Origin of the sequence: Marinomonas posidonica (genome assembly GCF_043643765.1) — a bacterium.
GTDB classification, from domain to species: domain Bacteria; phylum Pseudomonadota; class Gammaproteobacteria; order Pseudomonadales; family Marinomonadaceae; genus Marinomonas; species Marinomonas posidonica_A.
Genome location: NZ_JBHZSP010000005.1, coordinates 1 through 57,671, shown reverse-complemented (window position 1 = coordinate 57,671; position 57,671 = coordinate 1). Strand labels below are relative to the sequence as shown.

The following is a 57,671-nucleotide window of genomic DNA, read 5'->3' as shown; positions in this document are numbered from 1 at the left end:
ATTATCTCTCGAGTCTTTATACTGCAAAGCATTCGACAAGTTAAACTGGTACACCTCAATGTCTTTGTCTTGATTGTATTCGCGAACCAATAACGCGTAGGTTAAATCAGCACTGGGCTTTAAGTCGTCCTCAATGGAACCAATTACATCGCTAATGCGCATGCCAGCTTGATAAGCCATCGCCCCCTGACGCACCACATCACCACGCACCGCAATCGCGCCTCTCAATGAAGAGGATGCTTTAAAAAGCTGAATTTGGTCCCCTGCGCGAACACCAAAACGGCGACCTTCGGCTTTCGTCAGATCGACTGTAAACTGCTTCACGCCCTCGGCCGTCATTCGACGCACACTGACTTTGGATAAATAGGCTTGCGGTGTTGCCCCGCCGGAAATCGTAAGCAATTGATCTAAACTGGTGGTGTTTTTTAATTCATAAATGGCCGGGCGCTGTACTTCACCAGCTAACTCAATCGTGCTGCGTAACGCAGGGACAAACAGAGTATCCCCAGCGGATAAGCGCACATCGTTGGCCGTATCGCCGTTTAATATCAAGTCGTACAAATCAAACTCTCGAACGACTTTGCCTTTTCGCTTCAATTGAATATGACGCAAACTGCCGGTTTCTTTTACGCCACCCGTGGCAACGAGAGCTTGGGTAATGGTGGTGAGGGCATTAACATTGTATGACCCAGGCTGCTGCACTTCGCCCACAATGTAAACCTGCATGGTACGCATAGAGCCCATGGCAATCGATACGTCCACGCCAATGACTTTTTGCTTAAAGACACGGGAGATTTGGTCTCTTAGCTGCGCAAATGTTTGACCTGCCGCCGATATGGGTCCGAGATCTGGGATGTTTAAGCGACCGTCTCTGTCGATGGTCAGCTCATAATTGGCACTGGTTTTACCGAAGGTTTGCACACTGACACTGTCGCCTGGCCCCATTTGATAATCCAAAGGCACTGGCAAGTTGTCGACCACGGTAAAGCCTTGAGCATCGCCTTTCAATACGTCGTAACCAAATTTTGTTAAGCCTTTGGTATCCGTCGTCTCTTGGTCTTTTTCATCGGCCACCAGATTCTCATCAGTGGCACTCATTGTCGACTCAACCATCGGAGCTTGCTGTGGAAGCGCCCCCGTCGCATTAGATGGCAAATTCATTGAACTAAGGTCTATGCCATATTGCTTTGCCAACGCTTCTTGCTGTGCTTTCGGCAGATTTTGAAATTGATTTATCTGTGCGGCGGTTGGGGTAAACGCCAGCACACTGGTTGTCAACAGAGTACATAAAGCCGCATTAAGAAGTCGTTTTAAATACATATCAGTTTCTTTATCGTCACATTTTAAAGGTTAATCTTTACCATCTTGGCTAGAAACGTAGTTCGTAACCAGCACGCCATTCGCTGACCTGATGCTGTTCATTGCTTGTCGACGCATCATCCTTTGCGATTACATCTAACTGCAACATACCGGACAAAGCCGGCATTCTATATATCAATTTGGTGATGTCGACCGACTCGCCATCTAGTTTAGATGACTGATAGCTCACTCCAATACTGTGATCATTCATTCGCTGCACGTAAAAAGCAATGGCATAACTGTCATCCAACAAGTAACTGTTGTTGGTTACCGAGTCGGATGTAGACGGATATACTCCAGAATGCCAATCTGTGGCGTCATAGTCATTGGTGTGCTGTTGAGTTTCAAGCACCATTCTCACAGTATTGTCTTGGACCTTCATACTGCCAGTCCAGCCGACCATCCAAGCCCCCAGTGACACGACGTCAGCGGTCGACGCCAGTTCGGTATAAACACTGTGATAGAGATTATCAACATGCGGCAAGGTCAATTTTGCATCAAAAGCGAGTTGTTGGTCGTCTTCCGCTTCAGAACCAGAAAACCAATTTTGATACGTCGTGCCGATTTCAACATGACGCCAGGGTTTAGCAACCAAACGCAGTGCTCCGTGGTTATCGTAAACCGCCTCTTTGGGATGGGATAGGAGTGCTTGCACACTCCATACACCAAGCCAATTATTGTGACTGATGTAATTGGCATTCAAAGATGAGGTAGCCCTTGCATAGGAAGCGAGTATGAGATTATGCTGCCAACCCTGTCCCCACCAGTAGTCCAACTCGCCTGCGGTAAATAACCATTTTCCAGCATTCAACGATAGGTAGCTGTCCGTCCAGTCGATTTCTTCTTCGTTATTATTGTCTCGATAAGACAAGCTTAAGCGATATGCAAAGGTGCTTCCAAGGTAGTCCACACTGGTACTCACCCCCCACTTATCGCCACTGACTTCACCATAACCAGAGGCGGGGAACGGGTCCGAAGCGAATTGCATTTCAACCGATTTGTTACCTCGATTTAGCTTAGCGGAGTTTAATGCATAACGAAGCTCATTTCTGGCCAGTTGAACGTCACCCTCTAAAGGTTGCTGGATTTCGGTATGATTTAAATCATCCCCAATTAATGACCAGCGCAAAGGGTACTGATTAATCGGGGCACTAATTTGACCAGCGTCAGACAGCAGAACCAAAGATGACCTTAAAAAGGGGTCGCTGGTTTCCAGCCAAGGTGAGGCATTTAAACTACCACTTACAGCACCAGAAAAGGCAAGAAGAGAACAGAAAAAGGTATGACTAAAGTGACGATTCGTTCGTGAAAATTTGGCTTGTGGCTTAACCGAGGACATTCATTTCTCTCTGTTTACTGACCAAAATGGTGTTTCTTAATAAAACCCCATGACGAAAAGACAATGTTAAAAAATAGCTACTGAGCTCGATGATCGTTTTTCAGGATGATATTACGCTATCCATAAATACCAACAAAATAACATTGGTTGCAATAATGCAGCAAAAGCACACACAAATAAAGTGACGATGTGAATTTTACCAAGCCTTTTCAGCTTGTGCTTTTTTTAAACAAAATGATCAACAGGTCTTACATTCTTAAAAACCATGCAATAGAATCGTGAATGAAGATTTATCTTCAACATCGATGTTTATGATAAGGAAATATTATGAAACGTACTCTTTTGGCTACTGTTGTAGCTTTCTCTCTTGGTATGACTGGTCAAGTCTTCGCAGAAGCAGCCGCTGGCGCAGCGACAAGCACTGGTACTGCAGCTGGTACTGGTGCCGCAGCAAGCGCTGGTGGCGCAGCAGCAGCGGGTGGCAGTATCGCGGCTGGTAGTACGGTTGCAGCCAGCGCGGCGGCGATTGGTGGCGTAGGTACAATTGCAGCTACGTCTATTGCCATTGCTTCTGTTGCAGCGGTTGCCGTTGTTGCTGACGAGAACGATGGTGCTGACGAAACAACAAGCACCTCTACAAATTCCTAATCTAGGTATTTGAAATGATATCAATCGCCCAGCGTATTCTGGGCGATTTTTTCTCTCTGCCAACACCTTAATATGGCTTTTTCATGATAAAGCTTCCGATGCTTAAATTACTGTCTTTTACTCTGTTCCTTGTTTTACTCACCGCCTGCACCCGAAACACCCAAAGTTCGATCGATTCGCTCAATGCCATTCTAGACGCAGAACATGCCCCCGATATATCAGAAGCTCACATTCGATCTTTACCTTACCCAGCCGTGCTTGTCACCATTAATGATCGAAAGCCCATCCTGATGGTATTAACCTTTGTGGATGCATTCGGGGATCAGAACAGCAAACACCTTACTTGGTACGCTTCCGATGGCGGCAGTATTACCACTGAAAATAGTCGCATCATCCAAACCACTGGGTTCAATACCAACAATCTAGAGAACCTTTCTGGTCTTCAAACAACGCCACCCTCTCCGATTAAAGCAACGAGCTGGCAAGCCATTTATGACTGGTCTCCTCACTATCGCTACCATTTCAGCGCCGACATCACCACTCAGTCCATCGAAGATGAGCTCATTACGACGTTTTTATGGGAACAGAACACCAAGCATGTGACAGAGCGGGTTCGTTTTGCTGGCATTGGACAAACATACCGCAATGAATTTTGGATCGCTCCAGCGACACAAACCACCAAAGCCTTTACGGTAAAATCCGTCCAATACATTGGCCCTAATATGGATAAAATTAATATGCTGATGATCCGACCTTATGTGGAAACTATCAATACGACCTCACCGTAATGAAGAGCACAGTAATCTATGACAATATATCAGCCAGGAATTCGAGCTATGTGTAGACCTATTTCTTATGTTTCTTTCATTAGCCTGTGTTTTTTACCACTTTTTGCAATGGCTCAACCAGTCAAAATACACCTTCTTCAACCTGAGATAACGCTAGAATATGAGGCCGCTGTGCGTCTTTCTCAAGTTTTGAGCGATGCACAGAAACAAGTGGATTACCCCGTCTATTCATTAGGCATTAGTGTAATTTCACCCTCTAAACAAGCGCTCGTTGACCAGCAAAAAAATGACATTTTCAACGCCTTGCGCCACATTGACTCTGCCGAATCAAAACGCATTGTCAAACAACTTGCCCCCCTGCACTTTGTCTATCGTGAAAGACTTGAAACTCGTTTAAAAAATGTCCGAACCGTTAAGAAAAACAACCCTTTATTGAGTCATGATTACGCCTTGTCGGTGCCCATTCGCCCTACGTTTATTCGAGTCATTTCGCCAAAGCGCACCTCTATGTCCATGATAAAACAAACGCCAAACTCACATCTAAAAGACTACCTAACACCAGACATTGCCGGAGACGACTATGATTCGGCTTGGGTCATACAGGCCGACCAAAAGGTTCAATATATCAAAGGCATACAGTGGCAAGGGAAACATCATTACCTCAGCCCTGGCAGCCTTGTGTTTGTTGGTTTGGAGAATTTACCTCATCAATATAAGACCCTTAATCAGGATATAGCTCAGCTATTAACCCAACATCTGGAGCTATAATGCGCAATTTATTTATTGGTTCTAAACGCACTGTTTTTTGTTACTTGTCTGCCATTATCAGCACCAACACTTTGCTACTCTCTAATGCTGAGGCGACTGAAACAAGCAGCGATTATGATCCATTTCAGCCCGTCGAGTTCAAACCCTCACAAATGAACTTGGGGGGTGTCGGTTTAATACAAATCCCTACTGGGCGCATGGCAGACGAGGGTGCGTTTAGCCTGAGTTACGCAGAAAATGACGAATACGATTTTTACACCGTGTCTCTTCAACTGATGCCTTGGCTCGAAACCACCTTTCGATACACCCAAGTAAACGACTTACTCTACAGCAGCGATGAAAGCTTTAGCGGCAGTACGCGTTATACCGATAAAGGGATTGATGTGAAAGCGCGTCTTTGGCGAGAAAGTCGCTATTTTCCTGAAGTTTCCATTGGTTTGAAAGACATAGGTGGCACCGGTTTATTTGACGGGGAATATCTAGCCGGCAGTAAACGCTTTTACACTCAAGACTACGGGCACTTTGATGTCACTTTCGGTATTGGCTGGGGCTATTTTGGCACCAGAGACAACATCAGCAATCCCTTTTGCTCCGCGGCGGATCGCTTTTGTGATCGTTTGTCCAGCTATTCAGGCAATGGCGGCATGGTGGACTATGATCGCTGGTTTACTGGGCCAGCCTCTTTATTTGGCGGCATAGAATATCAAACACCTTACCAACCATTGCGCCTGAAGTTAGAATACGATGGCAATAATTACAGTCAAGATGTACCAGTCACTCGCGGCAACGTGAACATGACGCCTAAAACGCCCTGGAATATTGGCGCGGTTTATGGCCTAAGTGACAGCTTTGATTTACGCCTCAGTTATGAGCGTGGCACGACGCTTACTCTTGGTTTTAGTTTAAACACCAATTTTGACAGCATCAAAACCCCATGGATTGATGAACCTATTCCAGAACCCAGTGACTCGCGCCCGACGACATTAGACGGTGTTGATTGGCAAACACTGGATCAAACGTTAGACAAGGTCGCAGGGTACGATACTGACCAGGTGTATCAGGATGGCGACACACTGACTTTGGTTGCAAGGCAACATAAATATCGCGACCGTGACGTGGCCTTGGAAAAAGCCTCAGCCGTGCTAAGCAATGCATTACCTGAGAATATCCAGCATTATCAAATTCAGGAAACAGAAAAGAACTTAGCGTTAAGAAACACGGAGATCTCAGCATCAAAGTACCAAGATATCGCCAATGTTACCTATCTAAATCCTAAGATAAGCGATGCGACGTCCAATCTAACACCTCAAGATCTAACATCCCAAAGCATCACCTCAGAACCCCTTTATGATGATTTCGAGCCTCTTAGCTATGGCTTCAAACCTCATTTAAGTCAGGCTTTCGGTGGTCCAGAAAGTTTTTACATTTACAATCTGAGCGTCAAAGGCGGTGCTGCTTACTGGCTGACGGATCAAGTCGAGTTGTCGGCTGGTGTATCGATTAACCTACTGAATAACTATGACAAGCTTCGATTTAATGTCTTAGAAGACGGTACTTCCAATTATCGAGTGAGAACGCTAATACGAGCGTATGTACTTGAGAACGACGCTTTACTCAATAATCTACAACTCACTTGGTATCAGAAATACGGCCAAAACTGGTATCAACAGGTTTATGGTGGTTATTTGGAAACCATGTTTGCCGGGGTTGGCTCTGAAGTACTGTATCGAAAACCCAATACCAATTGGGCCATTGGAGCCGATGTTAACCTTATTTCTCAGCGTGACCCGAATTCGGTGTTCGGCGTATTTGCAAGTGATGACGCCTACAGCAGTACCGATAAAGTCTTGTCTCGGGGCAGCACAGGGCACTTGTCCGTTTATTACCAACCTGAGTGGGCGTTTCTACAAAACACGCTATTCAGAGTGGATATGGGGAAATTCTTAGCGGGCGACGTTGGCGCACGTGTTGATTTCTCTAAGCAATATAAGAGTGGGGTTATCGTTGGCGCTTATGCCAGTAAAACCGATATGTCGGCGGAAGAGTTTGGCGAAGGCAGTTTTACGAAAGGTTTTTACTTGTCCATTCCATTTGACACCCTGTCCTTTAAACCCACCACTAGCCGCGCTAATTTTGGTTGGCAACCCATCACACGAGATGGTGGCCAGAAGCTAAGTAAACGCAGTAATTTGTTTAATGTAACCGACATGGTATCGCCTTGGTATCAAAGACCCAACCAAAACGATTGACATGATTGCGACGAGTCGGGCCAGACACTCTGCCCGACTTTTATCACACAAAGTTAACCTGCCACATCAAAACTCCGCCCCAAAATCCCCTCTTGGCTCATCGTACTTTTTAGTTTAGTCTTTTAAACTGCTTTTGCTGTGCAGGGATTGATATGTTATCTATTAAACATCATGGAGCGATACGTGGGGTGACAGGCTCTTGTCATGAGTTGTTTGTTGATGAGCAGCAGTCTGTATTGATCGATTGCGGTTTGTTTCAAGGGGCTGAGTCCTCAAGTTTAGGGGCTGCTGCGGATAAGCTGGAAATAGATTTTGATCTCTCGGCCGTGCAAGCTTTAATCGTCACTCACGTTCACATTGATCATGTAGGGCGTATTCCTTATTTGCTGGCAGCCGGTTTTACTGGACCAATTTATTGTTCTAAACCCAGCGCAATGTTGTTGCCTTTAGTCATAGAAGACGCGTTAAAAGTCGGCGTGACACGCAACAAAAGCATCATCGAGGCTTGCTTAGACCGCATCCAAGAGCAAATCGTCCCTTTAGATTATCAAGAGTGGGTAAAAATCCCGATGCAGACGGAGACGAAAGTCCAACTGCGTCTTTCACGCGCGGGTCATATTTTGGGCTCGGCTTATGCCTCTTTTCGCGTCGTTAATGAGGCCATCAAATCGCAAAACAAACCTTATCATGACGTGGTGTTTTCCGGTGATCTTGGCGCACCTCATTCGCCGTTATTACCGGCACCTAAATCCCCACATAAAGCCGACCAATTGGTGATCGAAAGTACTTATGGTGATCGCAACCATGAAGACAGATCAAGCCGCATCGGACGATTACAACACAGCCTAGAACGAGCTTTAAGCGACTCTGGCACCGTGTTGATTCCCGCCTTTAGTATTGGCCGCACACAAGAATTGCTCTACGAGCTTGAGTCGATCATTCATAAAAATCGCCAGAAGCCAATCAGCCACACCGCTTCAGGCGCTCAATTAGATTGGCAAGACTTGGATATTATTATCGACTCACCGCTCGCTAACCGCTTCACTCAGGTTTATCAGTCATTAGCTCCCTATTGGGATGAAGAGGCGCAAAGTCGCATCGCTGAAGGCCGTCACCCTTTGGATTTTGAGCAAGTAACCACAATAGATGACCATGAAACTCACTTACAAACAGTGGATTATCTGAAACGCCAAACACGGCCCGCCATTGTTATTGCAGCCTCAGGAATGTGTGCCGGTGGGCGTATTGTGAATTACATCAAAGCGTTGATCGGTGATGAGCGTAATGACATTGTGTTTGTTGGCTACCAAGCCGCCGGCACGCCTGGACGGGACATATTGAACTATCACGATAAGCCAGACGGTTATGTGATGTTTGATAACGAGCGCTTTCCTATCAAAGCGCAAGTACAACAAATTAGCGGTTATTCGGCCCACGCCGGACAAAAGGATTTACTCAACTTCATCCGCCGCATGCGCAGTAAACCAAAGAAAATTCACCTAGTGCATGGTGATGACGATGCAAAGCAAACCCTGAAAAAATGCATCCGAAAAGAGTTTAAAGGTGTTGAGGTTGTTATCCCAGACAGTTGAGGTTGAAAGTTACCCCCTCTAACTCCCCCTTGAAAAGGGGGAGAACCAAAAGCGTCCCCTTAACAAGGGGGAGGAGCAAAAGCGTCCCCTCCCCTTACCAAGGGGAGGGCTAGGGTGGGGTTCTGTTTACTACTTCCCTGCAACCCCCTCCAACTCCCCCTTAACAAGGGGGAGGACCAAGAGCGTTCCCTCCCCTTACCAAGGGGAGGGCTAGGGTGGGGTTCTGTTTACTACTTCCCTGCCCCCCCTCTAACTCCCCCTTAACAAGTGGGAGGACCAAGAGCGTCCCCTCCCCTTACCAAGGGGAGGGATAGGGTGGGGTGAATTACCTTTAAAAAGCACATAGGAGTCAAGGAATGACGAAACTATTTAATTTAAAGCAAACAAAACGTTTTCGTGCCGATTTGAGAACAAATATGACAGAACCTGAAAGGCGTCTATGGAGACACCTCAGAGGATGCCAATTCGGCGTTAAATTTAGACGGCAATATGGCATAGGATGCTATGTTGTCGATTTCTACTGCCCTTCTTTAAAACTGGTAATTGAAATAGATGGTGATAGCCATTTTTCTACACAAGGCATTGCTCATGATCATGTTCGAGATGAATACCTCTCTTCTATGGGGATAAGTATTATTCGCTTTACAAATGACGAAATTATGCATGAACTTGACTCTGTGGTTCTTGCTATTGATGCTCAGATTACACTACCCCCTCTAACTCCCCCTTAACAAGGGGGAGAACCAAAAGCGTCCCCTCCCCTTACCAAGGGGAGGGTTAGGGTGGGGGTTTGTTTACTACTTCCCTGCAACCCCCTCTAACTCCCCCTTAACAAGGGGGAGGACCAAAGGAGAACTCCCCCTTAACAAGAGGGAGGACCAAGAGCGTCCCCTCCCCTTACCAAGGGGAGGGCTAGGGTGGGGTTCTGTTTACTACTTCCCTGCAACCCCCTCTAACTCCCCCTTAACAAGGGGAGGGCTAGGGTGGGGTTCTGTTTACTCCTTCCCTGCAACAACCCCCTCTAACTCCCCCTTAACAAGGGGGAGGACCAAGAGCGTCCCCTCCCCTTACCAAGGGGAGGGTTAGGGTGGGGTTCTGTTTACTACTTCCCTGCAACCCCCTCTAACTCCCCCTTAACAAGGGGGAGAACCAAAAGCGTCCCCTCCCCTTACCAAGGGGAGGGGTAGGGTGGGGTTCTGTTTACTACTTACCTGCAACCCCCTCTAACTCCCCCTTAACAAGTGGGAGGACCAAGAGCGTTCCCTCCCCTTACCAAGGGGAGGGCTAGGGTGGGGTTCTGTTTACTACTTCCCTGCAACCCCCTCTAATTCTTGCAGCAAGTATTTCCTCACCTATATCTACTTGCTGTTTTAATCACAATCTCTTGATCCAAGTCAGCAACCATAAAAAACCGAATGTTACTCTTTCCGATATGGAAACGACCAAAATTGAGAGGGAAAACATGTCTAAATCACCAGTATTCAAAAATGACAAAGACCACCTATATCTGCCTTTTATGAGTGATTTTTATAACAATATTGGCCAACCGCTAGGCTGGGCGCTATTTCGGATTATCATCGGTGGTATGCTGGTCATCGAGGGTTGGCCAAAAATTATGGCGCCTTTGGCACAAATAGGCTTTGTTGAAAATATTGGTTTTTATCCTGGCTGGCTTTGGTCACCCATATTGGCTGCGATGCAATTTTTTGGTGGTATGTTCATTGCGGTGGGACTGCTAACTCGACCAATCGCTCTGGCCAATGCCGTGATGCTCGCCATCACCATTTGGTTTCATTTTGCTTATCCATATGGTGATGCTTTTCTGACTCAGGCAGGCATCGATGCGCTTAATTCAGGTAGTGATTTCTTTACGCCTGCGGGCATAAAAAGATTGGCAGACGGCGGCGCTACTTTCCTTGCCATGGTGCAATTAAAGGCTGAGCTGTCCTCTTTATTCTGGGCAACTGGTGCCTTATTAATTGCCGCATTTGGGGGCGGCTATTGGTCATTAGATCGCTTATTTAAGAAACAATTCTAAAACGGATACCAATAAGCAGCATAAAAAGAAGTCAACTTGACTCCTTTTTATGCTCTCATTATGTTTTCGACGACAAAACCCGCATTATACAAGTGAACGAAATCGAGAAAAGCGAGCAGCATCGATAATAGACCAAAGATGCAATATCCCACCAACCAACCACATAAAGAACAAAATCACCGTTGCGCCTAATGTATAGCTCACAAAAACCGTGACGAAAAAGAACAGCGCCATAACAATACGCCCCTGTACCAGTTGACCTAATCCAGGAATAAAAACATTACAAAGTGCGGCAAGTACATTGCCTCCAGAACCTTGACCAGACATAAGTCCCCCCATGGAAAAACGGCTAAAAAAAATAAGAATAAGGACAAAACAGATAAATAGAAAGCCCCTACTCTCACCTGATAATTAAAAGTATTCTTTCTTATCCTGATAAGCCTGTTTGATGTGCTCTATTAATAACCTTAGTTTTTCTGGCAGGTATTTGGTAAAAGGATAAATGGCATAAACACCGAGCCTGCGCGGTTGGTAATCGGACAAAATCGCGACGAGCTTGCCTTGCTGCAACTCTTCATACACACAACAACGCGGCACATACACGATACCAAATCCTGCCAGAGCCGCTTTGCGTAACGCTTGAGCATTATTCGTGGCGAAACTACCACTGATGCGCACACTGTCTTCTACTGATTTTTTGTTTGCTGCTTTTTTAGTAAAGCGCCAATCAAATGAGCCCTGCGCTTGGTAGGTATAAGCCAAACAATTATGATCTTTCAGAGCCTCTAAATTTGTGACTTCGCCATGATGTTCGATATAGCTGGGCGAGCAGCAAACCACCCAACTTGATTGAATCAAAGGTTTGGCAATCAAACTGGAATTTTCCAATTTTCCGGTACGAATCGCCAGATCCAATCCTTCGCCCACTAAATCCACAAAGTCATTTTCGAGGCGCATATCCACGGTAATATTCGGGTATTTTTGACAAAACTCTGCCACCGCTTCAGCCAGTAGCAACTCCCCCGAAATCGTCGGCACGGACATTTTTATGGTGCCGGTTAGACCCTGACTAAATGCCGACACCGAGGCAATTGCATCATTCACTTGGCCTTCAATATTTTTGGCATGAACGTATAAACTCTCCCCCGCTTCGGTCAGGCTGAGCCGTCTGGTTGTTCGATGAATCAACTGCGTACCAAGGTCTTGTTCAAGCCTGCTGATGCGCTTGCTCAGTGCTGGCGTTGATAACCCTACCTGCTGCGCGGCTTTATTAAACGACCCTGCATCGGCCACGTTCACGAAAAGTGTTAAATCGGCTGCGTTCAATGGTCTTATTCCTATTTTATTAGGCTGTTTTAAGAAAGAGTTTATTAGTTTATGTCGTATTTATCACAAATAGAACACAGCCTATAGTTAATGAACAAAATAAAAGGAGCAAAATCCATGCGTCTAAAAGACTGCCACAACTTCCAAGACTTTCGCACTCTAGCCAAAAAACGCTTGCCTGGCCCGATATTTAACTACATTGATGGCGGCGCGGACGACGAGACAACTTATCGCCGTAACACCGCCGCATTTGACACCTGTGATCTAGTGCCTAGCGTCCTTACTGGCGTAAAAGAGGTAGACTTATCTGTCACCGTAATGGGGCAAAAACTCGCTCTGCCAATCTACTGCTCGCCCACTGCCTTACAAAGATTATTCCATCATGATGGGGAAAGAGCCGTCGCTGGTGCGGCTGAAAAATACGGCACCCTGTTTGGCGTATCGTCCCTTGGCACGGTGAGCATGGAAGAAATTGCTAAGCAAACCACCACACCTCAGGTCTATCAGTTTTACTTTCATAAAGACCGTGAACTGAACCGTGCCATGATGCAACGCGCCAAAGACGCTGGCGTACAAGTGATGATGCTCACTGTGGATTCGATTACCGGTGGAAACCGTGAACGCGACCTTCGTACGGGCTTCGCTATTCCCTTTAAACTGAATGTAAAAGGCATGCTGCAATTTGTTCTCAAACCCATGTGGGGCATTAATTACGTGACCCATGAGAAATTCCGTCTACCGCAACTGGAAGAACACATCGACATGGGTTCTGGCGCGACTTCCATTGGCGACTATTTTACCAACATGCTCGACCCATCAATGAACTGGGACGACGTAGCAGAAATGGTGAAATTCTGGGACGGAGAGTTCTGTTTAAAAGGCATTATGAGCCGAGAAGACGCTCGAAAAGCAGTAGAAATTGGCTGTACTGGCGTGATTATTTCCAACCACGGCGGCCGCCAACTAGATGGCTCGCGCAGCTCTTTCGACCAACTAGCCGAAATCGTCGATGAAGTCGGAGACGAAATCGACGTCATCTTTGACAGCGGTATACAACGCGGCACTCACGTACTCAAGGCCTTGTCACTTGGTGCCAAAGCCGTCGGCATTGGTCGTATGTATTTATACCCACTTGCTGCGGCCGGACAACCCGGTGTCGAACGCGCACTCGGACTCATGAAAGCCGAACTCGAACGGGACATGAAACTGATGGGCAAAACGTCGATAGATCAGCTTACGAGAGAGAACTTGCGGTTTCGGCCTTAGACCACTACAACCCCCTCTAACTCCCCCTTGATAAGGGGGAGGACTAAGAGCATAACCCCCTCTCCCCCCCCTTATTAAGGGGGAGGACCAAGGGCGAACTCCCCTTTCAAAAAGGGAGAGAACTAAGGGCAGCTTCACATAGTAAATGGAGCATTTTTATCCTCTGTCCTTATGTCTTTGTAGTGGTTTTAATTTCAAAGTTTCCACTTTCCCAATCACTATAATGTTAACACTAAAGTAAACATTTACTCTTGATAAAGTTCACTTTGGTGTTAACATTAATTCATGAGGAATATAAATTTTTACATCACGGAAGATGGCAAGTCCCCAGTAACAGAATTTCTAGATTCGCTGTCTAGCAAACAAGCCCAGAAAGTTGCTTGGGTGCTTCAGTTGGTTGAAGAGCTTGATACTGTACCGTCTACTTACCTTAAAAAATTGGTGAACACCGATAATATATGGGAAGTACGCGCACAAGTCGGCGGCAATATATTCCGCTTATTAGGATTCTTTGATGGAGACAACTTAGTCGTTTTAAATCACGGCTTTCAAAAGAAGACTCAAAAAATACCACCAAAAGACATCAAAATTGCAGAGAGTCGTCGCCACGACTATTTAGCGAGGAAGAAACATGAGTGATTTAAAAAAATATTTGGCAGACCGTAAAGCGACAGATAAAAACTTTAATGAAGGTTACGAGGAAGGTTATCAAGCTTTCAAATTTGGCGTATTGCTCAAAGAAGCGCGCAAGAACGCAGGGTTAACACAAGATGAATTAGCATTGAAACTGCATACTCAAAAAAGCGCGATATCTCGAATTGAAAACCATTCTGATGATGTAAAGCTATCAACTCTTGAGCGTTTTGCTACCGCTCTGGGGAAAAAACTAGAAATTCGTTTGGTGTGATTTTTTCATCTACAAAACTATAAAAAACCACCTAACAACGTCTCATAAAGTGCTCACGCCAGTGCCTGTATGAAGCGTTGTTAATGATTTGATAATTTGAATAGAGACCTACAACGCCCCAACTAAGTCGCGCCATTGCTGACGATACAGGTTCAACAATGGTTTTATCTGTGCATCACACAAAGCGAGACTTAGACGCCCCTTTAACTTTAAGCTTTTGTTAGATAGCAAGGCTGCGCCACCAGACGTACCTGTGACATCACGGGACGCATAAATTTCATTTTGGCTGCGCATGCAGGCAAGCAAAGTAAGAAAATTGATGTTGTTGCTAAACGCACCCTCCACAATCACAGTATGGCTAGTGTCCATTAGGTCCAGACAATAATCCGTCATCAAGGCCACGTACACATCCGCTAAGGCCGATTGTTGAGCCAGTGTTAATACCATGCCACGGTCAATAATACGACCTTCGCAATGAGCAAAGGGCCCGCCACCTTTTGAAAAAGCAGGCAGTGCCAAAATACCGTGTTCCAAAATAAAACTCACATCGCTCAACGTCGCTGTGCTATCGCTGCGCAATTGCTCCCATTCACGACCACCCATGAAGCGAATCGTCGGTGTCGCTCGACCAAGGGCATCCACGTTAGCAAGCATGTCTTTGCTTTCTTGCAAGGCATCAAGCTTGCCATTGATGGTAGCAATCACCGTCCAAGTGCCGCTCGATACAACGGTGAGCTTCTCCATTGGTTGTCCAATGTAAGGGACTAAGGATGCGTTAGAATCGTGTATACCATTAAAAATAACGCAACTGGCAGGCAAGCCGATTTCGTTCGCTAAATCTGGCAAAATAGTGCCCAGTTTCGCCCCTGTTTCCATTACTTCTGGAAAGCGCTCCGCCCACTTTTGTTGTTCACAAAAATTAGAAAACTGGCAGCTGGTCGGATTCCAAAGGTCTGTGTGACAACCCAGTGAAGTCACCTCAGCGGCTTTGTTTCCGCTCAGTTTATAACCCCAATACTGCGGATACAAAAGCAATGAATCAACTGTGTCAAACTCATCTGCAAAACGTTTTTGTTGCCAAAATAATTGCGCTCCAAGGTTCAAACCTTGCGGTAACCTTGGACTAAAGGATTCACTAAAATTTGGACGAAGCGCATCATATTCTTCTTTATATTCCGCCACACCATTGTATTCGTAATCCAGAATCGGCAAAGCGAGTTTATCCCCCTGCATACAAGCAATGGTGGCGCCATGAGTGGTGATAGCAATACTGGAAATGAAGTAACGTTGGGCTAAATTGGCCAAAGTCTCTTTGATCCACTGCCAGATGGATTCCGTATCCACATGAGGATATGACGGTTCATCCAGCACCTTATTAACACGCTTTTCAATCTGTAATACAGCGCCAGTTTGACCATCCATTAAGCAAATTTTAATGTTCGTTTTGCCTATGTCTAAAACGGCTACAACACGGGGTTTATCGGGTTGCAAGACATTAAAGCGAAACACTTCTTGCAAAGCGTCAGCAACAGGCTCAAAAGATGGCGTTTTGGTTTCCATAATATCCGCCATGTATTCCCACCAACGCTGCATCATGGGATGGTCAGCTAAAGCCAGTACATCCAGATCATCCGCGTCAAATGTCGCATACAATCGGCTGCCATTCCGATCGCCATTGACATCATCCAGATGTATATAATAATTACGAATGCCATGGTGCTTAAGGTGTTCCGCTAATTCCGGCCACAGATTATCGTGGCGCCGTTTATATTCAGCTTCACAGCCCTTGTGTAAATACATTACTGAGGCGTATCTCATAATACGAATGCCTTTTTATTTTTATTGTGTATTTTTAAGGGAATGTTTATATAGAGTAATAAGTACAGGTAAACTCACGACCACAATCAACATCACGCCGACAATGATCGTCATAACAATGCCTGGAATATTCAGTAAGCCCATACCAAAGGTGACCAGTCCCATTAGAATCACCGCCAATACCACGCCTGCAATGGTGCCGCTTCCGCCAAGAATGCTCACTCCACCCAACACAACCATAGTGATAATGCTCAGTTCCCATCCCATTGCGATACTTGGGCGCGTACTGCCTAAACGAGACGTTAACAGCACCGCTGCAATGCCAGACATCACGCCCACCAAGGTGAACAGGATCAAGCGATGTTTGTCGACTTTAATGCCTGAGTAATACGATGCCATCGGGTTATTACCAATCGCGTAGGTGTAACGGCCAAAGGTAGTGCGATGCAACAACCAATAAAACAGCAAGGCAAACAAAACAAATAACACCAGCTCAAATGAGAACACCCAGTACACATAACCCTGACCAAAGAATTCAAAGCCATCTGGGTAATCACGAACAACTTGATCACCCAGAAGTATGTAGCTGATTCCTCGAAACATACTCATGGTGCCGATGGTGACCACAATGGATGGAATCTTAAATCGCGTTACCAAAACCCCATTAAACAAACCACAAACCGCACCGACAAAAATCCCAATGAATGCCACCGCATAAACTGGAGCGCCCATCTGAGCCACTAAGCCCATTAAGGTACTGGAAAGTGAGATGATGGCTGCCACAGAAATGTCGATTTCTTTGGCAATGATCAACATCGCCATCGGCAAAGCAATTAACGCTTTTTCAGTAAAGTTAAAGGTCGCATCTGACAAATTCCATGGGTCTAAAAAGTAAGGTGATAAATATGAATTCATCACACAAACTAGAAAGACAATCAGAATCAAAAAGGTCTCCCAGCGAAAAAGCGTTTGTAACTTACTGATTGCAAGGGCATCTGGTGTAGTGGATTTTTTTATTATTGTGTCCATAAAAATCTCTTTCTTTTAATGTGATTGTGTCGACACGGAACTGGAAACTTGATCCGGTTTACGCAAGATAATGCGTGCTTTGTCTTTATTCGATGAGGCATTCGCAATGACGGCAATGATGATAACAGTGCCTGAAATGGCCATTTGCCAAAAAGGCGAAACACCAATAATCGGCAAGGCGTTATTTACTACACCAATAAAGAGCGCACCAATCACACAGCCGATAACGGAACCTACCCCACCAACGATACTGACGCCACCTATCACACAAGCCGCAATGACCTGCAGCTCAAAACCATTTGCCACATCCACATAGGCCACAGCAAAACGTGAGACCCAAAAATAGCCACACAACCCCGCCAAGGTGCCAGACACTAAAAAACCGTAAAATTGCACTTTACCCACGTTCACCCCTGAATAAAAAGCCGCCATTGGGTTACCGCCCGCGGCATAGAAATTGCGTCCCCAAACACTGAATTTCATCGTCCAAAAAGCCAGAATAATCAGGACGATTGCCGTCCAGCCCAGTACTGGTATCGACAAAATCTCAAAACGTGGTAACCCAATAAAAGACTCACTCATTTGGTGAGAGTTCACCCAAGCCCCATCCGACAACAAAAATGTCGCACCACGGTAAATACTCATGGTGCCAAGGGTAATGACTATGGAAGGGACTTTTAATAACCAAACAAACAAACCATTGATGGCGCCTAAAAACGCACCGACTAGCAAGGATAGGAGAATCAAAAAAGCCATATTGATGTCAGGAAATGCCTGATTCACCATGGCCACCAGCATACCAGTAAAGGCCACATTGGCTGCAACAGAAAGGTCAATACAACGGGTCAGTATCACCAGCATTTGACCTAACGCCAGCATGATCAGAATGGCGGTATCGTTAAAAATGCCAATACTGTTCGGTAGGCTAATAAAGTCTGGACTAATCGCCCCGACACTAAAAAACATCGCCAATACAATCAGGCTCAATATGCCTTCGCGAGAATAGATAAAACGCTTTAACATGCCAGACTACCTCCGGTTGCTAAGGAAACTACTTTTTCCGGTGTGGCGTCCAGCCGTGACAATTCACCAACCATTAAACCTTCGTTCATGACCAAAATACGGTCTGACATGCCCAAAATTTCTGGCAATTCGGACGACACCATAATCACCGACAAGCCTGCTTCTACCAGCTCAGACATGAATTCATGTACGGCAGCTTTCGAGCCAATATCAATCCCTTTGGTTGGTTCATCAAGAATGATGACTTTAGGGTTCGTCGCAAGCCATTTGGCAATCACCACCTTTTGTTGATTCCCACCAGATAAATTCATGACTTTTTCATTCCAGCTAGAGGCTTTCACTTGTAAACGCTCACAATATTGACGAGCCAAGCGCATCTCACTTTCTTGATCTATTTGCCCTTGTTTCACTAGGCTTTTCATCTGCGGCAAACTGACGTTCTGATAAATAGGCAACTCCAGCACGACACCTTGCTTCTGTCGCTCTTCTGGCACATACACAATACCGTTATCTATAGCCTCTTTAGGTGAGTGAATGGTCACTTTTTTTCCGTTCATTTTGACCGTACCAGTGATAGACTGAGTGGTACCAAACAAGGCTTGCATTACTTCAGTTCGACCAGACCCCACTAGACCATAAACACCAAGAATTTCGCCTTTTTTCAAACTGAAACTGATGTTGTCGAATTCAGTGGCGTGACAAAAATGACTCACTTCTAGCAATGTCTCGCCTATCTCTACCGCTTTTTTTGGATAAGTGGCTTCAATACTTCGGGCTACCATCATCTCGACTAAGGCCGCTTCATTAGTATCCTTAATGAGACCTTCCGCAACGTAACAACCATCACGAAATACCGTATATCGATCCGCCAAGGTAAAAATTTCATCAAATTTATGAGTGATAAAGAGTATCGCTTTCCCTTGTTTTTTTAGGGTATTCACGAGTTCATACAATTCTTGAATTTCATGGTGAGACAAGGCCGCTGTTGGCTCATCTAAGATCACCACTTTGGCATCAATCGACAAAGCACGTGCAATCCCCACCATGTGCTTTTGACCAATGCTGAGTTCTCGTAGAATTTGATTCGGATCCATGTCCGCTTTAATGGACGACAATATCTCTTGGGATCGCGTCACCATGGTCGACCAATCGATAGAAAGATATCGAGTTAGCCCCCTTTTTTTCATGGGGTAATTACCAAGGAAGATATTCTCCGCCACGGTCAGGTCATCAAATAAGACGGTTTCTTGATGGATCGCTGTAATGCCCAAAGCATGAGAATCATGAGGTGAATGAAACTGTACAGGCCGGCCGTTGAAGATAATCTCCCCACCATCAGGCTGATAAATGCCTGTCATAGTTTTCACCAGGGTCGATTTACCCGCACCATTTTCACCAATCAATGCGGTAACTTGACCGGGATAAAGGTGAAGATCAACACCGTCCAGTGCTTTCACACCAGGAAAGACCTTACTCACCTTTTTCAGACTAAACATTGCATCGTTCATAACGGCTGCTCTTATTGTTATTCATTATGACATTATCAAATGAGATAAAACCCCATCCTAGCCTTCCCCTTGAAGTAAGGGGAAGGTACAAAAGCACTTAGCCCCTCCCCCTTAAAGTAAGAGGAAGAAACAAAAGCACTTAGCCCCTCCCCCTGCTAAGGGGGAGGCTGGGAGGGGGTCTGCTCTAAAACCCTATCCGATCTCTCCCCCATGAAATAGATGGAAGAAACAAAAGCCCTTAGCTCCTCCCCTTGCTAAGGGGGAGGCTGGGAGGGGGTCTGCTCTAAAACCTATCCGATCTCTCCCCCATGAAGTAGATGGAAGAAACAAAAGCCCTTAGCCCCTCCCGCTACTAAGGGAGGCTGGAAAGGCGTTTAATGCTAACTAAAAAATAGAAGAGAATTGATCAACGTTAGACGCGTCGTAAACAAAAGGTTTGGCCATTGCGCCGTCACCATTGCTGTCGACTTCCAGTGTTCCCATACGCCCCATTGGCACTTCGGTTTTACTGCCTTTGCCTTTCACTAGGTTATAAGCCAGCATAGTCGCTGAGTAACCCAGGTCAATTGGGTTCCAAATCGCAAAACTGTGAATCGCTCCGCTGTGTACATGACCCGCTAGTTCAGACGGTAAACCTAAGCCTGTGACATAGACTTTCCCCGTCAATCCCATGTCACTCACGGCTTGTGCTGCCGCCAAGATACCTACTGTGGTAGGTGCTACAATGACGTCTAGGTCAGGATGATTTTTAATCAAAGCAGTTGCTTCACGAAAACTTTTATCCGCCAAGTCATCACCATAAACGGTATCAACCAAGGTTAAATTAGGGAATTTGCTAAGAGATTTTTTCATTTCGCCAATCCAGATATTCTGATTAGTCGAAGTGGGTGTCGCACTTAAGATAGCGAAAGTGCCAGAAGATTTGCCTTTGGCTTTAATGGCATCGGCAGCAAGCTGTACATTCATTTCGCCAATCAAGCTGTTACTAGAAGGGTTTAGATGGATTTGTCGACCAGCTTTACCGACACCTGAATCCCAAGAAATGACCTTTATACCACGTTGTTGCGCTTTTCTTAGGGAAGGTACTAAAGCATCAGCATCGTTTGCTGACACTGCAATGGCATCAACACGTTGAGCGATTAAAGAGTTGATGATTTCAATCTGGCCTTCCGCCGTAGTTGACGTTGGGCCCGTGTATATAATTTTAACCTCTCCCAGCTCTTTGCTGGCCTCTTCCGCGCCACGATAGGCCGCTTCAAAAAAGCCAATCCCCAAAGCCTTTACTAAGAGTGCCACGCGAACCTGATCAGCAGCGTACGCACCAGAAGTAAATAAAGTAGCACAAGCCAGCAACACAGTGATGAGTTTCGTTTTCATAATTATCTCCAAGAGCGCGCTCATCACCACACAATCAGATATTGCCAAGCATGAGACGCGGTTTATTGTTTTTGTTTTTCCACTATGATCAAACGACAACCTGCCGATTGAACCACTTCTTTACTCTTGTTATCTATACCATCGTCTGTAATGACAATGTCTATTTGAGACAGAGGACAAATGACCATACTTGATCGGTTTTGAAACTTTGAACTATCGACCAAAAGCACCCGCTGATCGGCTCGATTTATCAATTTCATTACCGCTTGTACGATTTGTGGATCTGTCTCCATTACGCCATGAGAATTTACTCCGTATGCACCGATAAAAAGAATGTCTGCGTAGGCATGATTGGAAATATCACTCGGAAACGGACTCAGAATGATGTTCTGTTCCCGGTGAATTTTGCCACTCGGCACCGTGACGCTGCATTTGCTCTTTTTTATCAACTGATCCGCAATCGAAAACGAGTTCGTCAGCACCTGTAACTTCAAGCTGCGCATATATTCAGACATAGCCGCAGTGGTTGTGCCACCACTGATCATAATCGACATATTGTCCGACAATAATTCTACGGCCGCTTTTGCTATGCTCCGCTTTACATCCATATTCATCGTTTGACTGACTGAATATGGTCGTCCAAGCAAACTGACATCCGAAGGTGGGTTGATGGCCTCAGCCCCTCCTCGCACTCGTCGCAACTTTCCTTCCTGATCTAGAGAAGCAATGTCCCTTCGCACTGTGGCTTCGGAGGCGCCTAACACATCCGCTAGGTGCGTCACCGTCACAATGGGTCGAGCTTCTACTTCTGACAGGATAACTCTGTGCCTTTCAATTTCGTGCATTGATCATCCTCGATATTCAATATAATTAATTTTCAATCATTATCAAGCAAATTTAATCATAGAATTACAAAAAAGATAAAAAATGCTTGAAAATGATTGGTTTTGTTTTAGTATGAAAGCTATCGATCATTCTAACCCGCTGGTTGTGCATAACAAAAATAAAATTTAAGTCTGCGTTTTATCCGCCTATTCGAACAGAACTCTAGGCCAATGAACGAGACAATACTTGAGGTTAAACCATGTCTACTACTTTACTAGCCAATCTTTGGAACGATGCGGATGCGTCCCTGATGTCTGAGCCAGAGTTATTGCAATATCGATCAAACTTGCTTGGTTCTGACATGCGCGTGACGAATTACGGTGGCGGCAATACCTCAGCCAAACTTCAAATGAATGACCCACTGACAGGGCAAACAACCACCGTTTTGTGGGTAAAAGGCTCTGGGGGCGATATTGGCTCCATGGGACTAGAAGGGTTTTCAACGCTTTATTTGGATAAACTGAATCAGCTTTTACCACTTTATCGTGGTATTGAGTTTGAAGACGAAATGGTCACTTATCTTCCCCATTGTACATTCAACCTGAATAGCAGAGCGGCCAGTATCGATACGCCTCTACATGCCTATTTACCCTATCTTCATGTTGACCACCTGCATCCAGATGCGGTAATTGCCATTGCTGCAAGCAAAAACAGCCAGCAACTCACAGAAGACATCTTTAATGGTGAGATTGGTTGGCTTCCTTGGCGTCGTCCTGGATTCCAGCTAGGCATGGATTTACATAAAATAGCCACCGAGAATCCACATTTAAAAGGTGTGGTACTTGAAAGTCACGGGCTATTTACTTGGGCTAATGACAATAAAGAGTGTTACCTCAACTCGTTGAACATTATTAACAAAGCACAAACGTGGTTGGAACAACAAAGTGCTGGCAAAGCCGCATTTGGTGGCGAACGATTTACGACCTTAGCCGAGGACAAGCGTCGCCAAATTGTTTCTCGCTTAATGCCATTGATTCGCGGTAAAACCAGTGAAAAACAACGACAAATTGGTCACTTCAATGCGTCCGAAGAAGTGCTGCAATTCGTTAATTCTATGGAGTTGAATCGTCTTGCAAAATTAGGCACATCTTGTCCAGATCATTTTTTACGTACCAAAATTCGTCCTTTTGTAGTGGCTTATGATCCACAGAAAGACAACCTTGATGAAGTCATCGGATCATTAGACCAAAGTCTTGCTGAATACCGCGACGATTACGCGGGTTACTACCAACGCTGTAAACGAGAAAACAGCCCGGCTATGCGTGACCCAAACCCTATCATTTATTTGATCCCAGGGGTTGGCATGTTGTCCTTTGCAAAAGACAAAGCCACGGCACGAATTGCTGGTGAGTTTTACGTGAATGCCATCAATGTGATGCGCGGCGCAGACAGTGTGAGCGAATATGTTGGCTTACCAGAACAAGAAGCCTTTGATATCGAATATTGGCTATTAGAAGAAGCCAAACTGCAGCGCATGCCAAAACCCAAATCTCTCGCAGGTCACATAGCTTTGGTCACTGGTGGTGCTGGCGGCATTGGTCTGGCGACCGCAAAACGCCTCGCAACAGAAGGTGCCAATATCGTACTTATGGACATTGATGAAGAAGCATTGACGGTTGCCAAAAACGAACTAAACAATGAATTCGGAGTAGATTGTGCGTCAAGCATAAAGATGGATGTCACCAATGAAGACGACGTCATTCATGCGATCAAACATTGCGCTGTGGCCTTTGGTGGCTTGGACATAGTGGTCTCTAATGCGGGCATTGCCTCTTCTGCTCCTTTAGATGAAACCTCAATTGAACTTTGGAATAAAAATCAAAGCATCTTATCGACAGGGTACTTCTTGGTTGCACGTGAGGCGTTTACCTTGCTTAAACAACAAAACATGGGCGGCAACATGGTGTTTATCGCCAGTAAAAATGGTTTGGTTGCGTCTGCCAATGCTAGCGCTTATTGTGTGGCTAAAGCCGCCGAGATCCAGCTGTCTCGATGTGTTGCTCTGGAAGGAGCACCGCTTGGCATTCGATCTAATGTGGTGAATCCAGACGCGGTTCTACGCGGTTCAAAAATCTGGACAGGAAAATGGAAAGAAGAAAGAGCCAGTGCTTACCAACTGTCTACCGACGATTTGGAAGAGCATTATCGTCAACGCAGTATGTTGAAACTGAATGTGCTGCCAGAAGACATTGCCGAGGCTATCTACTTCTTTGCCTCGGATGCTTCTGCCAAATCGACGGGCAACATACTAAATGTTGATGCGGGTCACGCCCCCTCGTTTACTCGCTAGAGCTTAGACAAAAAGAACAATAAAAGGAATCACCATGAAACAATTAATTGATCAAAACTTGCTGCAAGAACACAACGCCAAGCAAGAAGCCGCGGTCACCAGTGATTACAATGCGCTGGCGGAAAAATTGGATCGTTCCGGTGTTAAAATCGATACTATTTTACAACAAGCTAAACAGTTCACCGTCGCGGTTCCTTCTTGGGGCGTCGGTACAGGCGGAACACGTTTCGCTCGCTTTCCAGGCAAAGGCGAGCCGCGTAATATCTTCGAAAAACTCGACGACTGCTCGGTTATTCAACTACTATCACAAGCCACTCCTGCGGTTTCCCTACATATTCCATGGGACAGACCAAAAGATCCACAGGAACTACGCCAGTACGCCGAACAATACGGATTGCATTTCGATGCCATGAACTCCAACACTTTCCAAGATCAAATTGGTCAGGATGAGTCGTATAAATTCGGTAGTTTGACGCACACCAACAAAACCGTGCGCGAACAAGCCATTGCGCATAATATCGACGTGGTGGAATTAGGCCAAAAGCTCGGTTCTAAAGCACTGACGGTTTGGGTGGGCGATGGCTCTAATTTCCCCGGCCAACAACATTTTAAAAACAGCTTCACGCATTATTTAGAAAGTATCAAAGAGGTCTACAACAGCCTGCCAGATGACTGGAACATGCTGTTGGAACACAAGATCTTTGAGCCAGCCTTCTACTCAACCGTAATTCAAGATTGGGGTAGCAGCTACCTTGCCGCAAAAGAAACCGGCGAGCGTTGTTTGTCTCTGGTGGATTTGGGTCACCATGCACCCAACGTCAATATCGAAATGATCGTCAGTCGGCTAGCACAATTTGGTAAGTTAGGTGGCTTCCACTTTAACGACAGTAAATACGGCGATGATGATTTGGATAGCGGATCGATTAATCCGTACCAATTGTTCCTCATCTTCAACGAATTGACCGACATTCGTGCGCAAGACCCGTCTTACAGTCCATTCTACATGTTAGATCAATCGCACAACGTGACCGACCCTATCGAAAGTTTGATGTACAGCGCCGCGGAAGTACAACGCGCTTTTGTGAAAAGCTTACTTGTCGACCGCCAAGCCTTGTCTCAGTATCAAGAAGATAATGATCCCATGATGGCACAAGCCAGCTTGAAGCAAGCTTACAATTTAGATGTCGAACCTATTCTACAAATGGCGCGTTTACAAGCTGGCGGCGCTATCGATCCGGTTAGCTGTTATCGAGCAAGTGGTTATCGTGCTGACGTCGCCAAGGCTCGCCCAGCCGATCCGAACAAAACGGGGTCTGGTATTGTGTAGGCAGAAACATAAGCAGTAGGTGACAAACAGTGTAATCAAGAGAGCAAACGGAAAAAGTCATTGTTAAAAATATAGTCTTGCATAGAGACTATATTTTTTTGGCAAAATTAATTTGAGAAACAATGTTTTGTTAAAAAAATTTACTTTCATATATTTTTTAACTCCTTGTTTCGAAATTAAAATCCGCATTAATCAATCATTAAAATAATAAAGGGATGAAAAATGCATGAATTACTAAGAGAAAAGAAGCATATTGTTTCACGTGATCAAATCACCGAAACCATCGACCTTTTAACTCAAAATCTCATCAGTATTAAAGACACCTCTGGCGACTTTTTATTGCGCCTTGAAGACGGCCGAGTCATCGATACCAAAGGCTGGAGCGGCTGGGAATGGACCCATGGCATTGGCTTATACGGTTTATTCAAATATTGGCAAGTCACTAACAACCCTGACACTTTAGACATTATTCTCGACTGGTTTGAGCAACGCTTACGTGAAGGCACACCAACCAAAAACATCAACACGGTTGCCCCCTTTTTAACACTGGCTTGTTTGTATGAACGCACACCAAAAGAGTCTTGGCTTCCTTATCTGGAAGAATGGGCGGAATGGGTGATGTACGACATGCCGCGCGTTCAAGAAGGCGGTTTACAACATATCGTTTACAACAGCGTGAACCACAATCAAATGTGGGACGACACCTTAATGATGAGTGTTTTACCGCTCGCTAAAATCGGTAAATTGCTCAATAAACCTGATTATGTAGAAGAAGCAAAATACCAGTTTCTGACTCACATCCAATACCTGATGGATAGCAAAAGCGGCCTGTGGTTTCACGGTTGGACCTTCGAAGGTAACCACAACTTTGCCGAAGCCTTGTGGGCTCGCGGTAATAGCTGGATCACTATCGTCATTCCAGAATTCATCGAATTATTAGATTTGGCTGAGAACGATCCAATTCGCCGTTTCTTACTCTCAACCTTAGAACGTCAAGTAAAAGCCCTAAGCGAGCTACAACATAGTGATGGCCTTTGGCACACCCTGCTGAACGATAGCAGCACTTATTTAGAAGCTTCAGCATCGGCAGGATTTGCTTACGGCATACTAAAAGCTGTGCGTAAACGCTACCTTTCTAAAGACTATTTACCTGTTGCAGAAAAAGCCATCAAAGCAGTCTGTAACAACATCGACGAGCAAGGTGAGCTGCAAAACACCTCGTTTGGTACCGCTATGGGCGACGATTTAGCGTATTACAAAAACATAAAAATCACCTCTATGCCGTATGGGCAAGCGATGGCGATTTTGTGTCTCAGCGAATATTTACGTCGCTATATCTAGCTAGTTTATAACCACTCTAGCCATCAATTTCTTAAGACAACAATAAACATAAAAAGGATAAGAAAATGAAAACGAAACTATTTACCACCGCTCTTACCCTAATCAGCTTAGGGTTATCATCCGCATCAGCTTATGCAGAAAACTTACGATTTGGCTACGCCAGTAATGCAACGCCAACCGTTCAAGCAATGAAAAAATTCGCTGAATTAGTCGAGCAAAAAACCAAAGGCGATGTTACCGTCACCTTCTTTCCTGATAGCCAATTAGGCGGTGAACGGGAAATGGTCGAGCTGCTTCAAGCAGGGTTGTTAGATATGACTAAGGTCAGTGGTGGGCTGATGGAAAGCTTTGCGCCTGTTTACGGCGTTTTCTCGATGCCTTATTTGTTTGATAGCCAAGAACATTTTTATAATGTCATGGATAACCCTAACATCACTACACCGATTTATGAATCTTCCAAAAACGAAGGTATTTTAGGTCTAACATATTACGACAGCGGCGCTCGTAGCTTCTATACCTCAGAAAAGGTTATCCGAAATGTGAGTGATCTAAAGGGCCTCAAAATCCGCGTTATGCAAAGCCCAACCTCTATTAAGATGGTCAAAATGCTCGGTGGTTCTCCGATTGCAATGGGACAAGCAGATGTGTATTCGTCTATTCAGCAAGGCGTATTAGATGGTGCGGAAAACAATGAGTTTGCCTTAACCATTGCTCGTCACGCCGAAGTCGCGAAACATTACTCTTACGATGTGCATTCTCGTGTGCCTGATATTGTATTAATCTCGAAGGCGACCATGGATCGTTTAAGCCCAAATCAACGCAAAGCGGTTATAGATGCCGCAAAGGAATCAACGGAGTTCCAAAAGAAAGCCTGGACTCAAGCGGTTAATAACGCAAAAACCATGAGTGAGAAAGAATTTGGCGTCACCTTCTATTATCCAGATGTCAGCGAGTTCCAAGCAGCGGTTCAGCCGATGTATGACGAGTTAAAATCGGACCCAGAAAAATATAAGGTGTATCAGGCCATTCGCCAGCAAGCGGAGTCAAAATGATGCCAAAAATAAGACGTTTTCTAGACATCTTTCTAGGGACAGCTTGCTCACTCTTACTCTTCAGCATGGTTGTAATACTCAGCTGGCAGGTGATCAGCCGCTATGTATTTAACGATCCTTCGACTTATACCGAAGAACTGTTGCGTTTAGGGCTGGTTTGGCTGTCCCTGTTAGGAGCAGCTTATTCAGCTGGCCGTGGCTCTCACATGGCCATTGACCTACTGCGCGATCTTTCGCGCGGTAGGTTCCGCAAATTCCTTAAGCTTTTAGTGCCTATCAGTTTCATTATTTTCAGTATCTATGTCCTGATTCTAGGTGGTTTACACAGTATACAAATTGCCTCTAAACAACTCACCGCCGTTCTGCAAATTCCAATGTCGAGTTTTTATATCGCTCTGCCTGTCTGTGGAGGGTTGTTGATCCTGTATGCCCTTTTGAATTTGATTGATGTCTTTAAAGTGCCTGCTAATAACCAGCAAAATTTGGATATCGATCAATCACCAAACGTAGGAGAATAAACATGGCAGGTGAAGCAAGCCTTGTACTCATTATTACCTTTTCGATTCTGTCGCTGTTAGGCTTGCCTCTGGCGATAGCCCTGGTCGCTTCATCATTGGCCGCCGTAACCATGATGGTGCCTGTGGATATGGCTCTCTTTACTTCCGCACAAAAAATGATCGCCAGCTTAGACAGTTTCTCTCTTCTAGCCGTACCGTTTTTTATTCTTTCTGGCGTGATTATGAACTCCGGCGGTATTGCCATTCGTTTGGTGAATTTTGCCAAATTACTAACTGGACGTATTCCGGGCTCTTTAGCGCAAACCAACATCGCCGGCAACGTATTGTTTGGCTGCATTTCTGGATCCGCCATTGCCGCTTCAACCTCCATTGGTAGCGTGATGGTGCCGATTCAAGCCAAAGAAGGTTATGATCGATCATTTGCTGCAGCGGTAAATATCGCATCAGCACCAACAGGTATGCTGGTTCCGCCCACGACGGCTTTTATCATTTATTCATTAATTTCAGGAGGAACCTCTGTCGCTGCCTTGTTCTTGGGTGGTGCTGTAGCGGGTATAGTCTGGGCGTTGGGTTTGGTGCTAGTCACCGTTGTTATTGCCCAAAAACGCCAATACCCTTTGTCTGATCGAGTACCTTTTAAAGCTGCGATTAAAATCACACTAGATGCCATTCCTAGCTTGTTCTTAATCGTCTTTATTATTGGTGGCATAGTAATGGGGATCGTCACCCCTGTCGAAGCCTCTGGTATTGCAGTGATTTATACTATGATCTTAGCGTTTTTTATCCACAAGACCATGCCGCTTCGTGCCTTACCTAAGTTCCTAATCGAAACTTCGCATATTACCGGCACCATCATGTTGCTGTTGGCGGCATCGGCTACCTTGTCCTTCGCGATGGCATTTACTGGTATCCCTTCTGCAATATCCGCTTTGATTTTGGGTATTTCCAATGACCCCATTATGGTCATGTTAATTATTAATCTTTTGCTCCTGATAATTGGCTGCTTTATGGACATTGGACCAGCCATCTTGATCTTCACACCAATCTTATTACCGATTGCCATGAAAGTTGGTTATGACCCTGTCCACTTTGGTATCGTTATGGTCTTTAATCTAGCCATCGGAACCATTACACCACCAGTAGGGACAGGCCTATTCGTTGGTGCTACGGTTGCTAAAGTCAAAGTCGAAAAAGTCATCGTCGCCCTCGTTCCTTTTTACTTTGTTTTATTTAGCTTACTTGTCGTTATCACTTACATTCCCGTCATCACATTATTTTTGCCTCAACTTTTTGGGCTGTCATAAATTTAACAATAAACTTTTTAATGCAGCTGCAAAATTGAGGTTAAATGCTTAGGTTCTATAGAGGTTAAGGTGAATCACACTGTTGGAATTGACTAAATGCTTTAATGGCGTCGACAAAAGCTCTCAGAAGGATGTCGACGTCAAAGTTCGATGTCCCATCTGCTTTAACAAGGTTAACGACAAGGCATCTTATCTAATAGAAGGAGAATTAGTCTAGAAAAAGAAAGAGAAACGGCCACCGCAATCGATACCCAGAGCATTGGATTGCGGTCTCTCTATGTATCGATTATGCGTTTGGTGATACAGGAATTTCGTCTTGGTTGTCTAATACAAGCCATTCTGCCAACTTGATACGAAGGTCATCTACTCCGTCGCCATTCAGGGCAGAAAAGGTTTGTACCGTGCCATCGATATTTTGCTGTTTTAGCTCGCGCTGAATAGACAACATAGTCGACTTCGCTGGCCCACGCTTTAGTTTGTCTGACTTGGTCAATAATACATGCACTTTCATGCCATTGGCTTTCGCCCAATCCAACATCATTTCATCGAATTCTTTAAGTGGGTGACGAATGTCCATGACCAACACCACGCCAGCTAAGGAACGACGGTTCATTAGGTAATCTTGCATGTGTGCTTGCCAAACCTTTTTCATCTCGATAGGCACTTTCGCAAAGCCGTAACCCGGCAAGTCAATCAAGCGACGATCATCTAGATTTAAACCAAAGCAGTTGATCAACTGAGTACGACCCGGCGTTTTTGAGGTACGAGCCAATTTCTTTTGGTTCGTTAAGGTATTCAATGCGGTGGATTTACCCGCATTGGAGCGTCCCGCAAAGGCGACTTCAACCCCCTGATCAAGTGGGCATTGAGAGAGTTTTTCCGCACTTTTAATGAAATAAGCCGATTGGAACGTGGAGTCGTAAGGTGTCATAAATTTGATATTCGTCAGTCTGTTGAGATTGGCATTCGCAGATGCATTTTAGGGTGTCTATAATGCCAGCAATCCGTTAAAGATGCCATTTAAAAGGCCGTTGGCACTGCCCAATTGTCCCTATTGATGTAAACTTTATGTAAACTTACCGGAAATGCCGAACCTTCTCCCATAAACGGGATCGAAGTTTTTTATGTTTAAGTGCATGATGTCACTATAGTTTCATTTTTATCATTAGGAGCTTCCCATGAAAAAGCTGTTTACAGCTGTGATTTTTTCTCTACTTATGCCACTAACCGCGATGGCGGCGGAATACAGTGATGGTAATGGTTATACCACTATCAAGACTCCAGTTCGCACCAGCGACCCAAGCAAAATCGAAGTCACTGAAATTTTTTGGTACGGCTGCCCGCATTGTTACGCCTTAGAGCCACTGGTACAAGCTTGGAAAAAAGACGCACCAGCCGACGTCGATTTTAAATATCAACCGGCGGTATTTGGCCGTGGTTGGTTAGCCCATGCGAAAGCCTTTTACATTGCAGATATCCTAGGCGTGGAAGATAAAATTCGCGGCGACTTGTTTAATGCTATTCATGTTGAACATCGTCGTCTAAACTCTGAGGACGCGCTGGCGGAGTTTTTTGTAAATTATGGCGTTAATGAAGACGACTTCCATAAGTTATACGATTCCTTCTCAGTGAACAGTCGTTTGAGTCAAGCCGATGCTAAAATTCGCGCTTACGGCGCACGCGGCGTACCAGGCATCATTGTCAATGGTAAGTACCTAGTGTCTGCCCAAACCGCCAATGGTAATGAAAACATTTTTAAAGTGGTCGATTTTCTAATCGAAAAAGAACGTCAGAATTAATATGAGTTGAGGTGGTATGACGGAGTCATCAAGCGATAAATTGATCGAAGTTCTACGCAAGGCCGTTTCTAGAACTAGCATGCTCGCTGAAGGGAATTATCCTGAGCTTGATTCCGTTGTCCGCCAACTTAGGCAAAGCATTACGCAAGGCGTTGATGCGGACGAAATACAAAAATTGCTCAATCAAGCTGAGCCATTATTACTCAGTAGTGATAAAGCACAGGAAGAAAGGGCCAAGCTGGTTCGATCTAGTTTGCAAAGTCTGATTGATGTTCTAGACAAAAATGCTAACCGTCCCCTTCCTGCCCCTCTAAAAAAGCAACTAGAATACGAAATTCGTGGTAAGTGGCAACTGCCTTACGAATGGCCACATCTGCTTAAATTATTTTTAGAATTAAGCCAACAAACCTTTAACCAGGTGGATTCAAGTCATCAGTCTGAGAAGAATTCCCTATTTCAACGCTTGTTCAACCGCAGCAAAGACACCAATCAAACGCCCTCCAACGATCAAGACATTATGGTGCAGATCAGTCACACTTTGGCGGGGTTGGTGGATAATTTGTCCTTGCCAAAACACTATCATGGGGAAATGACAACGCTAAAAAGCGCGTTAACAGGCAATAGCAACCTCGAACAATTACCCACTTTACTTGATGAAGTCATTGCTTTAGTGATGATTGCCATCGGCAAAACTCAAGAAAGTCTGACCAAATATCTCAGTGAATTGAACAAACAACTGGCGAGCATTAACGCGTCTGTCACCAGCAGTTATCAGTCACAAAAAAATCTCTCGGAGAGTCGCGAAGGCTTTAACACCAAATTGCAAAAGCAAGTGGAAGAAACCAGCCAAGCGGTTCAAGGCGCTAATGACTTAGAAAGTTTGCAACAGTTAATCAATGAGCGTCTATCAAGCATTTCCAGTACCATGTCCGAATATCGCTCGCGCATGCAGGAACAAGAAAAAGACGCTAATCAGTCCATTACCAGCCTAAAAAACAAGGTCACTCGTATGGAAAAGGACTCTGCGTCGCTGCGTTCTATGCTGCAAGAGAAATTGGCACAAGCCATGACCGATTCGTTGACTGAGCTGCCTAACCGTACGGCCTATCAAGATGCCATTTTACCGCTTTGCCAAATCATGCAAAAAACAAAAAAGCCACTGTGTTTGGCGGTATGCGATATCGACTTCTTTAAAAAGGTCAACGACACTTGGGGGCATTTGGCGGGTGACAAAGTCCTTAGTATTGTACCCAAGCAAATCCGCAGTGTTTTACAGAAAGAAGATCTAATTTTCCGCTATGGTGGCGAAGAGTTTGTCATCGTGTTTCCCAATACACCTTTGGATAAAGCCATTGAAAAAGCCGAGCTCATTCGCCAAACCGTCGAGAAGACCCCTTTCAATATGCAAGGCGAGCCTGTGTCTATTTCCGTGTCCATTGGTATTGCCGAGCACAAAGCCAAAGAGGCACCAGAAAGCTTATTTGAACGAGCGGATAAACAACTGTACCAGGCAAAAGATTCTGGCCGTAATCGTGTAATGGCCGAAAAATAGACCGAATAAGCAGTACCCGCGCTCGGCTACGACAGGTACAATAAACACCATTAGCACATACAGATAATGCCATGCTGGACGCTTTTTTGTTGCCAGCATTTTGTTAGGATGAATTCACTTATGCAAGATGACCAAAAGAACACCACCCATTTTGGCTTTAAAGAAATTCCAGCCGATGAAAAAGTACAAGCCGTAGCGCAAGTGTTTCACTCGGTTGCCGCCAAATACGACATTATGAATGACTTGATGTCAGGTGGTGTTCATCGCCTATGGAAACGCCATACCATTAGCCAATCAGGTGTTCGTGCAGGCAACAAGGTTTTGGATATTGCTGGCGGTACTGGCGACCTGACATTGAAATTCTCTCGTTTGGTTGGCAGTGAAGGCCAGGTCATTCTCGCTGACATTAACGATTCCATGCTAAAAGTGGGGCGTGACAAGCTAGCCAATCAAGGTGTGGTTGGTAATGTGAAATTTGTGCAAGCCAATGCCGAAGAATTGCCTTTCCCAGATAATACCTTTGACTGCATCACCATTGCCTTTGGCCTGCGTAACGTCACGGACAAATCCAAAGCATTGGCCTCTATGTATCGCGTCCTCAAGCCGGGCGGTCGTCTGTTAGTGTTAGAGTTCTCCAAACCTGAATCAGAAGTACTATCAAAGATCTACGACCAGTATTCCTTCCGCCTGCTACCGGCTATGGGTAAGTTGATCGCCAACGACGCAGACAGTTATCGCTATTTGGCCGAATCCATCCGCATGCACCCAGATCAAGAAACGCTAAAAGGCATGATGGAAGACGTTGGCTTCGAACGCACCAGCTTTCAAAATCTGACCGGCGGCATTGTCGCACTCCACAAAGGGTTTAAATTCTAACCATGTTCACCAGTGCATTTCGTTTTCTGCGCATCCTTTACACTGTGGTGCGCTTTCGCCTTGACGTGTTTATTCCTTTTTCTCTACTGCCTTGGTATCTGCGTTATACACTCGGCGCGTTATGTGCCATTGGCCGTAAACGAGCTAGCAAAAATCGCGGCGAACGACTGCGCCTAGCGCTAGAGTCACTTGGCCCTATCTTTGTGAAGTTTGGGCAAATTCTCTCTACTCGTCGCGACTTATTAGACGATGACTTAGCCGACGAGCTGGCCAAATTACAAGATAAAGTACCACCGTTTTCAGGCAAGGTCGCAAAAGCCATTATTGAACGCGACTTAAAAGCACCGATTGAGCAATTGTTTGCGGAGTTTTCAGAAACACCCCTCGCATCCGCATCTATTGCACAAGTGCATACAGCCACCTTGCACAGTGGCGAAGCCGTAGTGGTTAAAGTGATTCGACCTAAAATCGAAAACACCATCGGCAAGGACATCAGCTTGCTGTACAGCTTGGCACATTTGGTTGCCAACGTCAGTGAAGATGGTCGTCGCTTGCGCCCAATTGAAGTGGTAACAGACTACGAATACACCATTTTAGATGAATTAGATTTAGCAAAAGAAGCCGCCAATACTGGCTTACTACAGCGCAACTTTACTCAATCTGAATTGTTGTATGTCCCACAAGTGTATTGGGACTATTGCCATCGAAATGTCATGGTGATGGAACGCATATCAGGCATTCCCGTGGCCGACATTCCGGCTCTCAACCAAGCCAATGTCAACATGAAGTGCTTGGCCGAACGTGGCGTTGAAATTTTCTTCACACAAGTTTTCTCACACAGCTTCTTTCATGCTGACATGCACCCTGGCAACATTTTTGTTGACCCAAGCAATCCAGACAAGCCCAAATACATTGCCATTGATTGCGCGATCATGGGCAGTCTAGACGACGAAGATAAGAGCTATCTTGCCCGCAATTTGCTGGCCTTTTTCCAACGAGATTATCGACTCGTCGCCGAGCTGCATGTGGAAAGTGGCTGGGTACCAAAAGGTACGCCGGTACATGCTTTCGAATCGGCCATACGCAGTGTCTGTGAACCCATGTTTGCCAAGCCATTAAAAGACATTTCCTTTGGCCAAGTGTTAATCGGTTTGTTCCAGACGGCACGCCGCTTTAATATGGAAGTGCAGCCGCAACTGGTGTTACTTGAAAAAACCTTACTTAACATTGAAGGTTTAGGTCGCCAACTGTACCCAGATCTTGACCTTTGGGTAACAGCGAAACCATTCCTTGAACGCTGGATGCGTGAACAAATGGGGCCAAAACGTGTGATGGAAGAAGTCCGTAAACAGGCCCCACAATGGGCTGGCCATTTACCGCAAATCCCTAACCTAGTGTTTACTGCATTAACCCAATTATCCCATCAGGAAGAGCGCATGCAAGCGCAAACCAATGAGATAAAAGAGCTAAGCCAAGAGCTGAAACTGCGTCGCCGTAACTGGCCATTCCGCTTATTAGGAGTATTCAGTTTAGCCGCAGCTTGGTTAGTAACCGAGCCGGACACACTGCAACAACTCAAGCACGCAGACCTGACCAGTATTGGATTGTTTATATTAGGCTTGTATTTACTTGTCTTAAAACCGTAACATTTGAGAGACTATAATGAAAACCGATGTTTTGGCTGAGTTAGCAGCCACTCTAGAGCAACGCAAAAACGCTTCAGCCGATTCTTCTTATGTCGCTAGCCTACATGCCAAAGGATTAAATAAGATCCTTGAAAAAGTTGGTGAAGAGAGCATTGAAACAATTATTGCAGCGAAAGACGCGATCACGTCAGGTGATAAATCTGATCTGGTCTATGAAACAGCTGACCTTTGGTTTCATACCTTAGTTATGTTATCTCATTTAGACTTGGGTCCTGATGCTATACTGGATGAGTTAGCTCGTCGATTTAATCTGTCTGGCTTAGATGAAAAAGCCAGCCGAGACCAATAAGCAGTAGAAACGAATAAGCAGGAGAAATGTTATGTTAGGTGGAATCAGTATTTGGCAACTTCTTATCGTGTTGGCCATCTTAGTGCTTATTTTTGGCACGAAAAAATTGAAAAATTTAGGCTCTGACCTTGGTGGCGCGGTAAAAGGCTTTAAAGAAGCGGTCGATAAAGACGGTGATGACGAAGCGGATAAAACCGCTCAGCAAAAAGTCATCGATGGCGAAGCCAAAAAAGACGATAAGAGCGCTTAATCCGTGTTCGATATTGGCTTTTCGGAACTGTTAGTTGTCTTCGTGGTTGGCCTATTAATTTTAGGCCCCGAGCGCCTTCCTCACGCCGCCAAGACAGCGGGCCTTTGGGTCCGTAAAATTCGTCGCAGCATTAACTCCGTACAAAGAGAGATTAATGCTCAGCTTGATAACGAAGAGATGCAGCAAAAAATTGCCGAAACCAACAAGCGCATGCTGCAAGAAGGTCAGGCAATCCAAAACACCATCACCCCGCTTGCTGTGTCGCAAACCGAACCAGAGCCCATTCCTGTCGCGACTGCGCAACACACAGACCAAGTCGATGCGGCTGATCTGACGGAATCCCCTGAAGCCATGACCGATACGGACACAAAGGCAAAACAAGACACGCAGCGATTAATTGATTCCTGATCACAAGATACGGGCTAGCCTTTTATGAGTACAGATTCATCCCAACAAGCCCCTTTAGTGGCGCATTTAATTGAACTAAGAAATCGACTTCTTAAGTCAGTTTTAGCCATTTTACTGATTTTCATTGGCCTGTATTATTTTGCCAATGATTTATATTTGATCGTCTCCGAACCTCTGAGATTACTCTTGCCGGAAGGCAGTTCTTTGATTGCGACCGAAGTGGCGTCGCCTTTTCTAGCGCCCTTAAAATTGACCTTCGCCATTGCTGTTTTAATATCTGTTCCTTACACCCTATTCCAAGCTTGGTCTTTTATCGCTCCTGCCTTGTATAAGAACGAGAAGACCATCGCCATCCCACTGCTCATCTCCAGTATCTTTCTATTCTACATGGGGGTGCTTTTCGCTTACTTCGTGGTGTTACCTTTGATTTTTGGCTTCTTCACCACAGTCGGCCCGGGTGAAGTGACGGTCATGACGGACATTAATAACTATCTGAACTTTGTCCTCAAGCTGTTTTTTGCCTTTGGCGTGACCTTTGAAATTCCAGTGGCCACTTATCTCTTGATCAAAGCCGGTGCCACTACCGTTGCCAAACTCTCCAAAAAGCGGCCTTTTATCTTCCTCGGGTGCTTTGTTGTCGGCATGCTGATCACACCACCAGATATTTTCTCTCAAACCTTATTGGCCATTCCCATGTGGATGCTGTTCGAAGTCGGCTTATTGGCGGGCCGAACAGTAAAAAATCAGGATGATGAAGAAAGTGAAGAGACGGAAGATAACACTCAAGCGACAGAGCCCAAAGCCTAGCCACTTAATTCATTCGTGCCTGAACAACTCTGTGTCAGGCATTTTACGCTGCGAGTCTAAATTGGTGTCGCTTAATCCAGCATAAAAGTCACAGGACCATCATTAATGAAGGCGACCTTCATGTCAGCACCGAAACGACCGGTTTCAACTTTGCCATGCTGAGCGCGCACTTTTTCAACAAACGCATTAAACAAACGTTCTCCTTCGGCTGGCACAGCCGCACTGGAAAATCCAGGACGTAGGCCTTTTTTGGTGTCAGCCGCTAGAGTAAATTGCGACACCAGCAGAACACCACCATCAACTTGTTGGACATTTAGATTCATCTTGCCCTCATCATCGCTGAACATGCGATATTTAAGCAACTTATCCGTAAGGCGTTGAACATCCATTTCGGTATCACCCTTTTCAATGCCAACCAAAACCAGCTGACCATGATCTATGGCACCCACCACCTCGCCTTCCACACTCACGCTGGCATTTAAGGCTCGTTGTACTAATACTTTCATCCCAGTCCTCTTTTTCTGCTCCATAAGCCAGATAAAACAAAAGCGCCCGAAGGCGCTTCTGTCGCTCCTAAGCCAAAAGGCTTATTTGCTGCTGCTCGCTTAATGGCTATGCTCAATTTGATCTGAACATAGCCATAACACTTACTTACGGCCAGCGCGCTTACGCTCGTTTTCCGTTAGTAATTTCTTACGAATACGAATGCTTTCTGGTGTCACTTCGACCAACTCATCGTCTTCGATAAACTCAAGCGCTTGCTCAAGAGTGTGCTTAATTGGCGGTGTCAGCGTCAAGGCTTCATCCGTACCAGAAGCACGTACGTTAGTCAGCTGCTTACCCTTCACTGGGTTAACCGCTAGATCGTTATCACGTGAGTGAATACCGATGATCTGACCTTCGTAGATGTCCACCGCATGCCCCAAGAACATACGTCCACGACTTTGCAAGTTGAACAAAGCGTAAGCCGCTGTTTTACCAGTCAACATACTAACCAGTACACCGTTTTGACGGCCACTTACTTCACCGTCTTTAACAGGACCATAGTGATCAAAAACACTGGTCATGATACCGGAGCCAGACGTCAGAGTTAGGAACAAGCCACGGAAACCGATCAAGCCACGAGAAGGCACGATGAACTCAAGACGTACACGACCTTTACCATCAGGCTCCATGTTCGTTAGTTCTGCTTTACGCAGACCAAGCTCTTCCATGATGGAACCTTGATGCTGATCTTCAACATCAATTACCACTTGCTCAAACGGTTCTTGAATTTGGCCATCAATTTCTTTTTTCACTACTTCTGGACGCGATACGCCCATTTCGAAACCTTCACGACGCATGGTTTCAATCAATACAGATAAGTGCAATTCACCACGACCCGATACGATGAATTTATCAGGTGTATCACCTTGAGTCACACGCAGTGCTACGTTATGGATAAGCTCTTGTTCTAGACGGTCTTTGATGTTTCGCGTTGTAACGAACTTACCTTCTTTACCGGCAAATGGTGAATCGTTAACGATGAAGGTCATGCTAACCGTTGGCTCATCTACCGTCAAAACTGGTAGAGATTCAACACATGTCGGATCACACAAAGTATCCGAGATACTTAGACCATCAATACCCGTAATACAAACGATGTCACCAGCGTAAGCTTGGTCCGTGTCGACACGCTGTAGACCATGGTAGCCCTTAACGTTTAGCACTTTACCTTTACGCTCTTTACCATCAGCCGATTTCACGACAACTTGTTGGTTAGGAGACAAACTACCACGAGTAATACGACCCACACCGATAACACCAACGTAGCTATCGTAATCCAATGCGGATACCTGCATTTGGAACGTGCCTTCTGGGTCAACGTCAGGAACAGGTACACTGTCGACAATCATTTGGTAAAGTGGCGTCATGTCTTCTGCCATTTGCTCTGGATCATTACCAGAAATACCATTAATGGCAGATGCATAAATAACAGGGAAATCAAGCTGCTCTTCCGATGCTCCAAGACTATCAAACAGATCAAATACTTGATCCATTACCCAATCAGGGCGAGCACCTGGACGGTCAATCTTGTTGATAACAACGATTGGACGTAAACCACGCTCAAATGCTTTAGACGTCACGAAGCGCGTTTGTGGCATTGGACCATCAACCGCATCAACCAACAACAATACAGAGTCAACCATAGACAATACGCGCTCTACTTCACCACCGAAGTCAGCGTGTCCAGGTGTGTCTACGATATTGATACGGTAGTCGTTCCATTTAATCGCTGTGTTTTTCGCTAAGATGGTAATACCACGTTCTTTTTCTTGATCGTTGGAGTCCATGATGCGCTCTGCACCTTCGTCTTTACGATCAAGTGTTCCTGACTGGCTTAATAGCTGGTCAACGAGTGTTGTTTTACCATGGTCAACGTGAGCTATAATAGCGACGTTACGTAACTTACTAATATCAATAGACATTTTATTTCTCTGTAATAAGCGAGGCTCAAATTAAGTGTCGCATTCCGCCCTTGCGAAACAGACTTTTAAGCACATCGGATCTAGATATGGGACAAAATTCGCGCAATTGTACCCTTATATTTGTTAAGTTCCCATTAAACTGCAGAAATAAATTCTATTTTCATGAATTTACGGTTATTTAAAAGACATTCGAATCACGACCTGTGACAAGGAAATGGAACAGAGAAAATTGCCCAGGGTTTGATCAACCAAAATACTCAAGTTAACGGATTCTGGTAGGCACTTTTAAAGACGGGATGATTTAGAAGGCAATTTAAACGATAAGCCCCACTCCCCTAGAACTTCCTCACGTAATGCTGGTAACAAACCTTGCCCTAATTCGGCGAAGTTCTCTGCTTTGGGCCACACGCCTTTATAGCCAGAATGAAGCGCCCCAGCGCCACTATTACGCCACTCATAAAAGCGGGCATCTTTATCAGGTTCAAAGTATCGCTTAGCGCTATCCTTTGCTAAACCATGCATTTTGTCCCAGCCATATAGGTGCTCCCCCAGTTCACATTCTATGTACAGGGCAACACCGATTGCATCTGGGTCGGCATAACGGCCATCTGAAAATGTCTTGGTCGGATGCCAAGGCCGGCCTAGGGCATAGTTATTAGTTTCTAAATTTGACTTGAAATCAATGTTTTCACGATAAATACTACATCGTAGAAAAACAAAGCCATAAAATCTATGGCGATTCGTACTGGGGGCTGCCACATACCCAAGCACCTTATTTTTCGAGGGATACACCTTACACAGCAACTCACACGACTCCAACAACACACATCCGGAGCCAAAAACAAAATCAATGTTACCTTTTATCTGACAATTTCTTAGATAACTCCTACCACCTTGTGCACAGAAGGTATCTTGAAAGCTGTCTAAACAGACATCATCCAATAGCACTTGGTCACTACCTTCATTAATCAATAAAGCGACGGCCTGAGGGTGTTGCTGCTTGCTTGGATCATGATCTGGCTTTCGTAGATTCGCAAGGTAATCCCACTGATTAGCAATGGAAAGGTGCTTCAAGGTGACATTAACGGCATCAATTTCAACAATTCGACTGCCAAGCGTGCCCTCTATATGACCCGCTTCTTTCAACATACCAGCGCATACGGCCCCATGAATCATCACTTTAGAACGCCCAGCACCAACAATTTCTAAATTGCTTCGAGTAATGCAAATACGCTCTTGATAATGGCCATCTGAAACATAAATTCGATAATAAGATTCATCCTTCGGTGCGGCATCTAACGCCGCCTGCACACTAAAAAAAGCCCCTTCCCCCTCCTGCAAAGACACCCATGCATCAAAGCCTTCCATCCTCATACTCCTAAGCCATACAAACAGACCGCGCGACCAATAAAAAAGGAAGACTATGTCTTCCTTTTTTATTCTTAACAAGATAACGAACGAATCGCTAAACCGAGAAATTAGTCCAATAGCGAACGCACGTAAGCCTCAATCTCAGGGCTCTGACCATTTTCAAACAAGCATGCTTGGAAACGCGCGCCCGTCACAGCGGTTTTCACTAACTCTGGATCCATGGCTTTTAACGTATCTATGTAGTTATCCTTCATAGTGGCCGCTTTTACTTGATTTAAGATGGCCGCGTTCCGGACTTGAGGTTCTCTGCGTTCTACTGGGTAACCTTCTCCACGGGGACCGGTAAAGGCTTTTTCGAAGATATATCGCGCATTCAATTCCGCCGCCCAACCAAAGCCTTTGGCAAACGCCATAGCAATGGCATTACCATTATTGATTTGATTAAACAAAAAGGCGTCAGAAGGCTCCAAACAATAACCACACACCACACCTGGATGAGCATTTAGAGACATCATCGCCCCTTGGCCTGTCCCACACCCTGATACAACAAAATCGACCGCTTTCGCATTAAGCAAAATACTGGCCATAATCCCTAGATGAATATAGGTTAAGTGATGGTCGTTTTCGTCACTCATGCCAACATTATAAACATCATGATTAAGCGGCTCCGCGACCTCGCTGAGCTGCTGTAAAATAGTGGCATTTTTACCAGCTTGACTGTTTTCCATCATTAGCGCGATTTTCATATTAAGCATCCTGTTTTTGATAATAAGATTCTTCTAAGCCAACAAAGTCTTTGCGCATTGGCGTGAAATTATCCAGCAATACACCAGGCTCTAAGCACACACAACCGTGCATGATATTAGGCTCTTTGTAGAGCGTATCGCCCTGACTAACGATTCGTGTTTCATCACCAATGGTAAATTCAAATTTACCTGACAATACATAGGTAAGTTGTTCATGAGGGTGGTTATGCAATGGACCCACCGCCCCTTTTTCAAAATGAACCTCAACGGTCATGATGTTATCGGAATAGGCCATAATTTTACGAGAAACCCCGTCGCCAAGATCTTCCAACGGGACCTGATTATTGTAAACAAACATAGGTTAACTCTTAGTATTCTTGTTTTAGACCTTAACACTATAGCAGCCAAACAAAACATTATTCAACATTTTATGAAAAGGTGTTTTAATAAATGATATATAGAACCATTAAGATGGGATAAATAAATCATAGAGATAACTTTTTCTAGACAAAAAAATGGAGACCTAAGCCTCCATTGTTATTAATTGAATCAAACTTGTTAAGCATTAGGACTTAACATCGCCTAGCTTCTCAGAAATGTCAGCGGCTGCTTCTTTCAATAAGTTAGTATAAGTATCAAATTTCTCTTGGGTGTAACGCAGAGAAGGAAAAGACAAACTTATGCCTGCGACAACATTTCCTAAACGATCATAAATAGGGGCGGCAATGCAACGTAACCCCTCTTCTTGCTCTTCATTATCAACCCCGTAACCTTGCTGTTTTACAACGATTAATTCTTCAAGCAAGGCATCAATATTTGGATGCGTACGAGCCGTTGAAGGCCTAAACTCGGTCTCTCTCAGGACATCTCGCACATACTCTTCTGGACGCTCTGCCAACAACACCTTACCAATCGCCGTAGAATAAAGAGGATTACGACCACCAATACGAGACTGCATGCGTAAATTATACTGAGCATCTACCTTGTAGATATAAATAATGCCATCACCATCACGGATCCCAAGGTGCAACGCCTCTTTGGTCAATTCACCAATGCGATTCATATGCGGCTCTGCCAAGGAAACTAAATCCACGTAGTCTAACGCCTTAGAACTTGTTTCAAACAGTTTAAGCGTTAATGAATAGCGATCGTCTTCACCCTCTTGACTGACATAACCAAGCATCTTCATCGTCTGTAGAAAGCGATACACCGTGCTTTTGGAAGTCATAACTTTTTGTGATAACTCTGTTACACCTGAGGCTTTCTTTTCAGACAAGGCATTTAAAATTGCAAACACCTTCATAACAGAGGAAACTGGTTCAATTTGCTGGTTGTTGTTTTCTTCGTTTGCCATAAGTTAGTTTCATTTTTATTGAAATAGAATTTTACCAGTATAGTAGAAAATTTCTCATAGATACATCCCAAACCCCTTGTCTTTCCATTCACTACCTCTGCCACCATGATATCTTAGAACCACCACTCAAATAATAAAAATAAAACAGCTTTTTATTTTTATTGACTAAATGTTGCCATTTTGTCTATCCTTGAATTCATTGAGACCAGAATACAGACAGAACGAAACAACAATAAGAGAGGGATTCATGTCACTCGGCCATAGATCATCTTTGCCATTTCAGCATTTCAACGATGCTCAAACGGGCTCTAACATTATTCAGCTAACGCCTAATAATGCCCTTTGTAATCGCAATTATTTTTATCAAAAATGTTTTACTAATGATGGCAATAAATTATTGCTAGCAGCCAATTTTGATCAACACCGAAATTACCACCTCGTCGACCTAGAAGAAGAGACAGCACTTCAGTTAACCGAAGGCGCTGGCGATAACGTATTTGGTGGTTTTATCACCACTCAAGACGACGCCCTCATCTTCGTCAAACATAATAAACAACTGATTCGTGTCGACTTAGACACTCAAGAACACACAGTATTATATGAAGTTCCAAAAGGTTGGGTTGGATACGGCACTTGGGTACCCAACACAGATTGCTCAAAAGTGGTAGGCATCGAAATCAAAGACAGTGATTACATAGAGTTAGACAGCTGGGAAAAATTTGCACAGCTTTATCACCAAAACCCACGCTGCCGGTTGATTTCTATTGAGTTGAAAACCGGTAAACGAAGTGTGGTGTTTGAAGATAATATCTGGCTTGGCCACCCTCTTTATCGGCCAAATGATGACAACACCATCGCTTTTTGCCATGAAGGGCCACATGATCTTGTTGAGACCCGCATGTGGATGGTAAATGAAAATGGTGAGAATGTACGCAAAGTCTACGAACAAGACAAAAATGAGTCCTGCACACACGAATTTTTTGTACCCGATGGCTCTAAAATGATGTTCGTCTCTTATCGCCCTAACAGCCACCAGCGTGAGCTTTGCTCGGTGAATGCTGACGACTTAAGCTTTAAAGTAGAAAGTGAAATGCCAGCTTGCAGTCACTTGATGAGCAACTACGACGGCACATTAGTGGTTGGCGATGGCTCTGGCACACCGGTCGATGTGACAGACACGTCAGGCCACAGTATAGACAATGACCCAAACCTATATGTCATTGATTTACAGAAAGATAGTATCAAAGCGATTGCTGAGCACAACACAAGTTGGGCGGTGTTAGAGGGCGATCGTCAAGTAAATCACCCACACCCTTCATTCACTCCAGACAATCAGTCCGTGCTCTTTGGTTCAGACAGAAATGGCTCCCCCGCCGTTTACCTTGCTTCCATCAATTAACCTTTCACTCTCTGTACGAGTTTGCCCGGTTAATTCATTAACCGGGCTTTTTTATTACTCAACCGTCACGGATTTGGCGAGATTTCGCGGCTGATCTACATCCGTACCTTTCACTACCGCAACGTGGTATGACAATAGCTGTAAAGGAATGGTGTGGACAATAGGCTCTAGAATGGCTTCCACTTTTGGCACTTCAGAGAAAGTGACATTCTCTTCATTATGAAGGTCTGTATCTCGGTCCGCGAAAACGAAAAGCTCACCACCACGTGCTGCCACTTCTTGCAGGTTGGATTTGATTTTATCCAACATGTCATTATGCGGCACTAAGGTAATGATTGGCATGTCTTCATCAACCAGCGCCAATGGCCCATGCTTTAACTCTCCTGCTGGATACGCTTCCGCATGGATGTAAGAAATCTCTTTTAATTTCAACGAGCCTTCTAAGGCAATCGGGAACATAGCGCCACGCCCTAAGAATAACGCATTGTGCTTATTGGCGAATTTATCGGCAATTTGCTTGATGTGCGCATCTTGCTGCAAAGCATCGTTTACATGAGCTGGCAAAGAACGCATGGCCTGTACCAAAGCTTTTTCATTTTCGGCACTCAATCCGTTTTCCACCGCAATCGCCACACTGGTGATCAGCAAAGCGGTCAGCTGAGTGGTAAAGGCTTTGGTGGAAGCCACACCGATTTCCGTACCGGCATTGGTTAACAAGGTCAAAGCCGATTCACGCACCAACGTACTGGATGGCACGTTACAAATGGCAAGAGTCGTCAAGTAATCCAGTTCTTTCGCCATGCGCAATGCGGCCAATGTGTCGGCTGTTTCACCAGACTGAGACAAGGTCAAAAACAAGGTGTTTTTTGGCACAGCAACTTTGCGGTAACGATATTCACTGGCTACTTCCACACTGCAAGGTAAGCCAGCCAAGTCTTCAATCCAATATTTTGCCACCATACCTGCGTGATAACTGGTACCACAGGCGACAATGTGAATGTTTTCGACTTTTTTGAGGAAACCTGACTCAGCGCCAAAGCAACTAGTCAGCACTTTGGTATCACTGATACGGCCTTCCAGGCAAGCACTGATCACTTTTGGTTGCTCGTAGATTTCCTTCATCATGTAGTGACGGAACTCACCTTTATCCGTGGCATCAACATTGTGGTTAAAAACGCTTACAGGGCGCTCTTGAACGTCACCTTTGGCGTCATAAATGATCACTGCATCACGCGACACTTCCGCCACATCTCCTTCTTCCAAGAAGATAAATTGATCTGTTACGTGCAGCAAGGCCAATTGATCAGAGGCAACAAAGTTCTCTTCAATACCAACCCCCACCACAAGCGGACTACCTTTACGCGCGGCAATAAAACGTTCATTGTCGTCTTTTTGTACGACACCGATCGCAAAAGCCCCCTCTAAACGAGATAAGCTCACCTGCACGGCTTTCAACAAATCAGGCTGAGTTTTCAACGCATCGTGAATCAGATGGACAATGACTTCGGTATCTGTTTCCGATTTAAATTCATAACCCTTTTCTTTTAGCTCACGACGTAATGGCGCATGGTTTTCGATAATGCCATTGTGAACTAGAGCGAGATCGTCGCCCGAAAAGTGTGGATGGGCGTTGGCTTCTGTTGGTTTACCGTGTGTCGCCCAACGGGTATGAGCAATCCCCATTTTGCCATCCAAAGGTTGCTCGGCAAATTTGTCTCGCAATGCCTGAACCTTACCAACAGCGCGATGAGAGTACACGCCCTCTTCGTTATTAATCGCCACACCTGACGAGTCATAACCACGGTATTCCAGACGGCTTAATCCTTCGATTAAGATTTTAGAGACATTACGACGTGCAATCGCACCCACTATTCCGCACATATTGAATCCTTTTACGATAGACCGGCACATGCGCCAATCTATTAATACTGTTTGTTTCAAGCTTTATGTCATATGTTGCATCACATACGACGACATATAGGTATTTTTAACGGTTACTTTTTTACCGGTCTTGGCCAATTATCTTTATTGGCTTGTCGAGAACGAGCAAACGCCAGTTGTTTTTCGCCTACCGCTTTCGTAATGGTGGAGCCAGCCGCAATGGTCGCGCCCTCTGCCACCTGAACCGGGGCCACTAAAGCGGAGTTCGAACCAATAAACACGTTATCGGCGACTTGCGTCAGATGTTTATTCACACCATCGTAGTTACAGGTAATGGTACCCGCGCCAACATTTACGTTAGCCCCCATTTCCGTGTCACCTATGTAGCTCAAATGATTGACCTTACTGCCTTCACCAATGTTCGCTTTTTTGGTTTCAACAAAGTTGCCTATTTTCGCTTTATTTGCCAAACGAGTACCGGGGCGCAACCGCGCAAATGGGCCGATATCACACGCTTCTCCAACTTGGCTATCATCGATCATGGAATGGCTTTTAATCACGGTGCCATGACCAATAACACAGTCTTTTAGGTGACAGTTCGGACCAATTTCTACCCCATCACCCAACACAACCTTACCTTCAAACACACAGTTCACGTCGATGATCACATCTTCACCTGTGGTGAGCTCACCACGAACATCAATGCGAGCTGGGTCTAATAACGTCGCGCCATTTTTCATCAACAGAATGGCTTGCTGTTGCTGCCATTCGCGCTCCAAAGCAGCCAACTGAACTCGATCATTCACGCCTGCCACTTCCGCTTCATTTTCCGGTTGCACGGTAACTATCTCAACGCCGTCTTTCGCCGCCATAGCAATAATGTCAGTGAGGTAAAACTCCCCCTGAGCATTATCATTGGTCAGCGCGGCCAACCAAGTTTGTAACGGCCGGTTAGGCGCCAACAAAATGCCAGTATTCACCTCATTAATGAGCAACTCTTCGGCTGTCGCATCTTTTTGTTCGACAATGGCACACACCTTTCCTTCGGCATTACGCACAATGCGTCCATAGCCCGTTGGGTTATCGAGGGAAATGGTTAATAGAACTAAGGTATTTGGCGTGGATAAGGCCGCCATTTTCTCTAGTGTGCTGGCTCGAATTAACGGCACGTCACCATAAAGTGTCAAGGTTGCTCCCTCTGCCTGTAGAGAAGAAGCCACTCGGCGTAACGCGTCACCAGTACCTTGGGGGTTATTTTGCCAGACCACATTGGCCGCAAAATCCTGACAATGCTCTGCTACTTGTTCACCTTGATGACCAACAACTAGGTGCAGTTTTGCTTCTGTCATGGCAGCGGCTGTCGCCAGCACTCTCCTTACCATGGCGATGCCACCAACCTTGTGTAACACCTTGGAAAAAGAGGATTTCATTCGGCTGCCTTTGCCTGCAGCAAGAATTACGATGTCCTGACTCATGACGCTTCCTTGTATGATATCTGATGATGAATATTGGAATGTTCTCTATTTGACCTATTAGATCGTTTTCCCCAAAACACAACAAGTCAAATTGTCAAAAATAAAATGACAATTTTATATTTTTTCGCTAACACTCTGATTTATGTCTTCTATTCGAGCACTCTAAATAAATAATTGTCAGCGTTTTTCACCGACAAAGAAGAACATACTTTTATAGGTGAGATTGATTTACAATACGGCACCCAGTTTCCAGTCAAATTGTTCATCCGAGGGAAATGATGACACAAATAGTTAGCCATGAAGCTCTAAATACACTCTACGATGCTCCTCATCCACTTGCTGAAAGCAAAGAGATCAAACACTTAGAAGAGCATGCCATTCGTTTTATTGAGCACTGTCCTTATGTCGTCATCGCCACGACAGACCAAGCCGGATTTAATGATGTCTCACCCCGTGGCGGAGCACCAGGTTTTGTCAAAGTATTAGACTCAAATACACTGGCGTTCGCAGACATGCCTGGCAACAACCGTTTGGACAGTTTGAGAAACTTGATCGATAACCCCAAAATAGGGTTACTCTTTATGATCCCGGGGATAGGTGAAATTGTTCGTGTACAGGGTTCTGCCACCCTTCATACAGACGAAGCCTTATTAGATAGATTTTGTGAAGGCCGAAAACGCCCTAAACTGGTGGTAAAAATTGCCGTCGAGACCACTCTCTTTCACTGTCCCAAAGCCATTGCGTTCGCGAAACTATGGTCAGACGACCATAAAGTAGATCGAACATTCCTACCGTCTTTGCTAAACATCATACAAGATCAGGTTGCGTCTTAACTCGAACTAAGTCGTTAAGTTGGCAAGGGGGTTACTCTGCTTGGACAAGCATTGCATTCCTCTTGTAGCAATTCCACTAGTAACCTTGTCGCAGGCCCAGTGCGTTCACCTTTGCCGAAGATGGCATACAGGTGAAAATTGCGTTCACTGCCAGACACCAAACTCAATTTTTTCAATTTGCCATTGGCTAATTCGTCTGAAATATCTGCTTTCGGTAACCAAGCAAACCCGACTCCACTGACCACAATTTCTAAAGCCGATTGCACGCTAGAAACGGTCCAACGTCTTTCTGTTCCTAACCAGCCCACGTCTATGGAAGACTCAACAGCAGAGTCTCGAATCACTAGTTGAAGCTCTCGACTGAGTCGCTCGTTATTAATCGGTTCCTTCTCTTCCATTAAAGGATGTGAAGGTGATGCCACCGCCACCAATTCCACTTCCACAATCGGGTCCGCCAAATAGCCTTTTGGTACAATGCCGCTGAGCACTAAGTCGGGGTGCCCATTTTTTAGGGCTTCTAAACCACCACTTAAGACCACTTCCTTTAATTGCACTTGAGTCCCTTGGCTTTGGGGCTCAAAGGCTTTCAGAGCACGCAATAAAGCGGGGGTTGGAAACGTCTGATCGACCACTAACTCCAACTCTGGCTCCCAACCTTGCCCTAAAGTATGTGCCAATTCTTCTAGCTCAACAGCCTCTTTGATCAAATGACGGGAACGACGTAACAGAACTTCCCCGCGCTCGGTCAACTTGGCCTTTCGCCCTTCAATAATTAATAAAGGGTAACCTAGCTGCTCCTGCAACTTAGCCACGGTATAACTCACAGAGGACTGACTTTTATGCAACGCTTCTGCCGCTTGTGCAAAGCCACCTCTATCAACCACGGCCTGTAAAACTCGCCATTGCTCTAATGTCACTCTTGGGGATTTCACGTTTGCGCTTCTTTCTCAAACCAATTTGTTATTAAAGTATCGTATTATTCGATCAATATCTCCAAAAAATGTCACTTTTTTATCGAATAATTTGGTTATATGATGATTTTACTTTCAAATCACAGAGCCATTAAAGCTCAACTCTTGTTAAGGAGATGTTTACATGACAACTTTATTACGCATTGATTCTAGTGCCGCTGGCGCTAACTCCAAATCTCGCCAGCTAGCGGATGCTTTTGTAGATCAATGGTTAGCAAAAAACCCTGACGGCAAAGTGGTAACTCGCGATGTAGATGCGAATCCTCTGCCTCACTTTACAAGTGAAACCTTAGGGGCACTGTTCACACCTGAAGAAAATCGTACAACCGAGCAAAAAGCCATCGTTGCCATTGGTGATGAATTGATTGACGAATTGGAAGCCGCTGATTTGATTACCATTTCCGCGCCAATGTACAACTTCAGCATCCCGTCGACATTGAAATCTTACTTTGATTACATTGCCCGTGCAGGTCGTACTTTCCAATACACTGAAACTGGCCCAGAAGGTTTGGTTAAGAAAGATGCTTACGTCTTTACGGCGAGTGGCAGCTTCCTTGCAGACACACCAATGGATCACCAAGCACCCTACATCAACACATTCCTTGGCTTCCTTGGTCTAAACGTGAAAGAGACGTTTATTGCCGGTGGACAAGCCTTAGGTGAACCAGGCGAACAAGCGTTTAATCAAGCAAAACAACAGATTGCTGCTGCGGTTTAATAAGCGCATCTGACTTCCCTTTTAAACGCCAGTTAATAAATTAACTGGCGTTTTTTTACTTAAGTCCTTACGACAATCCTTGCGCCTTTAAGGCAATACGTTTGCGGTTCACGTCCACCTCTAACACCATGACTTTCACCACCTGACCGACTCGCACTAAATCCCGTGGGTCTTTTACAAATCGATCCGCCAGCTGTGAAATGTGAATTAATCCGTCTTGATGCACCCCCAAATCCACGAAGGCCCCAAAGGCTGCCACATTGGTTACCACACCCTCTAGCATCATACCTTCCTGCAGATCGTCTAATGACTGTATCGTTTGATCAAAAGCCGCATAGGTAAACTCAGGACGTGGGTCTCGTCCAGGTTTGGCAAGTTCACTCAAAATGTCTGAATAAGTAAAATTACCTGCACTTTGAAAGCTAGGTGCTAACGTTTTCAACTGTTGAAGTGCCGCTGCGTTATTTAATAATTCACGGCTATGCAGTGTTAGCTTTTTTGCCATGCTCCGCACTAAATCATAGGATTCCGGATGAACACCTGAAGCATCCAAAGGCTCTTTACCATTCAAGATGCGCAAAAAGCCGGCACATTGCTCAAAACACTTTTCACCTATGCCTTTGACTTTTTTTAACTCTGAACGTGATTCGATACGACCTTTAGACTCTCGATAAGCCACAATGTTGTGCGCAATTCGCTCCGTTAATCCAGACACATAAGACAAGAGTGACGCGGACGCGAGATTGATATCGACCCCCACTCTGTTCACACAATCCTCGACCACATTGGCAAGAGACGTCGACAAGGCGCTGACTTTAATATCATGTTGATACTGCCCTACGCCTATGGCTTGAGGATCAATTTTCACCAGCTCAGCCAAGGGATCTTGGAAACGACGCGCGATGGATATAGCCCCACGAATGGTCACATCCAAATCAGGAAACTCGGCACTCGCTATGGGTGAAGCCGAATACACGGAAGCACCGGCTTCACTGACCACAACCACCTGACACGACAAGGCTTCCGTCGCGATAAGATCCTTCAGTAGTGCTTCTGTTTCTCGTGAAGCCGTTCCATTTCCGATTGCCGCCCAACGTACTTGATGTTGTTTAATCAATTGACAGAGCTTGTGCTGTGCCGCTTGCACCTGTTTTTGAGGCGCATGAGGATATATCACCCCATGATCCAAAACATTTCCCTGTTCATCGATCACGGCCAATTTCACCCCATTACGAAACCCAGGATCGACACCAATTACACGATGTGCCCCAGCAGGGGCCGCCATTAATAAGTCTTCTAAATTGTTCGCAAACACTTGAATGGCACCTTCTTCTGCTTTTTCTTTTAGTTGTGCCAGCACATCGGTCTCTAATTTAGTCTGTAATTTTTTTCGCCAAGCAAGGTCAATATAAGACTTTTGAGCCGTCGATAAAGACGCAGAGTGTTGATGGTTATCAAATAATCTTGTTAGATGTGGTAAATAAAGACATTCAGGGCAACCTTCATGTCCTTTAAACACAACACCTAATTTTAATATATTCTCTTTCTTACCTCTAAAAAGCGCTAATAGACGGTGAGAAACCACTTTTGAAACCGCTTCTTCATACTCGAAGTAATCGCGAAACTTTTCTCCTTCTGTATTTTTTCCTCGTAATACTCGACTGGTTATCACACCTTGCTTCATCATGGTTTGTCGAGCCATTTTTAATAAATCACTGTCCGTCGAAATTTTTTCGACTAAAATATCTTGAGCTCCTTGCAAAGCCAATTTGGGATCTACATTTATCGTGTTTTGCCGACACCAAATCGCCACTTTGGCGGCATCAGAAAGACATCGCCCCTGCCATATTGCCTCAGCGAGGGGGAATAACCCCTTTGCTATGGCATCGTCCATTTTACTTTTTCTGGACTTTTTATAAGGCGTATAAATGTCTTCCAATTCTGTTTTCGATATCGCGTTTCGAATTTTTTGTTTAATTTCTTCAGGTACATTTATATCTTTTGATAAGGCTGAAAGAATGCTCTCTCGGCGTTTATTTAATTCAACAAGATACTGCCACCTTTCATAAAAGGCCCGAAGTTGAATATCAGTCATACCGCCCGTATTTTCTTTACGATAACGAGAAATGAAAGGCACACTGGCACCTTCTTCAAACAAATCAATAATATTGCTGGAATATTGTTTTGATAATGAAAACTCGTCACTTAAAATTTGAGAAATGCCTTTCATTTATTAACCTATTTTCTTACACATTGATAACAATTAGCAGATAAAATTGTATTAGCATATTAATTATATTTTGATTAGAATCGACAACGAAATTAGACTTTTCGATTACATTGAATATAATTCATGAATTCTATTTTTAAATTTTTAAAGCATTAAAACAATGCCTTTAAAAGCCATTTAATAATCGTTGTCATTTGAACACATATATAACTGGGTTTAAAAGATGGATCTATTTTTCAGTACAGGGCCATACGCAACCAGTTTTCACCGTTAAATAGGGGAAACCACCAATGAGTTTATTAATTGAGTTAGCTGGCAATAAAGCAAAAGCACGCGCTGCCGCCAAAGAACTGAACGTTGCGCAACTTGAAAATCTAATTGCGGGACTCAACAACGCATTAGAAAAAGCGAAAGAAGAAGAAGCCTCTAAAGCTGCTGAACAAGCCGAAAAATCTGCTCGTGCTGAAGAAATTGCTAACTTAATCGCAAAAAGTGGTCTAACAATGGAAGAGATCTCTCTTCTTACCACACCAAAAGCTGGTGCGACAAAAGGTAAAACCGTCGAGCCTAAATATCGCCTAACGGTTGATGGCAAAGTGCATGAATGGACTGGCCGTGGCCGTACACCAAAAGTTTTCCAAGAATACTTTGATGCAGGCAATAGCCGTGAGAGCGTGGAAATCAAGTAACCCAGCGCCCATAGCACAACAATAAAAAAGCGACCTTTGGTCGCTTTTTTATTGTCTAAACAAGAATCACCTTTTTCTTTCCAACTTAGGTAAGCTCGTTTATCTATGATCACTTCTTAATATAAATCAAATCCCAAACACCGTGCCCTAGTTTCTCACCACGGTTTTCAAACTTAGTAAGAGGACGCCATTCAGGTCGTGGGTAATATTTTGCTTTACCTGCCGCATTGTCATACAGGCTTTGTTCTTCCATCACTTCCATCATATGCTCTGCATAAGGCTGCCAATCGGTTGCCATGTGGAATTGCCCGCCTGTTTTTAGAACATTTGCGACTTGCTGTGCAAATAACGGCTGAACAATGCGTCGTTTGTTATGCTTCTTTTTATGCCATGGATCAGGGAAAAACAACTGAAAGCAACTGGCTTCTTTTTCTGGCAAACACTTTGCCATCACTTCAATAGCATCATCACAATAGACTTTTAAATTAGTAATCCCTTGCTCTTTTGCTAGCATCATTAACTTAGCAACACCTGGTGGGTGCACCTCAATGCCGATAAAATCTTTTTCAGGCGCATTTTTGGCCATTTCAGCTAAGGAAGCACCCATTCCAAAACCCACTTCCAAGACCACCTCAGACTCACGACCAAATATCGTTTTATAATCAATACGACCATCTTCTAAGTTCAGGCCATATACTTGCCAATTGGCATCGTAATTCTTTTGCTGACCTTCTGTCATGCGTCCACCACGAACCACAAAGCTTCGTATGGTGCGCTTTTTGATTGCGTCTTGAGAGTCAGACTCTGGCAATTCAGAGTCTTGAATTTCGGTTTGTTGATCTTTCATGCTGCTCTATCGTTTCAAGTTGCTCTAGTCGAGAGATCTAATGTGACCAAAGAGGCCAAACATCAGTATAAAATTGGGGCGCTATGCTAACGTAAAAACGCGCCTCTGTCCCGCTTTCCATCACTCTATCCTGTTGAAGCGCGTTAAAGGGGTTTGGCTTGCCACAATCGCCAAACAAGCCAAGCCCACGCGATTAAATAACAGGTTCCACCCAAGGGCGTTAGCATGCCTAACCAAGTTAATTTGGTCAGCGCCATCACATACAGGCTGCCAGAAAATAGCAGATTACCAACAAAAAGCAGGACAAGAATTCGACGGACATCACCAACATAATGATAAAACAAGCAAACCAATAAACCGGCCAAAGCATGATACATCAAATATTGGCTACCAGTTTGCCACCAAGCCAATGTCTTAAGATCCAATATACTGGTTAAAGCATGAGCGCCAAATGCGCCAGCCACCACCGAAATGAAGGCCTGAAGTGCAAATAAAGACGCCCACTTAGCGGGAAAAGAAGTCTTTGTCATAGGTTATTCCAACACATTCAAGTAACCGTTGCTGCCTATGGCATAAAAACGATTACTCAAGCCAAATGACAATGCAATGACACTGGCACCAGAAGGACGTTTTTTCCCCTTATGCACTTGCCACTCTTTCAACATTTGCCCAGTACTAACTTGCAACAAGGTTACTTTACCGTTTACTTCGCCAGTGAGTAATTGTCGGTTGTCATCAGAGAAAATGGCTTTGCTGATCGTGACATTACGATATTTCAGTTTACCCGTATCAATTGAAGTTAATTCGCGACCATTCACCAAAGACCACACTTTGGCATTACCTAACTGAGCTGAGGCAAAAGCATATTTGCCATCCGCTGAAATCGACACCGTTGAAATGCGATTATTCAGTGCCCATTCAAATTTTTTCTGTCCTGTCTGCAGATCCCAAACCATTACCTTAGATAAATCGTCACCAGTAATGCCCCAACGACCATCGCCAGTCACATCTACCGCCCTCACCTTGGCACCAGTTCTTAACGTCTGGCGAATACCACCGCGCTTAACATCGAAATAGCGTGCGGTCTGATCATCTAAGCCGAGCAAAGCATAGTCACCGTTCTGGGTCAGCTTAACCGACAGGATATCCCCAGGCGTCGTCCAGTAGCCATCAGGTTGACCATTTACTGTACGCCATAGAACCAATGAACGGGCTTCCGCGGTTACCGCAAATTCACCACTGGGCGCAATGTCGACACTGTTAAAAGAAGAGAATTCGCCTTGGGCATGATTCCAACTAAAGCGACGTTCATTAACAGATGTCTTCCAGTAACTGCCACCATGCTGAATTGAACCAACCAAAGCATAAGCACCGTCATGACTTAAATCCGCAGAATACAGTCCCTGCGTTGCGTATTGAGCCGTTCGGACAGGCGATTCCGCAGAACAAGACAACAGAGCCATACTCATCATGACCCAAACACTGTTCTTAAGCGCTTTTTTCACTGTGCGCTTCATGTAGTTCCCTAATTAATTTATCTTCGTACTGAAAACGTTCTGCCAATACCACGGTTAACGCTTGTAAAGAAAAGGGTAAGGCTTCCAATTGGGTATTGCAGTGCTCTTTGGTGTCGTATTTATCATTAAATTCAATCACCACTTCTGTGGTGTTGTCGATTTCAGGCAAGAGTTCACCCAGCAATACAATGGCACCATCATCATGGAACTCTTTGGCTTCAATGGCCAACTGCTCATAAACCGTAAAATGACCAGTGGAGACATAATCCACCAACATTTCACAAAGGTTCAGAATCTTAGGTGTATCAGTTGGTGTAAATTCCCCACGCTCTCGAAGGAAAAGCAAAGATTCAATCATTTGTCGGCGTTGTTCTAACCAACGGTCAATGATTTCATGTACACCGCCCCACCGCTCTTGAGCTGTTTTACAACCTTCTAACATATGCAGACTCCAACCTAATTCGTTATTTTTACGTCTTATGCCAAGCATATTCCTATCAAATCCGCCCTGCAAGGCAATCACCTGCAGGGATTTGTAACCTTTTATGGCAAGGATGTAGCTTTATTTTCTGTCAATGCAATCATCCCATTAATAATGGCCATCCCCACAAAGGCGACTAAGGTCCAGCCGGGAATACTCAAGCCCATAAATGTCCACACCACATCACCACATTCTCCAGTGCCCATTATCATGGCTTGCATGATTTCCTGCCATGGGAACACCTCAAACATGTAACTCAAACCCGGCAAACAGGCAGGCAATTGATCTTCGGGCAAATGCTGTAAATATAAATGGCGAATGGCCAAAGCCGCTCCCAAGATCGAGAACACCACGACCAACCAAGCACATACTCGACGAATTTTGACACTATCTAATAAAGCGGAGATCAGAGAGATCACGCCAACACCAAAAAACATGATGCGTTGCAACATACACAAAGGGCATGGCTCTAATCCCATTTCATATTCCATATAAAATGCCACGCCTAGCAGAGCAAAAGCGATGAAAGCAATGAGTCCATGAAAGCGGCGAGCCGTAATAAAACTTGTCATATAGGGATCCCTAAAACATCCAACAAAACAAAAACCAAGCCATTGTGACAGCAAGAATAACGGAAAGTGCAAAATTCCTACTGACAGCAAGCTAAAATGCCAGTTAGTATACTCACTATTGTAATGAATACGAGAAACGAACATGTCATTGATGATGCCTTTATATCGACGAACCATCACATTGCTTTTAATGTGTTTAAGCAGTGTACTTGTTTCCAGCGCTTATGCGGATGATGCACCAACCCCTGCTTATATTGAGCTTAAACCCATTTTTATTGTGAACCATCTTAGCGAAGGTTCACAGCTAAAATACATTAAAACCAGCATCAGCATTCGTACCGATGAAACCCGTGTGGATTTGATTGAACATAATATGCCATTAGTCCGTGATGCCATCGTGATGTTTTTAAGCGCACGTACAACAGATCAGGTTTCCGGTGCCATTGCGCGTGAACAGACACGAGAAGATGCGGCGGCGGCAGTCAATGATGCTCTCAAGACAGAAACTGGCATCACACCGGTGAAAGACATCTTGTTTGCCAGTTTCGTTACACAGTAGCCCTTTCAAATACAACCTTTTCAAACGCATAAAAAAGCGCGACCAAATGAACTGACCCCCAATAGTTGGACATTCCAATTACTGGGGGTCTTTTTATGTCCAAATATCACAGAGAATTTAA

The 57,671-nt window shown here is 44.8% G+C and carries 55 protein-coding genes (1 of these 55 running past the window's edge); 29 read left to right on the top strand and 26 right to left on the bottom strand.

What is annotated here, in order from left to right:
- Window positions 1–1,320, bottom strand: partial view of an SLBB domain-containing protein gene (locus ACHUFM_RS07100; RefSeq protein ID WP_394180920.1) — the beginning only. It extends 1,353 nt beyond the left edge of the window; 1,320 of the gene's 2,673 nt are visible here — the first part of the coding sequence; its start codon is at window positions 1,318–1,320; its stop codon lies off the left edge, out of view.
- Window positions 1,321–1,369: 49 nt separating this feature from the next.
- On the bottom strand, window positions 1,370–2,698 hold the full coding sequence (locus ACHUFM_RS07095; RefSeq protein ID WP_394180918.1) for a capsule assembly Wzi family protein: 1,329 nt from the start codon (window positions 2,696–2,698) through the stop codon (window positions 1,370–1,372).
- 327 nt (window positions 2,699–3,025) lie between these two features.
- On the opposite strand from ACHUFM_RS07095, the gene ACHUFM_RS07090 reads away from it, so the two are divergent.
- The 7 genes from ACHUFM_RS07090 to ACHUFM_RS07060 all read left to right on the top strand — a co-directional run bounded on the left by ACHUFM_RS07090 (window position 3,026) and on the right by ACHUFM_RS07060 (window position 10,781).
- Window positions 3,026–3,346 carry a hypothetical protein gene (locus ACHUFM_RS07090; protein ID WP_394180916.1) on the top strand — a complete coding sequence of 107 codons (321 nt, stop codon included), beginning with the start codon at window positions 3,026–3,028 and terminating at the stop codon, window positions 3,344–3,346.
- A gap of 83 nt (window positions 3,347–3,429) precedes the next feature.
- Window positions 3,430–4,134: a YjbF family lipoprotein gene (locus tag ACHUFM_RS07085; RefSeq protein WP_394180914.1), complete on the top strand. Its 705-nt coding sequence runs from the start codon at window positions 3,430–3,432 to the stop codon at window positions 4,132–4,134.
- A 48-nt stretch (window positions 4,135–4,182) separates the two neighbouring features.
- Window positions 4,183–4,902 (top strand): capsule biosynthesis GfcC family protein, encoded by a 720-nt coding sequence (locus ACHUFM_RS07080; RefSeq protein WP_394180912.1) that lies wholly within the window; start codon window positions 4,183–4,185, stop codon window positions 4,900–4,902.
- Window positions 4,902–7,151, top strand: coding sequence for a YjbH domain-containing protein (locus ACHUFM_RS07075; protein ID WP_394180910.1), 2,250 nt, complete (start codon window positions 4,902–4,904; stop codon window positions 7,149–7,151). The genes ACHUFM_RS07080 and ACHUFM_RS07075 overlap by 1 nt, the downstream gene beginning before the upstream one ends.
- A gap of 152 nt (window positions 7,152–7,303) precedes the next feature.
- The gene (locus ACHUFM_RS07070; protein WP_394180908.1) at window positions 7,304–8,743 is read left to right on the top strand and encodes an MBL fold metallo-hydrolase RNA specificity domain-containing protein; all 1,440 of its coding nucleotides are present in this window, start codon (window positions 7,304–7,306) and stop codon (window positions 8,741–8,743) included.
- A 356-nt stretch (window positions 8,744–9,099) separates the two neighbouring features.
- Window positions 9,100–9,474 carry an endonuclease domain-containing protein gene (locus ACHUFM_RS07065; RefSeq protein ID WP_394180906.1) on the top strand — a complete coding sequence of 125 codons (375 nt, stop codon included), beginning with the start codon at window positions 9,100–9,102 and terminating at the stop codon, window positions 9,472–9,474.
- Between the two features lie 731 nt (window positions 9,475–10,205).
- Window positions 10,206–10,781, top strand: a complete 576-nt coding sequence (locus ACHUFM_RS07060) for a DoxX family protein (RefSeq protein WP_394180904.1) — start codon at window positions 10,206–10,208, stop codon at window positions 10,779–10,781.
- 84 nt (window positions 10,782–10,865) lie between these two features.
- Here ACHUFM_RS07060 and ACHUFM_RS07055 read toward each other — a convergent pair whose 3' ends face one another.
- Window positions 10,866–11,108 carry a hypothetical protein gene (locus ACHUFM_RS07055; RefSeq protein WP_394180902.1) on the bottom strand — a complete coding sequence of 81 codons (243 nt, stop codon included), beginning with the start codon at window positions 11,106–11,108 and terminating at the stop codon, window positions 10,866–10,868.
- Window positions 11,109–11,192: 84 nt separating this feature from the next.
- Window positions 11,193–12,107 (bottom strand): LysR family transcriptional regulator, encoded by a 915-nt coding sequence (locus tag ACHUFM_RS07050; protein ID WP_394180900.1) that lies wholly within the window; start codon window positions 12,105–12,107, stop codon window positions 11,193–11,195.
- Window positions 12,108–12,224: 117 nt separating this feature from the next.
- Between ACHUFM_RS07050 and ACHUFM_RS07045 the strand changes: the two genes are divergently transcribed.
- From ACHUFM_RS07045 to ACHUFM_RS07035, 3 genes are all read left to right on the top strand, one after another.
- Window positions 12,225–13,373 carry an alpha-hydroxy acid oxidase gene (locus tag ACHUFM_RS07045; RefSeq protein ID WP_394180898.1) on the top strand — a complete coding sequence of 383 codons (1,149 nt, stop codon included), beginning with the start codon at window positions 12,225–12,227 and terminating at the stop codon, window positions 13,371–13,373.
- A gap of 285 nt (window positions 13,374–13,658) precedes the next feature.
- Window positions 13,659–14,012, top strand: coding sequence for a type II toxin-antitoxin system RelE/ParE family toxin (locus tag ACHUFM_RS07040; RefSeq protein ID WP_394180896.1), 354 nt, complete (start codon window positions 13,659–13,661; stop codon window positions 14,010–14,012).
- A complete protein-coding gene (locus ACHUFM_RS07035) occupies window positions 14,005–14,280 on the top strand; it encodes a helix-turn-helix domain-containing protein (RefSeq protein ID WP_394180894.1) in 276 nt (91 codons plus the stop codon). Before ACHUFM_RS07040 ends, ACHUFM_RS07035 begins: the two co-directional genes overlap by 8 nt.
- 108 nt (window positions 14,281–14,388) lie before the next feature.
- Here the strand turns inward: ACHUFM_RS07035 and ACHUFM_RS07030 are convergent, their stop codons facing one another.
- The 6 genes from ACHUFM_RS07030 to ACHUFM_RS07005 all read right to left on the bottom strand — a co-directional run bounded on the left by ACHUFM_RS07030 (window position 14,389) and on the right by ACHUFM_RS07005 (window position 21,880).
- Window positions 14,389–16,098, bottom strand: a complete 1,710-nt coding sequence (locus ACHUFM_RS07030) for an L-rhamnose mutarotase (protein ID WP_394180892.1) — start codon at window positions 16,096–16,098, stop codon at window positions 14,389–14,391.
- Window positions 16,099–16,119: 21 nt separating this feature from the next.
- Window positions 16,120–17,127, bottom strand: coding sequence for an ABC transporter permease (locus ACHUFM_RS07025; protein ID WP_394180890.1), 1,008 nt, complete (start codon window positions 17,125–17,127; stop codon window positions 16,120–16,122).
- A gap of 15 nt (window positions 17,128–17,142) precedes the next feature.
- Window positions 17,143–18,150, bottom strand: a complete 1,008-nt coding sequence (locus tag ACHUFM_RS07020) for an ABC transporter permease (RefSeq protein WP_394180888.1) — start codon at window positions 18,148–18,150, stop codon at window positions 17,143–17,145.
- Entirely contained in the window at window positions 18,144–19,658 is a 1,515-nt protein-coding gene (locus ACHUFM_RS07015; RefSeq protein ID WP_394180886.1) for a sugar ABC transporter ATP-binding protein, read from the bottom strand. Before ACHUFM_RS07015 ends, ACHUFM_RS07020 begins: the two co-directional genes overlap by 7 nt.
- Window positions 19,659–20,042: 384 nt before the next feature.
- Window positions 20,043–21,035, bottom strand: coding sequence for a rhamnose ABC transporter substrate-binding protein (rhaS, locus tag ACHUFM_RS07010; protein ID WP_394180884.1), 993 nt, complete (start codon window positions 21,033–21,035; stop codon window positions 20,043–20,045).
- Window positions 21,036–21,097: 62 nt separating this feature from the next.
- The gene (locus tag ACHUFM_RS07005; RefSeq protein ID WP_394180882.1) at window positions 21,098–21,880 is read right to left on the bottom strand and encodes a DeoR/GlpR family DNA-binding transcription regulator; all 783 of its coding nucleotides are present in this window, start codon (window positions 21,878–21,880) and stop codon (window positions 21,098–21,100) included.
- Between the two features lie 239 nt (window positions 21,881–22,119).
- On the opposite strand from ACHUFM_RS07005, the gene ACHUFM_RS07000 reads away from it, so the two are divergent.
- The 6 genes from ACHUFM_RS07000 to ACHUFM_RS06975 all read left to right on the top strand — a co-directional run bounded on the left by ACHUFM_RS07000 (window position 22,120) and on the right by ACHUFM_RS06975 (window position 29,752).
- Complete coding sequence (locus tag ACHUFM_RS07000) at window positions 22,120–24,210, top strand: bifunctional rhamnulose-1-phosphate aldolase/short-chain dehydrogenase (RefSeq protein WP_394180880.1); 2,091 nt, start codon at window positions 22,120–22,122, stop codon at window positions 24,208–24,210.
- Between the two features lie 34 nt (window positions 24,211–24,244).
- Complete coding sequence (rhaI, locus tag ACHUFM_RS06995) at window positions 24,245–25,537, top strand: L-rhamnose catabolism isomerase (RefSeq protein ID WP_394180878.1); 1,293 nt, start codon at window positions 24,245–24,247, stop codon at window positions 25,535–25,537.
- 222 nt (window positions 25,538–25,759) lie between these two features.
- Window positions 25,760–26,878 carry a beta-galactosidase BglB gene (bglB, locus tag ACHUFM_RS06990; RefSeq protein ID WP_394180876.1) on the top strand — a complete coding sequence of 373 codons (1,119 nt, stop codon included), beginning with the start codon at window positions 25,760–25,762 and terminating at the stop codon, window positions 26,876–26,878.
- A gap of 65 nt (window positions 26,879–26,943) precedes the next feature.
- Window positions 26,944–27,930, top strand: a complete 987-nt coding sequence (locus ACHUFM_RS06985; RefSeq protein WP_394180874.1) for a TRAP transporter substrate-binding protein — start codon at window positions 26,944–26,946, stop codon at window positions 27,928–27,930.
- A complete protein-coding gene (locus ACHUFM_RS06980) occupies window positions 27,927–28,448 on the top strand; it encodes a TRAP transporter small permease (RefSeq protein WP_394180872.1) in 522 nt (173 codons plus the stop codon). Before ACHUFM_RS06985 ends, ACHUFM_RS06980 begins: the two co-directional genes overlap by 4 nt.
- A gap of 2 nt (window positions 28,449–28,450) precedes the next feature.
- A complete protein-coding gene (locus tag ACHUFM_RS06975; protein WP_394180870.1) occupies window positions 28,451–29,752 on the top strand; it encodes a TRAP transporter large permease in 1,302 nt (433 codons plus the stop codon).
- 286 nt (window positions 29,753–30,038) lie between these two features.
- Here the strand turns inward: ACHUFM_RS06975 and yihA are convergent, their stop codons facing one another.
- Window positions 30,039–30,683 (bottom strand): ribosome biogenesis GTP-binding protein YihA/YsxC, encoded by a 645-nt coding sequence (gene yihA / locus ACHUFM_RS06970; protein ID WP_063331760.1) that lies wholly within the window; start codon window positions 30,681–30,683, stop codon window positions 30,039–30,041.
- Between the two features lie 247 nt (window positions 30,684–30,930).
- Here yihA and ACHUFM_RS06965 point away from each other — a divergent pair, with 247 nt between their 5' ends.
- The 8 genes from ACHUFM_RS06965 (at window position 30,931) to tatC (ending at window position 37,439) form a co-directional block, all read left to right on the top strand.
- Window positions 30,931–31,551, top strand: a complete 621-nt coding sequence (locus ACHUFM_RS06965; RefSeq protein WP_394180867.1) for a thiol:disulfide interchange protein DsbA/DsbL — start codon at window positions 30,931–30,933, stop codon at window positions 31,549–31,551.
- Between the two features lie 16 nt (window positions 31,552–31,567).
- Window positions 31,568–33,103 carry a GGDEF domain-containing protein gene (locus ACHUFM_RS06960; protein WP_394180865.1) on the top strand — a complete coding sequence of 512 codons (1,536 nt, stop codon included), beginning with the start codon at window positions 31,568–31,570 and terminating at the stop codon, window positions 33,101–33,103.
- 120 nt (window positions 33,104–33,223) lie between these two features.
- On the top strand, window positions 33,224–33,979 hold the full coding sequence (ubiE, locus tag ACHUFM_RS06955) for a bifunctional demethylmenaquinone methyltransferase/2-methoxy-6-polyprenyl-1,4-benzoquinol methylase UbiE (protein ID WP_394180863.1): 756 nt from the start codon (window positions 33,224–33,226) through the stop codon (window positions 33,977–33,979).
- 2 nt (window positions 33,980–33,981) lie between these two features.
- Window positions 33,982–35,625, top strand: a complete 1,644-nt coding sequence (gene ubiB / locus ACHUFM_RS06950) for a ubiquinone biosynthesis regulatory protein kinase UbiB (RefSeq protein ID WP_394180861.1) — start codon at window positions 33,982–33,984, stop codon at window positions 35,623–35,625.
- 16 nt (window positions 35,626–35,641) lie between these two features.
- Window positions 35,642–35,974 (top strand): phosphoribosyl-ATP diphosphatase, encoded by a 333-nt coding sequence (locus ACHUFM_RS06945; protein ID WP_063331637.1) that lies wholly within the window; start codon window positions 35,642–35,644, stop codon window positions 35,972–35,974.
- Window positions 35,975–36,005: 31 nt separating this feature from the next.
- Window positions 36,006–36,224, top strand: coding sequence for a Sec-independent protein translocase subunit TatA (tatA, locus tag ACHUFM_RS06940; protein WP_113872686.1), 219 nt, complete (start codon window positions 36,006–36,008; stop codon window positions 36,222–36,224).
- Between the two features lie 3 nt (window positions 36,225–36,227).
- Complete coding sequence (gene tatB / locus ACHUFM_RS06935) at window positions 36,228–36,632, top strand: Sec-independent protein translocase protein TatB (RefSeq protein ID WP_394180858.1); 405 nt, start codon at window positions 36,228–36,230, stop codon at window positions 36,630–36,632.
- A gap of 24 nt (window positions 36,633–36,656) precedes the next feature.
- Window positions 36,657–37,439, top strand: a complete 783-nt coding sequence (tatC, locus tag ACHUFM_RS06930; protein ID WP_394180856.1) for a twin-arginine translocase subunit TatC — start codon at window positions 36,657–36,659, stop codon at window positions 37,437–37,439.
- Between the two features lie 71 nt (window positions 37,440–37,510).
- Here tatC and dtd read toward each other — a convergent pair whose 3' ends face one another.
- From dtd to kdgR, 6 genes are all read right to left on the bottom strand, one after another.
- Window positions 37,511–37,945, bottom strand: coding sequence for a D-aminoacyl-tRNA deacylase (gene dtd, locus ACHUFM_RS06925; RefSeq protein ID WP_394180854.1), 435 nt, complete (start codon window positions 37,943–37,945; stop codon window positions 37,511–37,513).
- A gap of 141 nt (window positions 37,946–38,086) precedes the next feature.
- Window positions 38,087–39,907 carry a translational GTPase TypA gene (typA, locus tag ACHUFM_RS06920; protein ID WP_394180852.1) on the bottom strand — a complete coding sequence of 607 codons (1,821 nt, stop codon included), beginning with the start codon at window positions 39,905–39,907 and terminating at the stop codon, window positions 38,087–38,089.
- Window positions 39,908–40,192: 285 nt separating this feature from the next.
- Window positions 40,193–41,275, bottom strand: a complete 1,083-nt coding sequence (locus tag ACHUFM_RS06915; RefSeq protein WP_394180850.1) for a pectinesterase family protein — start codon at window positions 41,273–41,275, stop codon at window positions 40,193–40,195.
- A gap of 110 nt (window positions 41,276–41,385) precedes the next feature.
- The gene (locus ACHUFM_RS06910; RefSeq protein ID WP_394180848.1) at window positions 41,386–42,024 is read right to left on the bottom strand and encodes an RpiB/LacA/LacB family sugar-phosphate isomerase; all 639 of its coding nucleotides are present in this window, start codon (window positions 42,022–42,024) and stop codon (window positions 41,386–41,388) included.
- A 1-nt stretch (window position 42,025) separates the two neighbouring features.
- Window positions 42,026–42,382: a cupin domain-containing protein gene (locus ACHUFM_RS06905; protein WP_394180846.1), complete on the bottom strand. Its 357-nt coding sequence runs from the start codon at window positions 42,380–42,382 to the stop codon at window positions 42,026–42,028.
- Between the two features lie 207 nt (window positions 42,383–42,589).
- Entirely contained in the window at window positions 42,590–43,378 is a 789-nt protein-coding gene (gene kdgR, locus ACHUFM_RS06900) for a DNA-binding transcriptional regulator KdgR (protein ID WP_394180844.1), read from the bottom strand.
- A gap of 247 nt (window positions 43,379–43,625) precedes the next feature.
- On the opposite strand from kdgR, the gene ACHUFM_RS06895 reads away from it, so the two are divergent.
- On the top strand, window positions 43,626–44,777 hold the full coding sequence (locus tag ACHUFM_RS06895; RefSeq protein ID WP_394180842.1) for an oligogalacturonate lyase family protein: 1,152 nt from the start codon (window positions 43,626–43,628) through the stop codon (window positions 44,775–44,777).
- A 54-nt stretch (window positions 44,778–44,831) separates the two neighbouring features.
- Here ACHUFM_RS06895 and glmS read toward each other — a convergent pair whose 3' ends face one another.
- Both glmS and glmU read right to left on the bottom strand, forming a co-directional pair.
- Window positions 44,832–46,658, bottom strand: coding sequence for a glutamine--fructose-6-phosphate transaminase (isomerizing) (gene glmS / locus ACHUFM_RS06890; protein WP_394180840.1), 1,827 nt, complete (start codon window positions 46,656–46,658; stop codon window positions 44,832–44,834).
- 113 nt (window positions 46,659–46,771) lie between these two features.
- Window positions 46,772–48,133, bottom strand: a complete 1,362-nt coding sequence (glmU, locus tag ACHUFM_RS06885) for a bifunctional UDP-N-acetylglucosamine diphosphorylase/glucosamine-1-phosphate N-acetyltransferase GlmU (protein ID WP_394180838.1) — start codon at window positions 48,131–48,133, stop codon at window positions 46,772–46,774.
- A gap of 275 nt (window positions 48,134–48,408) precedes the next feature.
- On the opposite strand from glmU, the gene ACHUFM_RS06880 reads away from it, so the two are divergent.
- Window positions 48,409–48,966: an MSMEG_1061 family FMN-dependent PPOX-type flavoprotein gene (locus tag ACHUFM_RS06880; protein WP_394180836.1), complete on the top strand. Its 558-nt coding sequence runs from the start codon at window positions 48,409–48,411 to the stop codon at window positions 48,964–48,966.
- A 14-nt stretch (window positions 48,967–48,980) separates the two neighbouring features.
- Here the strand turns inward: ACHUFM_RS06880 and ACHUFM_RS06875 are convergent, their stop codons facing one another.
- Window positions 48,981–49,898, bottom strand: a complete 918-nt coding sequence (locus ACHUFM_RS06875; RefSeq protein WP_394180834.1) for a LysR family transcriptional regulator — start codon at window positions 49,896–49,898, stop codon at window positions 48,981–48,983.
- A 163-nt stretch (window positions 49,899–50,061) separates the two neighbouring features.
- On the opposite strand from ACHUFM_RS06875, the gene ACHUFM_RS06870 reads away from it, so the two are divergent.
- A complete protein-coding gene (locus tag ACHUFM_RS06870; protein WP_394180832.1) occupies window positions 50,062–50,655 on the top strand; it encodes an FMN-dependent NADH-azoreductase in 594 nt (197 codons plus the stop codon).
- A gap of 67 nt (window positions 50,656–50,722) precedes the next feature.
- Here the strand turns inward: ACHUFM_RS06870 and ACHUFM_RS06865 are convergent, their stop codons facing one another.
- Window positions 50,723–52,885 carry a Tex family protein gene (locus ACHUFM_RS06865; protein WP_394180830.1) on the bottom strand — a complete coding sequence of 721 codons (2,163 nt, stop codon included), beginning with the start codon at window positions 52,883–52,885 and terminating at the stop codon, window positions 50,723–50,725.
- Between the two features lie 290 nt (window positions 52,886–53,175).
- Between ACHUFM_RS06865 and ACHUFM_RS06860 the strand changes: the two genes are divergently transcribed.
- Window positions 53,176–53,574 (top strand): H-NS histone family protein, encoded by a 399-nt coding sequence (locus tag ACHUFM_RS06860; RefSeq protein WP_394180828.1) that lies wholly within the window; start codon window positions 53,176–53,178, stop codon window positions 53,572–53,574.
- Window positions 53,575–53,683: 109 nt separating this feature from the next.
- Here the strand turns inward: ACHUFM_RS06860 and trmB are convergent, their stop codons facing one another.
- From trmB to ACHUFM_RS06835, 5 genes are all read right to left on the bottom strand, one after another.
- A complete protein-coding gene (gene trmB / locus ACHUFM_RS06855) occupies window positions 53,684–54,421 on the bottom strand; it encodes a tRNA (guanosine(46)-N7)-methyltransferase TrmB (RefSeq protein WP_394180826.1) in 738 nt (245 codons plus the stop codon).
- A gap of 143 nt (window positions 54,422–54,564) precedes the next feature.
- On the bottom strand, window positions 54,565–54,951 hold the full coding sequence (locus ACHUFM_RS06850) for a DUF423 domain-containing protein (RefSeq protein WP_394180824.1): 387 nt from the start codon (window positions 54,949–54,951) through the stop codon (window positions 54,565–54,567).
- A gap of 3 nt (window positions 54,952–54,954) precedes the next feature.
- Window positions 54,955–55,938, bottom strand: coding sequence for a WD40 repeat domain-containing protein (locus ACHUFM_RS06845; protein WP_394180822.1), 984 nt, complete (start codon window positions 55,936–55,938; stop codon window positions 54,955–54,957).
- A complete protein-coding gene (gene rsd / locus ACHUFM_RS06840) occupies window positions 55,910–56,380 on the bottom strand; it encodes a sigma D regulator (RefSeq protein WP_394180820.1) in 471 nt (156 codons plus the stop codon). Before rsd ends, ACHUFM_RS06845 begins: the two co-directional genes overlap by 29 nt.
- Window positions 56,381–56,481: 101 nt before the next feature.
- Entirely contained in the window at window positions 56,482–56,991 is a 510-nt protein-coding gene (locus ACHUFM_RS06835) for a disulfide bond formation protein B (RefSeq protein ID WP_394180818.1), read from the bottom strand.
- 142 nt (window positions 56,992–57,133) lie between these two features.
- Between ACHUFM_RS06835 and ACHUFM_RS06830 the strand changes: the two genes are divergently transcribed.
- Complete coding sequence (locus ACHUFM_RS06830) at window positions 57,134–57,550, top strand: flagellar basal body-associated FliL family protein (protein WP_394180816.1); 417 nt, start codon at window positions 57,134–57,136, stop codon at window positions 57,548–57,550.
- Window positions 57,551–57,671 lie beyond the last annotated feature (121 nt).

Coding starts and splice junctions, on each gene's coding strand:
- ACHUFM_RS07045 (WP_394180898.1), top strand. CDS start 12,225: ATGCGTCTAAAAGACTGCCACAACTTCCAAGACTTTCGCACTCTAGCC.
- ACHUFM_RS06905 (WP_394180846.1), bottom strand. CDS start 42,382: ATGTTTGTTTACAATAATCAGGTCCCGTTGGAAGATCTTGGCGACGGG.
- ACHUFM_RS06975 (WP_394180870.1), top strand. CDS start 28,451: ATGGCAGGTGAAGCAAGCCTTGTACTCATTATTACCTTTTCGATTCTG.
- tatC (WP_394180856.1), top strand. CDS start 36,657: ATGAGTACAGATTCATCCCAACAAGCCCCTTTAGTGGCGCATTTAATT.
- dtd (WP_394180854.1), bottom strand. CDS start 37,945: ATGAAAGTATTAGTACAACGAGCCTTAAATGCCAGCGTGAGTGTGGAA.
- ACHUFM_RS07005 (WP_394180882.1), bottom strand. CDS start 21,880: ATGCACGAAATTGAAAGGCACAGAGTTATCCTGTCAGAAGTAGAAGCT.
- ACHUFM_RS06965 (WP_394180867.1), top strand. CDS start 30,931: ATGAAAAAGCTGTTTACAGCTGTGATTTTTTCTCTACTTATGCCACTA.
- ACHUFM_RS06960 (WP_394180865.1), top strand. CDS start 31,568: ATGACGGAGTCATCAAGCGATAAATTGATCGAAGTTCTACGCAAGGCC.
- ACHUFM_RS07055 (WP_394180902.1), bottom strand. CDS start 11,108: ATGTCTGGTCAAGGTTCTGGAGGCAATGTACTTGCCGCACTTTGTAAT.
- ACHUFM_RS07070 (WP_394180908.1), top strand. CDS start 7,304: ATGTTATCTATTAAACATCATGGAGCGATACGTGGGGTGACAGGCTCT.
- ACHUFM_RS07040 (WP_394180896.1), top strand. CDS start 13,659: ATGAGGAATATAAATTTTTACATCACGGAAGATGGCAAGTCCCCAGTA.
- ACHUFM_RS06835 (WP_394180818.1), bottom strand. CDS start 56,991: ATGACAAGTTTTATTACGGCTCGCCGCTTTCATGGACTCATTGCTTTC.
- glmS (WP_394180840.1), bottom strand. CDS start 46,658: ATGTGCGGAATAGTGGGTGCGATTGCACGTCGTAATGTCTCTAAAATC.
- ACHUFM_RS06910 (WP_394180848.1), bottom strand. CDS start 42,024: ATGAAAATCGCGCTAATGATGGAAAACAGTCAAGCTGGTAAAAATGCC.
- ACHUFM_RS06865 (WP_394180830.1), bottom strand. CDS start 52,885: ATGAAAGGCATTTCTCAAATTTTAAGTGACGAGTTTTCATTATCAAAA.
- ACHUFM_RS07000 (WP_394180880.1), top strand. CDS start 22,120: ATGTCTACTACTTTACTAGCCAATCTTTGGAACGATGCGGATGCGTCC.
- ACHUFM_RS06860 (WP_394180828.1), top strand. CDS start 53,176: ATGAGTTTATTAATTGAGTTAGCTGGCAATAAAGCAAAAGCACGCGCT.
- ACHUFM_RS06850 (WP_394180824.1), bottom strand. CDS start 54,951: ATGACAAAGACTTCTTTTCCCGCTAAGTGGGCGTCTTTATTTGCACTT.
- ACHUFM_RS07085 (WP_394180914.1), top strand. CDS start 3,430: ATGATAAAGCTTCCGATGCTTAAATTACTGTCTTTTACTCTGTTCCTT.
- ACHUFM_RS06845 (WP_394180822.1), bottom strand. CDS start 55,938: ATGAAGCGCACAGTGAAAAAAGCGCTTAAGAACAGTGTTTGGGTCATG.
- ACHUFM_RS06895 (WP_394180842.1), top strand. CDS start 43,626: ATGTCACTCGGCCATAGATCATCTTTGCCATTTCAGCATTTCAACGAT.
- ACHUFM_RS07075 (WP_394180910.1), top strand. CDS start 4,902: ATGCGCAATTTATTTATTGGTTCTAAACGCACTGTTTTTTGTTACTTG.
- ACHUFM_RS07065 (WP_394180906.1), top strand. CDS start 9,100: ATGACGAAACTATTTAATTTAAAGCAAACAAAACGTTTTCGTGCCGAT.
- bglB (WP_394180876.1), top strand. CDS start 25,760: ATGCATGAATTACTAAGAGAAAAGAAGCATATTGTTTCACGTGATCAA.
- rsd (WP_394180820.1), bottom strand. CDS start 56,380: ATGTTAGAAGGTTGTAAAACAGCTCAAGAGCGGTGGGGCGGTGTACAT.
- ACHUFM_RS07090 (WP_394180916.1), top strand. CDS start 3,026: ATGAAACGTACTCTTTTGGCTACTGTTGTAGCTTTCTCTCTTGGTATG.
- ACHUFM_RS06830 (WP_394180816.1), top strand. CDS start 57,134: ATGTCATTGATGATGCCTTTATATCGACGAACCATCACATTGCTTTTA.
- ACHUFM_RS07080 (WP_394180912.1), top strand. CDS start 4,183: ATGTGTAGACCTATTTCTTATGTTTCTTTCATTAGCCTGTGTTTTTTA.
- ACHUFM_RS06880 (WP_394180836.1), top strand. CDS start 48,409: ATGATGACACAAATAGTTAGCCATGAAGCTCTAAATACACTCTACGAT.
- ACHUFM_RS07035 (WP_394180894.1), top strand. CDS start 14,005: ATGAGTGATTTAAAAAAATATTTGGCAGACCGTAAAGCGACAGATAAA.
- rhaS (WP_394180884.1), bottom strand. CDS start 21,035: ATGAAAACGAAACTCATCACTGTGTTGCTGGCTTGTGCTACTTTATTT.
- trmB (WP_394180826.1), bottom strand. CDS start 54,421: ATGAAAGATCAACAAACCGAAATTCAAGACTCTGAATTGCCAGAGTCT.
- ACHUFM_RS07060 (WP_394180904.1), top strand. CDS start 10,206: ATGTCTAAATCACCAGTATTCAAAAATGACAAAGACCACCTATATCTG.
- ACHUFM_RS06980 (WP_394180872.1), top strand. CDS start 27,927: ATGATGCCAAAAATAAGACGTTTTCTAGACATCTTTCTAGGGACAGCT.
- rhaI (WP_394180878.1), top strand. CDS start 24,245: ATGAAACAATTAATTGATCAAAACTTGCTGCAAGAACACAACGCCAAG.
- ACHUFM_RS06870 (WP_394180832.1), top strand. CDS start 50,062: ATGACAACTTTATTACGCATTGATTCTAGTGCCGCTGGCGCTAACTCC.
- ACHUFM_RS06945 (WP_063331637.1), top strand. CDS start 35,642: ATGAAAACCGATGTTTTGGCTGAGTTAGCAGCCACTCTAGAGCAACGC.
- glmU (WP_394180838.1), bottom strand. CDS start 48,133: ATGAGTCAGGACATCGTAATTCTTGCTGCAGGCAAAGGCAGCCGAATG.
- yihA (WP_063331760.1), bottom strand. CDS start 30,683: ATGACACCTTACGACTCCACGTTCCAATCGGCTTATTTCATTAAAAGT.
- ACHUFM_RS06915 (WP_394180850.1), bottom strand. CDS start 41,275: ATGGAAGGCTTTGATGCATGGGTGTCTTTGCAGGAGGGGGAAGGGGCT.
- ACHUFM_RS07095 (WP_394180918.1), bottom strand. CDS start 2,698: ATGTCCTCGGTTAAGCCACAAGCCAAATTTTCACGAACGAATCGTCAC.
- ubiE (WP_394180863.1), top strand. CDS start 33,224: ATGCAAGATGACCAAAAGAACACCACCCATTTTGGCTTTAAAGAAATT.
- kdgR (WP_394180844.1), bottom strand. CDS start 43,378: ATGGCAAACGAAGAAAACAACAACCAGCAAATTGAACCAGTTTCCTCT.
- ACHUFM_RS06985 (WP_394180874.1), top strand. CDS start 26,944: ATGAAAACGAAACTATTTACCACCGCTCTTACCCTAATCAGCTTAGGG.
- ACHUFM_RS07025 (WP_394180890.1), bottom strand. CDS start 17,127: ATGGACACAATAATAAAAAAATCCACTACACCAGATGCCCTTGCAATC.
- ubiB (WP_394180861.1), top strand. CDS start 33,982: ATGTTCACCAGTGCATTTCGTTTTCTGCGCATCCTTTACACTGTGGTG.
- ACHUFM_RS07015 (WP_394180886.1), bottom strand. CDS start 19,658: ATGAACGATGCAATGTTTAGTCTGAAAAAGGTGAGTAAGGTCTTTCCT.
- tatA (WP_113872686.1), top strand. CDS start 36,006: ATGTTAGGTGGAATCAGTATTTGGCAACTTCTTATCGTGTTGGCCATC.
- ACHUFM_RS07030 (WP_394180892.1), bottom strand. CDS start 16,098: ATGAGATACGCCTCAGTAATGTATTTACACAAGGGCTGTGAAGCTGAA.
- ACHUFM_RS07020 (WP_394180888.1), bottom strand. CDS start 18,150: ATGTTAAAGCGTTTTATCTATTCTCGCGAAGGCATATTGAGCCTGATT.
- typA (WP_394180852.1), bottom strand. CDS start 39,907: ATGTCTATTGATATTAGTAAGTTACGTAACGTCGCTATTATAGCTCAC.